Genomic DNA, 57,391 nt, shown 5'->3' with positions numbered 1-57,391 from the left:
ATGGCGGTCGCCGCCTACACCTACGATCAGCTCCCTCCGGCCGACCAGGAACTTGTGCCCGCGGAGGACCAGATCACAGCGGCCCTCGATGCCCTTCCCGGCGACTCCGGAACCACAGACTGACAGAGCAACAGGCTGACAGAGCCTGCCATTGGACTTCAACGCTGCGCCGGGAAAGCGAGCGGCATCCGAGTCTTTGGCGCGGTCGGAGGGCATGCCCTTGGAGGAGATGACCCGGCAGCGACGGGAGACCGTCCGCGACGACCGCCGGCATACGCCTGAATAAAGAGGCCTCCTGCCTCAGCGGAAACGTGGATCCCGTTGCCCTAGACAGGTCGACGGCGCCCCTGCATCGCGGCAGGGGCGCCGTCGGCGGCCGGGATCAAGTGTGCCGACGCCTCCGGCCACGACTCTCCCGGGGTCCTCGGGGGGCATGGCTGGCAGGACGCACCTGGTGCAGGCCGTTGCCTGGGTTGGGAGAGACCGTCTCAGTGACCGGTGGGTGTTCCGGCAGCGATGTCCCGCAGTTCGTCCTGCCGTCTCTGGTCGTCACGGTCCTTATCCGGGGCGGGGGCGGCGTCCTGCATCGACCGGTGGCTGGTTTCCGGCATGGTCCACAGCACCGCGAAGGCGAGCACCGTGACGGTGACGATGTACCAGGCGGGGGCGATGGAGGAGCCAGACCAGGCGATCAGGGAGGTGGCCAGCAGGGGCGCGGTGCCCCCGAAGATGGTGAAGGCCATGTTGTAGCTGATGGAGGCCCCGGTGTAGCGCACCCGTGCCGGGAACATCTCGACATAGGCCGGCCCGGCAGGCCCGAACACTGCGCCGAGGGCCAGCCCGAGCAATGCTTGGGCCCCGATGGCGGCACCGAGGGTGCCGGTGCTGACCAAGAGGTAGGCCGGGATGGCGACCAGCGCGCTGAAGGCCATGGCGGTCAGCAGGGTTCGGCGGCGTCCAACGCGGTCGGAAATGGCCGCGACGAGTGGAACGGTAACGAAGGTGACGAGCAGGGCGATGCTGTTGGACAGCAGGGCGTCCTGTGAGGACAGTCCGATCGTCACGGTCATGTAGGAGTAGAAGTACCCGGTGAGCGAGTAGTAACCGAGGCTGGCCACGGCGGCCATGGCGAAGACGAAGAGCATGGCACGCCACTGCTCGGAGAAGACGGTGCGGATGGGGGCGGATTCAACCTGGCGGGTCTCGCGCATCTCCAGGAACGCCGGGGATTCCTCGACGCGGGTCCGGATGTACAGTCCCACGATCGCCAGCGGGGCACCGAGCAGGAAGGGAATTCGCCATCCCCAGGACTCGTAGTCTTCCCCGGAGAGGACGGTCGTGAGTCCGAGGACCAGCAGGGCGGCGATAACCGGCGGGAGGTTGGAGGCGGTGTAGACGATGCCCACGTTCCGTCCGCGGGTGGCGATGGGGGAGTGCTCGGCGACAAAGGAGTTGGATCCGATAGTCTCCCCGGCCGCCGAGAGTCCCTGAATCATGCGCAGGACGACCAGCAGGATCGGTGCCGCGACGCCGATGGCAGCGTAGGTGGGGAGCAGGCCGATGAGAGTGGTGGCCACGCCCATGAGCAGGATGACCGCGGCCAGGATCTTCTTGCGTCCGTAGCGGTCACCGAGACCGCCCAGCAGGAAGGCGCCCACGGGGCGGGCGATGAAGCCGACGGAGTAGACGGCGAAAGTGGAGAGCAACGCCGCGGTCGTGTCGAACTCCGGGAAGAATTGCCGGGCGATCACGGGCGCGGCATAGGCGTAGACCGCGAAGTCGAACCACTCGACGAAGTGACCGATTGCGGAGGCCGACATCACCTTACGGACGCGGCGAGACTTCTCTCGCTCAGCAGGGGGGCTGATGGCAGACATGGGGACCTTTCAGGCGGGATGGACTGTCGAGCTTGAGCTGCTGGGTGCCGGCCGAGGCGCGCTGACCACAGGCCAGTCCCGGGCCCGGATGCTTCCTCCTTGCCGGGCGGGCGGGGATGGCCGGAGCCCTGACGCGAAAAGCACCTCGGAAGCAGGGTCCCGGAAGCACGCCCGTGCCGACCGCTCGTGGCGGCCTGCGGCAGCGGAGAGCCCTTCCGAAGATGGAGAAGGGCCGACTCATGCGGTGTGTGACATATTACATATCACCATGGGGCCGGTCCACGGATTAGCCGGTTACCTTCCGGCCGCTCTCCACCCTGTGCCGGTGCACCCTCGTTCCCTGCAGAAAGGTTTTGGGTCCGACACCCCGATCTCTACCCCGGCTCTCCAGCGTCGCCGGCCCATTCCTCGCGGACGTGGCCGATGTGCTGCCGGGTGAGGGCGGCGAGTTCCTCGGCGTGGCCCTGCGCGCCGAGCTCCACCATGCGGACGTGCTCCTCGGCCAGCGTCGACAGCGCCCCGGAGGCGAAGAGGCTCTCGAGGCCGAACAGGCGCGACCGGGTGCGCAGGTCTCGGACGAGTTCCACGAGCTGGGCGTTGCCGTGGATCGTGAGGAACTCCGCGTGGAACTGCGTGTCCGCCTCGATGTAGGCGAGCAGGTCCCCGGTCTGGGCGAAGCGGACGATCTCCTCGGCCAATGGGCGCAGTGCGGTGATCGTGGAGGCGACCTCCGGGGTGGAGGCCGCGGCCTGCGCGACGGCCGCCATCGCCGGAGGCTCAAGGTACAGGCGGATCTCGGCGAGTTCGTCGAGCTCGGAGGCGTTCAGGCGACGGACGCGGAAGCCCTTGTTGCGGGCCACCTCGAAGTGCCCCTCGGTCACCAGGTCCAGCAGGGCCTCGCGCACCGGGGTGGCGGAGACCCCGAATTGCTCCGCAAGCTTGGGGGCTGAATACAGTTGTCCGGGCTGCATCTGGCCCGTGACCAGTGCGGCCCGGATCGCCGCCGTGACCTCCTCGCGCAGGTTGAGCCGCCCGACCAGGCCGGGCAGGTTGAGTCCCTCGGTGTCCATCCGTGCATTCCCTTCGTGGGTTCCAGCCGCAGCCTCAACTCTAGAGCGGCCCCCTCGGGCCCGGCGCCACCGCTCCAGGCCGGCCCAGTGGTGGAGCAGTGTCGAGTCCACCAGGTGCCTTGCCTCATGCTGTGTGACATGTAATATTTCACTCGTTGTGATCTGGCCCACCCTGATGGCTCGCGAGTCCTCTCGACTGGAGCTGGGTCGATGCCCCGTCGCGGGTACTCCTGCACCTCTTCCCGACCCCCGAGGAAACGATGGACCTTCTCACCGCAATAAGCGACAACCTCTGGAACCCCATGGCGTACTTCGCGCTGGCCGTGGGACTGTTCTTCACCGTCGTGACCCGGGCGGCCCAGTTCCGCCTGATCGGCGACACGCTGCGCCAAATCCTCAAGCCCAAGGCGGATCATGGCGGCGGGATCTCCCCGTTGCAGGCCCTGCTACTGACCATCTCCAGCCGGGTGGGAGTGGGCAATATCGCGGGCGTCGGCACCGCCGTGGCCGCCGGCGGGCCCGGCGCCCTGTTGTGGATGGTCGTCTGCGCCCTGCTGGGATCGGCCAGCTCCTTCGCCGAGTCCTCCTTGGCCCAAGTCTTCAAGCGCAAGATCAACGGGGAGCACCGAGGCGGCATGCCCTTCTACGTGAAGCACGGCCTGAGGATCAAGTGGTTGGCGGCCGTCCTGGCCGTGATGACCATGCTCGGGTACGGGTTCCTGTTCCCGGGCGTGCAGTCCAACAACATCGCCGGGTCTCTGGAACACGCCTTCGGCCTGCCGGTGTGGGTGTCCGCCATCGCCGTCACCGCCCTGCTGGGCTTCGTGATCCTCGGCGGGACCCGCCGCATCGTCCATGCCGCTCAGTTCATGGTCCCGCTCATGGCCGTCGGGTACATCCTGGTGGCCTTCATCATCGTCATCATCAACCTCGAGGACCTGCTGCCCACGCTGGGCCTGATCATCTCCAGCGCCTTCGGCGCCAATGAGGTGTTCGCCGGCATGGCCGGATACGCCATCGCCTGGGGCGTGCGCCGTGCCGTGTTCTCCAACGTCGCCGGCGTCGGCGAGGGCACCTACGGCTCGGCCGCGGCCTCCGTGACCCACCCGGCCAAGCAGGGCCTGGTCCAGTCCTTCTCCATCTTCATCGACACCGTGGTGGTCTGCTTCGCCACCGGCATCATGATCGTCATGACTGGGTCCTACAACGTGTTCCGGGACAGCGGCGATCCCGTCGTCACCAACCTCGAGGGCATCGAGGCCGGCTCGGCCTACACGCAGGAAGCGGTGAACTCGGCCCTGCCCGGGTTCGGGCCGGGATTCGTGGCCATCGCCCTGTTCTTCTTCGCCTTCACCACCCTGGTGGCCTTCTACTACATCGCCCACACCAATCTGGTCTTCCTCGTGGGCCGGGAACCGGGCCCGATCCTCAACCTGGCCCTGAAGCTGGGCATGCTCGCCATCACCTTCTACGGTGCCGTGGAGTCGGCCGACGTGATGTGGACCGTGGGGGACATCGGCTATGCCTCCCTGGGCTGGATCAACATGGTGTGCCTCCTGCTGCTCTCCCCGGTGGTCTACAAGGTCATCCGGGACTACGACCGCCAGCGGACGGACGGGCTCGACCCCGTCTTCGACCCCACCGCCCTGGGCATCACGGGCGCCGACTTCTGGGTTCAGGACCACCCGGCCGGCGACCGCGTCGACACCGATGCCGCCCACGGCGGCGCCGAACCAGGCTCGTACACCCGGGTCGCGGGCAAGGCCCCCAGGGACTGACCGCCGCCACGTGGGGCCCACACTTGCACAGTAAAATGTCACATAGTACTATGGGTGACGAGGGCCACGCTTTCCCCCTTTTCTTCACCTCACCCCTTCCTGACGTTCGAAAGGACGAAACCGATGACCGCAACCGCAACCGCCCCCGACTTGGCGACCACCGCCGAGAAGAAGCCCTGGCACGGCGTGCTGGTGGCCTCCTCGCTGCCCTTCAAGGACGACCTCAGCGTTGACTTCGATGCCTTCGCCGAGCACGTGCGCTTCCTGGCCGAGAACGGCTGTGACGGCATCGCCCCGAACGGCTCCCTGGGCGAGTACCAGACCCTGACCGCCGAGGAGCGCGCCCGGGTGATCACCACCGCGGTCGAGGCCGCCCCGGAGGGGTTCACCGTGATGGCCGGGGCCGGTGCCTACGGCGGGATGGAGTCCCAGCGCTGGGCCGAGCAGGCCGCCGAGGCCGGGGCGCAGGCGATCATGCTGCTTCCCCCGAACAGCTATCGGGCCACCGAGGAGGAGGTCGTGGACCACTTCCGCCGTGTTGCCTCCGTCGGCCTGCCGGTCGTGGGCTACAACAACCCCATCGACACGAAGGTCGACCTCACCCCGCGGATCATCGCCCGGCTGCACGGGGAGGGATACATCGTGGGCGTCAAGGAGTTCACCGGTGATCCGCGCCGGGCCTACGAGATCAAGGAGCTGGCCCCGGAGATGGACCTGCTCATCGGCACCGATGACACGGTCCTGGAGATGGGCATGGCCGGGGCCGTGGGCTGGGTGGCCGGTTACCCGAACGCCATCCCCCAGTCCACGGTGGAGCTCTACCGCCTGTCCACCTCGGGCAAGTCCGAGGACCTGGACCGGGCCAAGGTCCTCTACCGTGACCTGCACAAGCTGCTGCGCTGGGACACCAAGACGGAGTTCGTGCAGTCCATCAAGCTCTCCATGGACGTGATCGGCCTCAAGGGCGGCGCCTGCCGTCCGCCGCGCGGCCCGCTGTCCGCGGCGGTCCGCGAGCAGGTCATCGCCGACACCCAGGAAGTGCTGGCCAAGGGCTACAACTAAGCCTGCAGCCCGGGTGCGGGCGGGGCGCCTCCGATGCCGCCCCGCCCGCACCCGCACCCACCATCCCTGCGGGCCCTTCACCATGGGAGGGCCCCTCATCGACCAACGGAGACGCCAGCATGAGGACGAGCCGTATCTTCCACGCCGTGGATTCCCACACGGAGGGCATGCCCACCCGGGTGATCACCGGCGGGATCGGCACCATCCCCGGGACCACCATGGCCGAACGCCGGCTGTACTTCATGGAGCACCTGGACGGCATCCGCACCTTGCTGATGACCGAGCCGCGCGGCCATGCCTCCATGAGCGGGGCCATCCTACAGCCGCCCACCCGTGACGATGCCGACTTCGGCGTGCTCTTCATCGAGGTCTCCGGCCTGCTGCCGATGTGCGGACACGGCACCATCGGGGTGGTGACCGTACTGGTGGAGACCGGGATGGTGCCCGTCGTGGAGCCGGTAACCACGGTCCGCCTGGACACTCCTGCGGGTCTGGTCGTCGCGGACGTCGCAGTCGAGGACGGCCAGGCCGTGGCCGTGACCATCCGCAACGTGCCCTCCTACGTGGACCGGCTGGACGCGGTCGTGGATGTCCCGGGGTTCGGGCCGGTCTGCTACGACCTGGCGTTCGGCGGCAACTTCTACGCCATCGTCGACCTGGAGCAGCTGGGGCTGCCGTTCGAGCGGGACCGCAAGGACGACCTGCTCGCCGCCGGGCTGGCGATCATGGAGGCGATCAACGCCACCGAGGAGCCCGTCCACCTCGAGCGCGACGACATCCGGGGCTGTCATCACGTCTACCTCAAGGCCCCGGGGTCCACGTCGGCCCATTCCCGGCACGCCATGGCCATCCACCCGGGCTGGTTCGACCGCTCTCCCTGCGGCACCGGCACCAGCGCGCGCATGGCTCAGCTGCACGCCCGCGGGGAGCTCGCCCTGGACACCGACTTCGTCAATGAGTCCTACATCGGCTCCCGGTTCATCGGCCGACTCACCGGCCAGACCACGGTTGGCGGCCGGCCCGCCGTGCTGCCGACCATCACCGGACGGGCTTGGCTGACGGGCACCGCCCAGTACTTCCTCGATCCCACCGACCCGTACCCGGAAGGATTCCTGCTGTGACGCTGCCCTACTTCGACGCCGACACCATCCGCCGGGTCCTGCCGTTCGAGCGTGCCATCCAGGCCCTGGAGGATGGCTTGCGGGGCGAAGTGGATCCCGAACGCGACAGCCCGCGCCTGTTCAGCCCGGCCCCCGAGGGCGAGTTCCTGCTGATGCCCACCGAGGGCGGATCCCGGTACACCGGGGTGAAGGTGGCGACCATCGCCCCGGGCAACCCAGCCCGCGGGCTGGACAAGATCCAGGGTGTCTACGCCCTGTTCGACGCCGACACCCTGGCCCCGCTGGCCACCATGGAGGGGGCCACGCTCACCGCCATCCGCACCCCGGCGACCACCCTGACTGCCGTCAAGCACATTGCCGCCGCCGCCCCAGAGGGGGAGGCCCTCGGCGCGGACCCCCGCATCCTGGTGTTCGGCGCCGGCGTGCAGGGCCTGAACCACGTCCGAGCCGCCCGGGCGGTCTTCCCGGACGCCACCGTCCAGGTCGTCGGCCGCAACCCGCAGCGCCTGGCCGACCTCGTGGCCACCCTGGCCGCCGAGGGCATCCCAGTCACCCCGGTGACCGGGGACCCCAGTGCCGCGGTCCGGGAAGCGGACATCATCGTGTGCGTGAGCACCTCCCCGGTGCCCCTGTTCGACGGGTCCCTGCCCCGAGACGGGGCCATCATCGCCTCCGTCGGCCAGCATGGGCTGGATGCTCGCGAGGTTGATGCCACCCTGGTCCGGCGCAGCGATGTCGTCGTGGAGGGACGTGCCTCGTCCTGGCGTGAGAGCGGAGACCTGATCCCGGCCCGCAGCACCGAGGAATGGCAGGCGATGGACCTGCCCAACCTCAAGGACCTCGTGGGCGGCCGGCTGCGCCGGACCCCGCAGACCTGCTGCCTGTTCACGGGCGTGGGCATGTCCTGGGAGGACCTGACCCTGGCCGGCGTCGTGTATGAGGAGTGCACCTCATGAGCCTCACTGCCGGTGCGCCGGCGTCCCCGCCCGGGACGGCCACCGCTGCCGCTTTCGACCCGGTGGTCCGCTCCACCAGCCTGCGCGAGTCGGTCACGGAACGGCTCCGCGCCGCCATCGTCACCGGTGAGATCGCCGAGGGCCAGGTGGTGTCCGCGCCGGCGCTGGGCCAACAGCTCGGTGTCTCCGCGACCCCGGTGCGCGAGGCCATGATGGACCTGGCCCGCGACGGGCTGGTGGAGACCGTCAAGAACAAGGGCTTTCGGGTCACCACCGTCACGGACCGGGAACTGGACGAGCTGACCGAGATCCGGCTGCTGCTGGAACCGCCCACTGTGGCCAGCGTGGTCGGCTCCGTGCCGGTGGACGGTCTGGTTGTCCTGGACCGGCTGGCAGACCAGTGCCTGGCCGCCGCCCAGGCCCAGGACCTGAGCGGGTTCCTCACCGCCGACCGCCAATTCCACGCGGCGATCCTGGACCACGCGGGTAACGCCCACCTCACCGAGCTCTCGACCTCCCTGCGCCGACGCACCCGCATGTACGGCCTGCACGCCCTGGTCCGCCAGGGCAAGCTGGCCGACTCGGCCCGCGAACACCACCAGTTGCTGGACCTGATGCGCTCCGGCGACGCCCTCGGCTGCCGCGAGCTGATGGCCCGGCACATCAGCCACGCCCGGGGCATCTGGGCCGGCGCCTGCGACCCCGGAAAGGACCGGTGATCGGCACCATGGGTACGACCAGCGACGTCGTGGTGATCGGCGCCGGCGTCATCGGCGCGGCCATCGCCTACTTCGCCACCCTCGAGGGGCTCCGGGTCACCGTCGTGGAGCGAGACTTGCCGGCCAACGGCACCTCCTCGGCTTGCGAGGGCAACATCCTCGTCTCCGACAAGGAACTGGGTCCCGAACTCGAGCTCACCAAGTACTCCCTGGGCGTGTGGAAGGAAGACCTCGCCGAGCACGCCGGACTGTGGGAGTTCGAGAGCAAGGGCGGGATCATCGTGGCCTCCCGGCCCTCCAGCCTGGCCTCCCTGAACCGGCTGACCGCCACCCAGCGCGGCTTCGGCATCGACGCCCAGGACCTGTCCATCGACCAGCTGCGGGACCTGGAGCCGAACATCTCCCCGGACGCCCTCGGCGCGGCGTACTACCCGCAGGACAGCCAGGTCCAGCCCATGCTGGTGGCCGCCCACCTGCTGCGGATGGCCCGCGCCCACGGTGCCGAGGTGACCACCGGGGCACCGGTCACCGGGTTCGTGCGCGCCGGCGACCAGGTCACCGGGGTGCACACCGTCGCCGGGACGTTCCACGCCCCGGCCGTGGTCAACGCCACCGGCACCTGGGCCGCCGACCTGGCCGCCCACGCCGGCGTGGACGTACCCGTCCGGCCGCGCCGGGGCTTCGTCATGGTCACCGAGCCGTTGCCGCCCATGGTCCACCACAAGGTGTACGCGGCCGAGTACGTGGACAACGTCGGCAGCTCCGATGCCGGACTGCAGGGATCACCCGTCGTGGAGGGAACCCCGGCGGGCACCATCCTCATCGGCTCCAGTCGCGAACGCGTCGGCTTCGACCGCACGGTGAGCCTGCCGGCCCTGTCCACGATCGCCCGCAACGCCATGGAGCTGTTCCCCTTCCTGCGCGAGGTCAAGGTCCTGCGGCACTACCACGGCTTCCGCCCCTACTGCCCGGACCACCTGCCCGTCATCGGCCACGACGACCGGGCCCCCGGGCTCTGGCACGCCGCCGGCCACGAGGGAGCCGGCATCGGCCTGTCCGTGGGCACCGGCAAGCTGATGGCCCAGGCCCTGGCCGGCCGGGACCCGGACCTGTCCCTGGATGCCTTCGCTCCCCACCGGTTCGGCGAGAGCATTCCCCACCCCGTCCACCTCGAGGAGGCGAAGTGATGGACCAGCCCCAGCCCCCCGGCATGGTCACGGCCACCTTCAACGGCGCCGCCCTGACCGCCGCCGCCGGTTCGACCGTGGGTGCCGCCCTGGTCACCAACGGCATCCGGTCCTGGCGCAGCACGCGCGCCCATGACCGGCCCCGCGGACTGTTCTGCGGGATCGGGGTCTGCTTCGACTGTCTCGTCGAGGTCGACGGTGCCCCCAACCAACGCGCCTGCATGGTCACCCTGCGCCCGGGGATGGCCATCAACGGTACTGCCCCCACCACCTGCGCCCCCGGCCAGGACGGCCCCGATACCCCGACCGCAAAGGCCGGTGAGAGCGCATGAGCACCCTCCCGGGATCCTCTGACCCCGTCGCGCCCATAGCCGATGTGGCCGTCATCGGAGCCGGGCCTGCTGGCCTGGCCGCCTCGACCGCCGCGGCCGAGGCGGGGGCGTCCGTGGTGTGCTTGGACGCCAACGACCAGCCCGGCGGGCAGTTCTGGCGCCATGCCGCCGAGGACGTCCACCCAGAACAGGACGGCACCGGCCACCACGGCTGGGCCACCTACCAGGACTTGCGCCGTCGGTTCGACGCTGGCATCACTGCAGGCCGGATCGGGTTCCGTCCCGGTCAGCAGGTCTGGATGGTCCAGCGCGTCGAGGACGGGTTCATCCTGCGCACCACCCCGAGCCACGACACCGACGCCCGCGACGGGCTCACCGTCCGGGCCCGCCGCCTCGTCATCGCCGCCGGTGGCTATGACCGCCAGCTGCCGGTACCGGGTTGGGACCTGCCCGGCGTCATGGCCGCCGGCGGCATCCAGGGCTTCATCAAGACCAACCACCAGGCCCCCGGGAAGAACGTCGTGATCGCCGGCACCGGCCCGTTCCTGCTGCCCGTGGCGGCGAACGTGGTCCAGGCCGGGGGTCGGGTGCTGGCCGTGTGCGAGTCCACGAACCTCACCGGGTGGGCCGCGGGGCTGGGCGCTGCTGCCCGGGTGCCCGCCAAGGGGCTCGAGGGTGCCGAGTACGCCGCCTTGTTCCTGAGGAACCGGATACCGTACCGGCTGCGCACCGGTGTCATCGCCGTGCTGGGGGACCAGCACGTCGAGGCCGTCCAACTCGCCCGCCTCGACGCCCAGGGTCGGCCGGTGCCCGGCACCGAGCAAACCCTCGAGGGTGTGGACACGGTCGGCTTCGGCTGGGGCTTCACCCCCCAGGTGGAGCTGCCGGTGTCCCTGGGCGCCCAGACCCGGATCGACACTGACGGCTCACTGGTCTGTGTGGTCGACGACCGCCAGCAGTCCACGGTGCCGGGCCTGTACCTGGCCGGGGAGGTGACCGGCGTCGGGGGAGCGGTCCTGGCCGTCGCCGAGGGCGAGATCGCCGGACGCGCCGCCTCCGGCGCCGAGTCCGACGGCGGCGCCCGCCTCAGGCGGACCGTGACAGCGCACCGGGCCTTCGCCCAAGCCATGCACACCGCCCACCCGGTGCCCCAGCACTGGCAGGACTGGTTAGAGGAGGACACCATCGTCTGCCGGTGTGAAGAGGTCACCGCCGGGGACATCACCGCCGCCCGGGACGAGCTGGGCGCCGAGGATGCCCGCACCGTGAAGTCCATGACCCGCGCCGGCATGGGCTGGTGCCAGGGCCGGGTCTGCGGGTTCGCCGCGTCCTGCATCGCCAGTGGCGCCCAGGCCACGCAGGACTCGCTGCGTTCGGTGGCCAAGCGGCCCGTCGCCCACCCCGTCGCCCTGTCCGACCTGGCCGCCCTGGACACCGCAGACTGACCCCTCCTCGCTCCTTGAGGACCGACCACCCCGTACCACCAGGAGATCCACGATGACCACTGACCTGAAGACCGCCCCGCAGCCGACCACCCTGGAGGAGCTCGAGCCCGTGTTGGCCGGCGCCGAGCAGGCCTCGCACGCCTGGGCGGACACCCGACCGGCCATCCGTGCCACCGTGCTCGACGCCGCGGCGGCCGCCTTGGACGCCGCGGCGGACGAACTGGTGCCTCTGGCCATGGCCGAGACCCACCTGCCCGAGCCGCGGTTGCGCGGGGAACTCAAGCGCACCACCTTCCAGCTGCGGCTGTTCGGCGAGGTGCTGCGCGACGGCGGCTACCTCGACGTCCGCATCGACCCGGCCAATGCGGAATGGCCGATGGGCGCCCCACGGCCGGACCTGCGCCGATGGAAAGAGGCCCTGGGCCCGGTGGTGGTCTTTGCCGCCAGCAACTTCCCCTTCGCCTTCTCCGTGGCCGGAGGTGACACTGCCTCGGCCCTGGCCGCCGGCAACGCCGTGATCCTCAAGGCCCACCCAGGCCACGCCGAACTTTCCCGGCGGACCGGCCAGGTCCTCGCCGAGGCCCTGACTGCCGCCGGCGCCCCGGAGGGACTGTTCGCCGTGATCTTCGGCCGCGAAGCCGGCACCGCCGCCCTCCAGGACCACCGGGTCAAGGCCGGTGGGTTCACCGGGTCCATCCCCGGCGGCCGCGCCCTGTTCGATCTGGCGACCTCACGCCCGGATCCGATCCCGTTCTACGGGGAGCTGGGCAGCAACAACCCCGTGTTCGTCACCCCCGAAGCTGCCGCCACCCAGGACCAGGCGATCGTGGACGGTTTCCTCGGTTCCTTCACGGCCGGGGCGGGCCAGTTCTGCACCAAGCCCGGCACCCTCATCGTTCCGGCCGGGTCGGCCATCATCGACCAGCTGCGCGATGCCGAGCTAGCCCCTGCAGCCCCGCTGCTCAACGACCGGATCGTGGATGGATACCAGGAGGTGCTGGGCGAGCTCGACAGCCATCCCGACATCCAGGTCCTGGCCCAAGGATCGGATCCGCTGGCCGAGGCCCCCAGCCCGACGCTACTGCGCACTACCGCCGCGGCCATGCTCGCCGACCCCCAGGCCCTGCAGCGGGAGTGCTTTGGACCGGCCGCCGTCGTGGTCGAGTACACGGACGCATCCCAGCTCGTGGCCCTGGCCGAGACCTTTGAGGGCCAGCTCACGGCCACCGTGTTCGCCGATCCGGACGAGGATGTGTCCGCCCTCGTGGAGATCCTGGCGCGCAAGGCCGGCCGGGTGCTGTGGGGGCAGTGGCCCACCGGCGTCTCCGTCACCTACGCCCAGCAGCACGGCGGCCCCTACCCGGCGACCACCGCCGCCGGCTCGACCTCCGTGGGCACCGCCGCCATCGATCGCTGGCTGCGGCCCGTGGCCTACCAAGGGTTCCCCCAGCACCAGCTGCCCGAAGCCCTGCGCGATGACAACCCCCTGGGCTTGCCCCGGATGGTCAATGGCCGGCCCGCCTAGGGCACACCTCGAACAGGTTCCCGCGGCAATAGGCATCGCCGCGGGAACCTGATCATCTTAAGGACCACCTCCGTGGGGGCCTCGAGGTGCTGTCCGCGCTGGCCACCTCCGCCAACGACGCCCAGATAGGAGAACAGCACGATGGAGGATTTCCCCCTCACCGACCGTGAGCGTGACGCCGCCGTCTACGACGTCAAGGGGAACATGGTCGGCACGGTCGCCCAAATCTACGCTCACGTTCACTCCCGTGACCCGCTGACCCCGGGCGACATGGACGGGTCCAGCGGAAGTGAATCTCGCCGCGCCCCACGAGCAGGATCGTAGGTGCACGAAATGTGTCGAACGCCGAACAGATTCTGGGAACCGTGGGTTGGAGGGGCCGGGGAACTCGAGCCGACCCCCGCGGAGTTTAAGCAGACCAAGGTCCCAGCAAAGCGGGGCCGCGGGCAACACCGAATGCCTCGATAAGGGTCTCTGACAAGGCGAGTGCCGGATATCCTGTCGACCGGCGCGCCAAGCAGCGCCGACCCCACGAGACCACGAACTGAGGAACCCATGGCCCAGAAGGCAGAGGTAGTCCTGATCGACGACCTGGACGGATCCCCGGCAAAGGAAACCATCCCGTTCGGTTTGGATGGCCGACACTACGAAATCGACCTTTCCGCGGCCAATGCCAAGCAACTGCGCAGCCAGTTGAGGGCCTACGTCCGAAGGGCCCGCGCCACAGCGCCGCCGGCCCAGCGCCAACAGGCTGCGGCTATTCGGCAGTGGGCCAAGGACAACGGATACGCGGTCTCCGCCCGCGGCCGCATCCACCAGGACATCATCGAGGCCTACAACAAGGCAGGATAGAGGTAGAGGGAACCTTCTCCGACGACATGACGATCCCTCCCAGCAGCCCCTGCATGTCCGGCCGCGGGACTGGGCGTGGGCCGATTCCCGGCTCTCACCAGTACCCCACGCCTAGTTGCTGACCATCGCCGTATCGCCCAGGCAGGGGTGCCCAGTGTAATCCACGGGCCCTATGATGCCGGTGGGCAGTCAGTCGTGGACGGGTGAAGGGGAGCCGATCATGAAGCGCACTATGAGGACGATCGCGTCCCTGGCATTCGCCGGGGCATTGGTGGCGGGCGCCGCAGCCCCCGCCGAGGCCTATTACGTCAGGAAAATCATCAACTACGGCGGCAACACCTACTCGGCGTGCGAAACGGCGCGGAAGAACATGGTGGCCTCGATCAACGCCGGTCCCACCACCTGGGTCATCGACTCCAAGCCCTGCTATCGCAGCAAGCACGTGTCCAGCATCGGCACGATCACCTACGGCTACTCCTACGGAATCGTCTACGGCTACAGGTGACCTCCGCCGAGGGCGGCAGGTGGCTTCCCGCCGGTCAGCCGCCACCGCTCTACCGGAACCGCCAACCCGGTGACCTTGGTGCCTGCGGCAGTGCCGTCAGGCCGCGTAGCAAGTCCTGAGGCACTAGCTCCGGTGCCAGACATGCCTTGTCGTCCACCGGTGACGCCCGAGGAAGCCGGCACGTCAAGCGATGTACGGCTGGCATCGTGTGCCACGAAAGCACGCGGGTGAGCCCTGGGCCGGACTGGTGCATGGCGGATCCCCGTCACCCTGCCCGGCCCTCCACGGACCGACGGCGAGGCAACAGACGTGCCGGTCAGACTTCACTCAGGGAAGGGACCATCGCGTCAGCCGGATCCTCACGATGTGCGGGAACTGCACATGGTGAATCGTCAAGTGCTGGCCTTGCGTATTCAGGACCGGCGTATTTGGCTGGTTTTCCGCTTGTGGGGCTGGTCAGGGGCCGCCGACTACGGCTGAGTCGTTCGCATAATGTGCGAACGCTTCGTGCATCATGCGAATACCGGTCAAGACTTGTACAAGCTTCAGGTCAGATCCCGGTTTGATGCCCACCGTCTGGACACCGCCCCGACATGGACGCCCGAGATCTCTTCCAAAAGCCGACCGGACGGCCGCCATCACGGGGAGTCGTGCACACTGACGAATTTGCAGATACCGCGAACATGCCATGCTCAAGTTGACATAAGGTAACTTATCGGCGCTTGATTTATGGCAGTTGCCGCACCGCGGGAACGCATGCCCCCGGTGATTCTGACGCCGGGAAAGCACAGCGTCGACTCCCGCTTCAAGCGACCCGCGGGGCGTCGGATCCTGGAGGCGAGAGTCCGTGGATCGGCAATGACTTCTGCAGCTACGACCAACTTCTTGCGCTCGACGAGAGCCCCGTCCCCTCGGTCATGCTCGGTGGCACTTAGCCGAACCGCATCGCAATCATCTGATTCTTCACCAGCACCCCTTGCCGTAATCGCAAGCTCAGGATAGTTTCGGCCCATGGCCAGCAATGAGACGCAGATCACAGAGCGGGTGCGGGCGTCCATTCGCAACTCGGGGATGGCACAGCGCGAAGTCGCCCGCCACATGGGGTTGGACGAGACGAAGTTGTCCAAGGCCCTGAACGGGGCGCGCCGCTTCCATCCCGAGGAATTGACCACCTTGGCCGATGTCACTGGCGTCACCGTTAATTGGTTGCTTTCGGGTTCTGACGCGGCGGAGGGCCCGTCGGTTCCCCCACCGGCGATGGTGCTGCCCACGCGTCACCCGGAGAACAACGAACACGCGCAAAAGAGACGGGCCATCATCGAGGCGGCATGGCGCCTGTTCGCCCGCCGCGGCTACTCAGCGGTGCGCGTCGCGGACATCGCCTACGCCTGTGGCATGAGCACCGCCGCGATCCATTACTACTTCCCGAGTAAGCGCGAGATCTTCGCCGAGACATTGCGTTATTCGGTCAAGCTCGCCTTCGACCGCCAGATCGCCGAGCTGCACTCCATCCCCGACCCTGTGCTCCGGCTCAGGCGCCTGGTCGAACTGCAGCTGCCTGCCGGTGAACGCGGCCGGGCGGAGTTCTCCATCTGGCTGCAGACCTGGGCTGACGTCGCCGTCGATGACTCCGGTAGGGAGAACCACGCTCAGGGCTACGGCCGCTGGCTCCGGACGGTCGAGGACGCGATCCGCCAGTGCCAGGAGGCCAGCGGGTTCGCACCGGCATCCCCGGCAGACCTCGCCATGGAGCTCACCAGCTTGATCGACGGCTTGGGCATCAAGGTCCTGACCGGCCTGCTGACTTCCGATCAGATGCACCACCAGGTCGAGAGCTACATCGACCGCCACATCGTCCTATCGCAAGGGAGTGCTGCATGAACCGCAAGGTCATCGTCACCTGTGCCCTCACCGGCTCCGGAGACACCACGAGCAAGAGTGAGCATGTGCCGGTCACCCCGGAGCAGATAGCCGACGACGCGATTGCCGCCGCCCGCGCCGGCGCCTCCGTGGTCCACATCCATGTTCGCGACATCCACAGCGGCCAGGGCTCCCGTGATGTGTCCCTGTACCGGGACGTGGTCCGGCTGGTCCGCGAGAGCGACGTGGACCCGGTCATCAACCTCACGGCGGGCATGGGCGGTGACCTCGTCCTGGATCCCGACCACCCCACTGCCCAGCTGCCGGGGACCGACTTGGTCAGCGCCCGGGAACGGCTGGTCCACGTGGAAGAGCTGCGCCCGGAGATCTGCACCATCGACTGCGGATCCTTGAACTTCGGGGAGGGCAGCCAGGTCTACATCAGCACTCCGGACATGTTGCGCGAGGGCGCCGCATGCATCAAGGAGCTTGGCGTCAAGCCGGAGATGGAGATCTTCGACACCGGCAACCTGTGGTTCGCGAACATCATGGTCGAGGAGCGCCTCATCGCTCCTCCCCCGCTCTATCAGCTGTGCATGGGCATCCCCTATGGCGCCCCGGTCGATGCGGGCCTGTTGCAGGCCATGGTCAACATGCTGCCCGCGGGCGCCGAGTGGACCTCCTTTGCGATCGGCCGGAACCAGTTGCCGTGGGTGGCCCAGTCGGTGTTGCTCGGCGGGCACGTCCGGGTGGGCCTGGAGGACAACCTCTACCTCAGCAAGGGCGTCAAGGCGACCAACGCCCAGCTCACCGAGCGTGCCATCCAGATCGTGCACGACCTGGGATCCTCCGTCGCCACTCCGGACGAGGCCCGCGACATCCTCCAGCTCGAGAAGAAGGCCTGACCATGACCGAAGATTTCACCCCGCGGGACATCAACGACGTCGACACGATCGCCTGTGTGGGCATCGGCACCATCGGCGGGGGGTGGGCGGCGTACTTCCTGGCCCGCGGCTACCGCGTGAAGGCCTGGGATCCCTCACCGGACGCCGAGCCCCGACTTCGCCGGCTCATCGACGCCGCGTGGCCGGCCCTGACCCGGCTGGGCCTGGCCCCGAACGCGTCGAAGGACAACATCACCGTCCATACCGACCTCGCCGAGGCCGTCACTGGTGCCGGCTTCGTGCAGGAGAGCGCCCCGGAGGTCCTGGAACTGAAGCGGTCGCTCCTGGCCCAGGTCGACGCGGTGACGGATCCCGACGTCGTCATCGCCTCCTCCACCTCCGGGTATGGCATGACGGAGATGGCCACCGAGGCACGGAACCCGTCCCGCCTGGTGGTGGGGCACCCGTTCAATCCCCCGTACCTCATCCCGCTGGTCGAGGTGGTGGGCGGCGAGCAGACCTCGGCGACCGCCGTGCGGTGGGCCGCCGCCTGGTACGAGATGATCGGCAAGTCCGTCATCACCATGGACCGTGAGGTGCCGGGGTTCATCGCCAACCGTCTGCAGGAGGCGCTGTGGCGTGAGGCGCTGCACATGGTGGACAACGGAGAGGCCACGGTGGAGCAGATCGACCTGGCCATCACCGACGGGCCGGGCCTGCGCTGGCCGCTGCAGGGACCGATGCTGACGTTCCATCTCGCCGGTGGCGAGGGCGGAATGGCCCACATGCTCGACCACTTCGGACCCTCCCTGCTGTCCCCGTGGACCCGGCTGCAGGCCCCCGAGCTGACACCCGAACTGCGCAACGCGGTCATTGCCGGCTGTGATGAAGAGGCGGCCGGACGGTCCGTCGTCGAACTCGTGGCCGAGCGCGATGAGGCGATCATCGCCATCCGCAACGCCATCGCCGAGGTCAAGGGTGGCACCGCATGAGCGGCCTGGCCTCCGGGACGTTGCGCGAGTACCGGTGCCGAGTGCAGCCGGCGTGGATCGACTACAACGGCCACATGTCCGAGGCCTTCTACGTCCTGGTCTTCGGCCACGCCACGGACCAGGTCATGGACCAAATCGGCTTGGACGAGGAGTACCGGCAATCCACCGGGCACTCGCTCTACACGGTCGAGGCGCACATCCGCTACCTGGCCGAGACCAGCCTCGACACCGAGCTCACGATCACCTCCCGCCTCGTCGGCGCCGGGCCGAAGAAACTGCACCTGGCCCACGAGATGCACGCCGGCGACACGCTGATCTCCACCGAGGAACTGCTGGCACTGCACGTTGACCAGCAGTCGGGGCGCAGCGCCCCGTTCCCCCCTTCCGTCGTCGACGCCATCACGTCGCTCATCCCGGGTCCGGGCGAGCCGGCCCCGGACTGGACGGGCCGGGCCGTCCGGTCCTAGCCGCCCACCGTCAGAAAGAAGGACCAGTGGAAACGTCTCCTGTTCTTCATGGACAACCTCCCGCCAGGTCGTCGTCCGCGACCCCGACCCGTCGCCACGTGCTCGGGATGGGCCTGGCCCTGGGGCTGGGCGGGTTCCTGACCGCATGCGGGGCCGGCCCCGCCGCGGTGCTGTCCGCCCCGGGCGGCGCGCCCCAGCGTGGCGGCCGGTTGCGGGTGGGTCTGGCAGGAGGCGGCGCAGCCGACAGCCTGGATGCCCATTCCTCCGTGAGCACCACCGACATCGCGCGGGTGATCAACCTGTACGAGCCCCTGCTGTACCGGGACGAGAACTACGACCTGCAGCCGCTCCTGGCGGCCCAGGTCACAGCCTCGGACGACGCGCGGGTCTGGACCGTGGACCTGCGACGCGACGTGCTGTTCCACGATGGCCGCCCCGTGACCGGCAAGGACGTCGCCGCCAGCTTCGCCCGGATCACCAACCCCGACGATCCCAAGAGCGGCGCCGCCGCGCTGGCGATCCTGGACGAGGTGGCCGTGGTGGACGACTACCGGGTGGAGTTCCGGCTGAACAGTCCCAGCGCGACCTTCGACGACTCCCTGGGGCAGTACACCCTGGGCATCGTGCCCGCCGACTACGACCCGGCTCGTCCGGTCGGCACCGGCCCCTTCAAGTACCGGTCGTTCGCTCCCGGACGCAATAGCGTCTTCGTCCGCAACGACCGCTACTGGCGCGAGGCCGAACCGTACCTGGACGAGCTCGAGATCCTGAATTTCAGTGACGACGACGCGCTGATCAACGCGCTGCTCTCGACCCAGGTCGATGCCATCGGCCAGATCCCGTTGACGCTGCTCGAGGTCATCGATGCGGACCCGCGCATCAGCATCCTCAACGCGGAGACCGGCGCCTGGATGCCGTTCACGATGCGCGTGGACCGACCCCCGTTCGACGACAACCGCGTCCGCCAGGCCTTCCGTCTGGTCGTGGACCGCGAGCAGATGATCGAGCAGGTCCTCAGTGGCAACGGCAGCCTCGGCAACGACATGTACTCGCCCTTCGACCCGGGCTACCCCAAGCACCTCCCCCAGCGTGAGCAGGACATCGCCCGGGCCAAGGAACTGCTGGCCGCGGCCGGCTACCCGGACGGGCTCACCGTGGAACTGGTCACCGCGCCGATCCAGTCCGGGGCCGTGGAGGCGGCACAGGTCTTCGCCCAGCAGGCAGCCGCCGCTGGGATCACGGTCAAGATCCGGCAGGTGGACACCACCACGTTCTTCGGAGACGGCTACCTGCAGTGGGACTTCGCCCAAGACTTCTACTACACCCGCAACTACCTGCCGCAGGTCAACGCGAGCACCCTGCCCACCTCGCCGTTCAACGAGACGCACTGGGACCACCCCGAGTTCACCGCGTTGGTGAAGAAGGCGACCGCGACCCTGGATGAAGAGGAGCGCAACGCGTTGATCGCCAAAGCCATGCAGATTGAGTACGAGGAGGGCGGCTACATCATCTGGGGGCACGCCAACCAGGCGGACGCCTACCAGCAATATGTGGCCGGGCTCGTCCCCAGCCGCACCGGGCTGGCCCTGTCCGGCTTCGAATTCCGCCGCGTCTGGCTAGGAGTCGCATCATGACGCCCATCATCCTGCGCAGGCTCGCCACCAGCGTGCTGATCCTGCTGGCCGTGTCCGTGCTGGTCTTCGTCGCCACCCTGCTGCTGCCCGGCGATCCGGCACAGGCCATCCTGGGCCAGCAGGCCACGCCGGAACGGCTGGCCGCCCTCCGCGAGCAGATGAACCTCAACGACCCCGTCTGGCAGCGCTACCTGATGTGGCTGGGGGGCCTGCTCACCGGGGACCTCGGCGTCTCCGCGGCCTCCGGCGGCCCGGTCAGCGCCCTGCTGGGAGAGCGGATCGGGGCCTCCCTGGTCCTGCTGCTCGCGGCCGGCATCATCAGCATCCCCGTGGGCCTGCTGGTGGGCACCTACAGCGCCCTGCGCCGAGGCCGGGCCGGCGACCACATCGCCACGGGTACCAGCCTGGTGTTGGCCGCCCTGCCGGAGTTCGTCATCGGCATCGCCCTGGTCACCCTCTTCTCGACGACCGTCTTCACCCTCCTGCCCTCGGTCACCATGGCCCCCCCGGGGGAGCCGGTGTGGAACTACCCGCTGCAGCTCATCCTGCCGACGCTGACCCTGGTCCTCGTGGTCACTCCGTACATCATCCGGATGATGCGGGCCACGATGCTGGAGGTCCTCGAGTCCGGGTACGTGGAGATGGCCCGGCTCAAGGGCGTGCCTGAACGGCAGGTCATCCTCAAGCACGCCCTGCCGCATGCCCTCTCCCCCGTCGCCCAAGTGGTCGCCATCCAGCTGGCGTGGATGGCCGGCGGCGTGGTCGTCGTCGAGTTCCTCTTCCGCTACCCCGGCATCGGCCAAGCCCTCGTGGACGCGGTGACGAACCGGGACGTGCAGGTGGTCCAGGTGCTCGCCCTCCTCATCGCCGCCGTCTACATCGTGGTGAACCTGCTGGCCGACGTCGTCGGCATCGTCACCAATCCGAAGTTGCGCACCGGAGGTGCCCGATGACCGCTATCGACTCGCCCCAGATCATCACCCGGGAGACCAAGGCACCCCCCGGCCTGCTCCACCGACTGGTGGCACAGCGCCAGGCGAAGATCGGTATCGGCCTGGCCGGGACGGTCGTGCTCCTGGCCCTGCTGGGCCCAGTGCTGATGCCGCTGGTCACCGGCGTCACCAGCACCGAGTTCACCGGTCGGCCGTTCCAGCCCGACGGGCTGTTCGGCACCGACAACCTCGGGCGGGACGTGCTCAGCCGCTTCCTCGACGGCGGGTTGCGCCTGTTGGCCTACTCCGCCTTGGCCACACTGCTGGGCATGGTCCTCGGTGTGCTGGCGGGGATGACCGCGGCATACCAGGGCGGTCGTGTGGACAGCGTGATCATGCGCAGCAATGATGTCCTGCTGGCGTTGCCCTCGCTGGTGTTCGCGTTGCTGGCCATCACGGTCCTGGGACCGCAGGGCTGGGTCCTGGTGGTCGTGATCGGCATCACCCACGCACCACGGATCGCCCGGGTGACCCGCTCCGCCACGGTGGACGTCATCACCGAGGACTTCATCCGGGCGGCCGAGATGTACGCCGTGCCGCGGTGGAAGATTCTGGTGCAGGACGTGCTGCCGAACATCACCGGTCCATTGATGGTCGAGCTGGGCCTGCGCATGACCTACTCCATCGGTGCCGTGGCGTCCCTGTCTTTCCTCGGCCTAGGCATGCAGCCGCCCACCGCCGACTGGGGGCTGATGATCAACGAGAACCGGATCGCGCTGGTCATCCAGCCTTGGGGCGTGATCCTGCCCGTTCTGGCCATCGCCGTCCTGACCGTGGGCATCAACCTGATCACCGATTCGCTCGCCCGCGCGGCGGCGAACACGACCGTGGGAGCCAGCGCATGAGCACGTCCCTCCAAGACCCCATCAGGACCGCCGTCCTTCGTACCTCCGGACTGCGGATTACCACGACCGCCGGGGCGGAGATCCTCCATGGCGTCTCTTTCGAGCTGCACCCCGGAAAGATCCTGGCCCTCGTGGGAGAGTCGGGTTCCGGCAAGACCACCGCCGGACTGGCATGCCTGGGGCACTTCAGGCGGGGCCTGAAGCACACCGGCGGTGAGATCCGGATCTCCGGGCCCGGTCCGACGTCCGACATCCTGGCCCTGCCCGAGGGGCAACGCCGAAAGTTGCGTGGCGGGGTCATCTCCTACGTACCGCAGGACCCGGCGCTCTCCCTGAACCCCGCGATGCACATCGGTGAGCAGATCCTCGAAACGCTCCAGGTCCAAGGCTATGGCGGCTCGGTCGCGGAACGCCGGGAGCGGGTGAGCGAAGCCCTGGCCGAAGTGGGCCTTGCCAACGACGAGGCCTACCAACGTCGCTACCCGCACCAGCTCTCCGGGGGACAGCAACAGCGCGTCGGCATCGCCATGGCCTTCGCCTGCCGGCCTCGCGTGATCGTCATGGATGAACCCACCACCGGCCTCGACGTCACCACCCAGGCCCTGGTCCTGCAGACCATCGCCCAACTGGCCGAACGGCACCACGTCGCGGGACTCTACATCACCCATGACCTAGCGGTCGTGGCCAAGATCGCCGACGAGGTGGTCGTCATGCTCTCCGGCGAGGTCGTCGAACAGGGACCGACGGCACAGGTGCTCTACCAGCCGCAGCACCACTACACTCGCAAGCTGCTGGACTCCGTGCCCGATCTCGCCGGCAGGCGCCGCCTCGGCCGCACCCCCACCATCACGGGCGAACAGCAAGTCGTGGACCGCCCTTCCGAGACGACCGGACCGCAACCCGGCACCCTGCCCGCCGGCGCACCACGCTCCGCCGGCCTGGCGCGATCGACGGCACCTCTCTTGGAGGTGTCCGGCCTCGAGCTGGCCTACGGCAGCAACCAGATCCTGGCCGGCATCGACTTCACGCTGGCCGAGGGCGAGTCCATGATGCTGCTCGGCGAGTCGGGCTCGGGCAAGACCACCCTCTCCCGCTGCGTCGCCGGACTCAACGACAACTACTCCGGCCAGATCCAACTGTCCGGCGACACCTTGGCCGCCGGGACCCGGGCTCGCACTGGTGAACAGCGCCAGCGGATCCAGTACGTCTTCCAGAGCCCGTTCTCCTCCCTGAACCCCCGGCGCACCATCGGTGAATCGATCGAGGTGCCGCTGCAGATGTCCGGCACGATGGACCGGAAGGAACGCCGCGACCGGGTACTGGAGGCCCTCGACCAAGTCCGCCTCGGCAGCGGGTACCTGAATCGCCGACCGGGCGACCTCAGCGGTGGTGAGCGCCAGCGCGCCGCCATTGCCCGGGCACTGGTGAACGCGCCGTCCCTGCTGGTCTGCGATGAGGTCACCTCTGCCCTGGACGTCTCCGTCCAGGCGTCCATCATCGACCTGCTGCGCACGCTGCAGCACGAGACGAGGATGTCAATGCTTTTCGTCACGCACAACATCACCCTCGCCCGCCATATCTCCCAACGCATCGCGATCCTGCAGAACGGGAAGATCGTCGAATGCGGAAGCACGGACGAGGTCCTTGAGAACCCACAGCACGACTACACGAGGGCCCTGCTGGCGAACGTACCGACGCTCTGACCTGCCCACCCCCTTTCCGAAGGAGAACCATGAAGTGTGAATTCGCCAGCCATAACGACGGCGGACTGCCTGCGCAGGACTTCTCGGCTTTGCAGGGGGTCTTCGCCCGGCACCTGGCCGAGGCCCACGGTGGCATGGCGTTCTGCGTCTACCGCGCCGGTGAACCGGTGGTCCGGTTCTACGGCGGCAGCACCGACAAGCGCACGGCACCGTCGGAGGAGGTGGAGAGTCCTTGGACCGCGCAGACGATGGCCGTGATGTTCTCCGGCACCAAGGGCGTGGTCGCCACACTGGCCGCGATGCTGACGGATCGCGGCCTGCTTGACGTTGGCAAGCCCGTTGCTGACTACTGGCCGGAGTTCGCCGCCGGTGGCAAGGAGTCCGTAACCGTGGCTCAGGTCCTGAGCCACACCGTCGGGCTGCCCTACGTGGATCCCGAGCCGCAGGGCGACGATGCCCACCTCGACAACGAGGCCAATGCACGGTCACTGGCCGCCCAAGCACCCCTCTGGGAACCCGGCCAGCAGGTCGCCTACCATGCGACCACCTACGGATACCTGATGACCGAGGTGTTCCGCCGGGCCACAGGCAAGCCGGTGGGCCGATTGATCGGCGAGCTCATCCGCGAACCTCTCGGACTGGAGATCTACCTAGGTCTACCCGAAGAACTCGACCACCGTGTCGCGACGATCTTCCGCTCGGAGAGCTACGCCATCAGCACCTTCCTGCAGGACCCGGAGAGGCGCAAGATCGTCGAGCGTATGTACCGGAGCCTCCTAGCCGAGGACAAGGACCCCTTCAACAGCCTTGGCATGCGCCGAGGCGAGCTCTCGGCCGGAGGTGGCATCGCCACTGCCGATGCCATGGCAAACCTTTACTCACGTCTGGTCGAATCCGCAGGAGGGGTCGTCAGCGGCGAAGCCCTGTCCGCCGCAACGACCACGTGGGCTGAGGGGCTGGACGCCATCAACGACCGCCCCCTGCGCTTCGGCCTCGGTTACGAACTCGCTGACCCCATCGGCACCTATGGACCCGTCGCGCCGGCCTTCGGGCACTCCGGGGCCGGCGGAGGATTACATGGCGCCTGGCCCGACAAGAACATCGGCTTCTCTTTCCTGACCAACGAGATGCTCGCCGAGAACCAGGACCGGCGGGCAAAGGATCTTCTTGCCGAGCTCGCACGTGTGACCCTTTCGCCTTCTCCGTAACGCAGGGCTGCGCAAGCGCGCTAATCCGTTCTTGCAGATTCTCGTGTGATGCAGCCGCTGAAGGTCTGCCCTCATCCAGCCGGGAATATGCCCGGTCCATAACCGGCGCCCAACCGCTTCCCACAGCGCGACCAGCCAGTCCTCATGAGTGGTCCGTGTCCAGTCGTCCGGCCTAGTCAGTCGAATAAGGACAACCGCGGCAAAGGATGCACTCGTGAAAGGGCAGGAGGGCATCCACAAAGCGACCCAAGGGCCGTTCCCGACGCCGGGAATGCTTCACCTACCGCGGGGGCGCTCCTGCATTCCGTCTGAGCGACATATCGGCACTTACTGGCTAACGAGCCGCGTTCCTAGAAGGGGCTGGCGAAGCCTGCGTCGAGCGCTCATCGCCGCTGGATTAGAACAATAAGCACTACATTGCGGGGGAGGTCGGTCGTGCCGCGCAAGCCGAGCCCGATGGGGGCCGATACGGCGGCCGGAACAAGAACGGGAAGCTCATGGACTGCATGTGCGCGGACCACTCCCCCGACTCCCGCCGCGGCCTCAACGCCAGCGGCCGGCCCGCTCACTGGGGACGGAGACCAGCAGGTACGGGCCGTACTGGGCGGCCGAGTCGGTGTCATGATGCCGGCCGGGCAGGGCCTCGAACTCGTATGCATCCCCGGCTCGCTTGGTCACCTTGCCTCCGCGCGGGCGCCCAGCGGCGTCGCACTGGATGAACACGGCACCCTTCGGCAGGGAGGACAGATCGGCCGCGGTGCGGTCGGAGGCGTCGGGGTCGGTCCCGCCCTGGGAGTCGGCCCCGACGATCTGCTTGTTCGGCCCCAGGATGGCACGCATCGCCGCCATCTCGTCCGTGTCCATCTGGTCGACCGCGTCCTGGAAACGGATGAACGTCCGGGGGGTCCCGCCCGCGGGGTACGGGCTGACGTCTGACATGGGTTCTCCTGGAGGCTCGGTGTAGGTCTGACCTTACCGATGAGCCGGGTCAACGCCAGTCCCCGCCCTTTACGCACCACTCCCCCACCATGAGTGGCGGCCGATGATCAACTCCCGATTCCTCAGAACGCAGGGAAGATATCGCTTCCTCTTATGCTGATCACCTACGGGTGGGCGTTGCCGCCGCCTCCTCCTTCCCCCACCGCTTCAGGAAGACATCCGTGCACCTGTCTTATGGAGGCCACTCCTCAACTCCGGCAGTCTGTTAGTTCGGAAGTCTGTCACTCCATAGGGTCGAGTCCCATCGAGTGAAAGAGCTCTGCCTCAGTTGTCCCTTGGAGTTCCTCGGCCCTCTCCAGCAACAGGCCGATCGCAACCCGAATGAGGGTGTTGTCGGTGATCCGCTCTCCTTCCCCTCGACGGGCCATGTTGAGCGACCGCACGAGGCTGCTCAATTGGTCCGCCTGAGCCTGGGTGATCCGCGACTCCTTGCGGATCAATGTCAGGTAGCGGGGCAGGCCCGCGGGGATTGCGGGGGTCGCCGGCGTCGCGCTCACCTGGGGCGCGGCAGGCTTGGCCCTGCCCGCTCGAGCACTGGAGGTCCGCGCGCTCTCCTCGCCCAACTTCTTTGTTTCTTGGCGCGGAGCAGGAGCTGGCGTCTCAGCAGGGACCGCAGGATCAGCAGCGGGCGCCGACGATTTCCTGGTCGTCAGGAGGTCACTCAGGTCAGTCATGCGGGCCTTGGCCATCAGGCGACACCACCCTTGACCGAGGTGTCCTCGGACTCCCACTGCTCGCGCAGGGCGGTGAGCACGTCGCGGTAGTCCCCGGCGGCCTTCTCGCTCATCCGATTCTTCTCGTATCCGGTGACCACCGTCCCATCGATGGAGGCGCGTTCGTGGACCTTATAGGAACGCACGTGGGGTTCGAGCACCGTCAGGCTCAAGCCTGATAGCAGCTCCCGGGTGTCCTCCACATCGCGTGGGACGCGGGGGTCGGTGCGGGTCAATAGCACGGAATAGGGGGTGCCGGTGGGGTCGACCACGTCCTGCCAGGTGCGCACGAGGGGCCGGACGGCCATCGCCGTGGGCTCGGTCGGCAGGATGACATGGTCGCAGTACTCGGCGATCTGCCGCAGCAGATCGGCGTTCTGGAGGTTACCAGGGGTGTCCACGATGATGAGGTCGAAGTCGAGCTCCCGCATCTGACCCAGGTCCTGAGGGTTCCGCGCCGTGACGATCTGGAACGCCAGTTCCTTGCCGGCAGCTTCGGCAGCACTCCCCCAGTCCATGGCCGACCCCTGAGGGTCCAGGTCAACCACGAGGACCTGGTCGGTCTCGGCCGCGAGGGCCGCTAGGGCCATGACGGTGGTGGTCTTGCCGACACCGCCCTTCTCATTGACTACGGCGACGATCCTCATCCGCGTTCCCTTCTCCTGGATTGATGCCCGACGACGGTCTTCGAACTTACAGACTCTGTGGCTGACAGACCCTTGGAGTCTGTCCGTCTGTTTCTTTGAGACTAGGCAAGATGAACGAGAAGGCGAGACCGCCACGCCGCCACTCGCAGACACCGTCACTGACAGACTCAGTGAGCCTGTGAGTCATCGAGCAGTTCGGGCCACCCTGGTCGCGAGGCCGGGCGGCCAAAGCCCTTCCTTCCCCGCGACCAAGCCCCCTCCCGGCAGGGATGCCAGCGGCTCCGCCAGTAGGGCTACGTTGGGCGTGCCCTTCGTCCACGGATGGCGGCGCACCCTGTCTCCCAAACTCTGTCATTCAGGGACTCTGTTATTAGAAGCGCCGAAAGATGCACGCTTCGCAGGACTTACTTCCGCGTTCTCGAGACCCCTCGCTAGTTGCCGAGCATGGCGAGCGAGTCGCCTTCGCCCCCTGGCTCCGGGGCAGTGACATCACCGGCTGGCAGCCGGAAGGGTCGTCTGGGGTCGGTCCCGCAGTACGGGACTCTGTCAGTACCAGACTTCGGGTGTTCTTGACGCAACGGGTGGGGACCCTGACACGGGCGCACGATGGGAAGGACGTGCCACGTGCGGCCTCCTCGTGGATGCAAGCCCTCGTCACATATCCGTCAGTACATGGTTCTGTTACTAACAGACTCCGGCATTGCGTGGTTGTCGAGCGCCGGCAGTTTGCCCCGTCTACCTGAAGGCGAACGGGGCTGGTCTCTAGTGGTCGGGGTCAGTCACGTTCGAGGCTCTGTGGAGTGTTTACCTCTCCTGTCGGCGCTAGGGGGCATGCGCTTTCCCGGGGCTCCAGAGTCCCGTACTCACAGACTCCCGGCGTGACAGACTCCTACTGACCACATCCTGATGCAGGGGCACCCCGTGGCCACGGGGAAGAGGGGAGGGCGGTTCCGGCAGGGCAGGAGTGCAAAGGCGGGACGGCGCTCAAACCGCCAGGCCCCTGGGGGGACGCTAGAAAGGGGATGATCGACTCGGCCGGTACAAGCCCTGTGGCTGCTTCGCCTACGCCGTTATCTCCCAAGGTCGGCGGCGGAGGGCCACAACTCTGTTAGTCCCGAACTACCGGACTCTCGTAGTCTGCGAGTCTGTTACTCACGAAGGAGGTCTGGGGGTTGCGCCCCGCCGCCTGGTCGAGGCGGTGAAGGACGGCCCGTCCGAATGGTGCCCGGACACACGGGGCACGGAATGAGGCCGGGGAGACGGGGAGCCACGCGCACGGTGGCGTGCTGACGGAGTCTCCCAACGGCCGCCCGCCGTCCGTTCCAGACCTTACTGGGCCGTCCGCTGGTGGGGGAGGGGCCCGCCATGGTGCCCCATCCCCAGCCCCATGGTTTCGCGGTGGTCTTCTGCACCCTTCTGTCGTGGAGGAGCTCTGGAAGCCAGTCTTCGACATAACCCGAGAGGACCGCAGTGGGGTATCTCAAGGAGCGTCATGCCCGGGATACGGGTAGACGGTCGGTGGGGGAGGGGTGGACTGGTTCTTGCGGCCTGGTCGTTCAGGCTGCAGCGGCCGAGCGCTCCGGCCGTCGGCGCCCGGTAAGCGCCCTCCCAGTACTGAGCAGACGCCGGGCCTGGCGGTAGTCGGCCTTACCGTCCGCGCGCCGGGGGTGAGCACCGTAGGCGTTGGTGCCGAGCTCAGGGGTGAGCGTGAGCTGGCCAGGGCCGGCGCGTCGGCTGGCCGCGGTCCGGCGGGGTGCGGTCATCCAGGCCTGTTCGGCCTGCCACCAGGCCCAGAGCTCGCGCTCGACGCGGTAGCGGGCGGCCCGTTCGGCCAGACGACCATCGACCTCGAGGCGCTTGGCAGCGGAGTGGCGGTGGTCGGTGGTGTGGCGTCGCCACCCCGTGGGGGAGTGGATGAGCAGGCCGGCACTGGTAAGGCGGTCGAGGATGCGAGCGGTATGGGCCAGGGTGCCGCCGATCGCGGCGGTCAGGTCGCCCAGGCTAAGGAATTCCGTGGTCGTGCGCGCGTAGAGGTTCCCGGCCAGGTGCCCGAGGCCAGGTCCCAGCGTGAAGACGTCGTGAGCGCACGCGCGGGTGCGCTCGGTGAGGGTGGCGAGCAGCGTGAGTCTCTCTGCGACCCCGGCCCCTGCGGGGCGCGGGTCCGCTTGTGACCGACCTATGAGGTCCTGACTGTGGATATCGCGGTGGGGGTGGATGCTCCAGTGGGCCCCGTGGGGTCCCTCGGCTGCCTTGGTCTGGGTGATCCACCCGTCGGCGGCTAGTCGCAGCAGGGCGGTGCGGGCGGTCTCGCGGCCGAGACCGGCCAGCAGGGCCAGCCGGCGGGTGTCGGCCTCGAGCTCGGGGGTGAGGGCTTGGAGGGCCAGTAGGCACAGGACGTCGAGGATGCGGCGGTCGGCGGGGCCCCGGCCGTGGGTCCAGCGTCCGGCGGCGGCATCGGCGCGGCCCTGGAGGTCGCGGACGTGGGCGGCGATGGCGTCGGCACGGGCGTCGAAGGTGGGGTCCTCGCCGATCTGCCGAGGGCTGGTGGCCACGTGGGTCACGGCCTTGGCCCATTGGCGGGCCAGGGTGGCGGCGGCGTCCTGAGGAGTGCGGCGCGCTCGGTGGGTGGTGGTGCCGGTGGAGTGCCGGTAGGTGCGCAGGTGTTCCAGCCCGGGGCTGGTCTCGACGAGGGCGGCGATGTCCGCGTGTTTCCAGCGGGCGAAGGCCGCCCCGATGAGCACGCGCCAGAGAACGGCGGAGGCATCCCCTGCGGAGGCGTCCTCGGCGAGGGCGGCCCGGCTGGGGGCCGGCAGCTCACGGCGCGGGCCGGGCAGGTAGGGGTGGCCGTGGTCGTCCAGGGGCACCGGCCGGTGCGCCTCGAGCGGACCCACCGGCTCGGACGCACCGACCAGGGTGGCCAGGTGCTCGACCAGGCCCCGCACGTGGCCGGCGGTGCCAGGGGGATTTAGCAGGCTGTCCAGGTCCCCGGCGAGGACAGCAGAGGCACCGCCAGCCCGGTGAGGGGTGCCCGGCGGGCGCACACAGCCGGTGGCGGGGTTGGTCAGGGGGGCCAGGTCCAGGGTGGGGCACAGGTGCCGGGTCAGGCGGGCGAGGGTGGCGACGGTGTCGGCCTCGACGGAGTCGGCCACGGCGGTCCAGACGTGGCGGCCGCCGGAGGGACCGGAGGCACAGACGAGTGCGGACAGACCGGCGTCGCGGAGCAGGCCGGCAATGGTCTCGGCATCACGGGCAGCCAGTGCGGCGGTGCCGGGGTTCTTGGCGTCGAGGTCGAAGGCCAGGAGGCGGTACCGGTGGTCGGTGCCGGCCAGGTAGACGGCCCAAGGGGTGGCCGGGGCAGCGGCGTTCGTGCGCCGGTGGGAGCCGTACTGGTTCAGGACAGCACCGGTGGCATCGGCCACAGCCACGCGCACGCTGGGGCGCGGACTCAGGGCACGGGTCAGGGACCAGGCAGCGGTGGGACACGGCTGTGGCGTGGTCGCTTTTCGCGCAGTGGTGGGTACGGCTATAGTAGGCATCGAGCCTCCGGAAGCGTCTTGGCGGACGCAGAAGGTAGAGCCCGTGACCTAATCGGTTGCTAGCCCTCGAGGTCATGGGCGGACAAATCAAATATTTCTGTGGAAGGACCCGTTGGCGCGGGTCCTTCTGCTGTTTCTAGGCGCTCTTCTGCAGCGGCAGCTCCTGCTGGGTCTCGACGAAGGACAGGTCGGTGCGCGCCAGTTTCTCCTGCACTGCTTCGGCAATGAATTCGCTGGCGGGAATGCCCCGGGCCTCGGCAAGACGAAAAACGATCTCAGCGGTGGCGACGGGAACGCGGGCAGTCATGACATGCCGTTCGCCCTTGGAGGGGCGGCCGGCTCGGCGAGAACGGACCTGTGTAGTCATGTACACCACACTAAGGTTTCTGAAATCACTTGGCTCCGTATGACACGCCGGAGGAAAATTAATACGTGTAGTCATGGATCTCGTTGTCCTCGGTGAACTCGAAGAAGTAGATGCGCGGCTGGATGGCCGGGTCCGTGGGGATCTCGCTGCCGTCGGGGGAGTCCCAGGTCCACGTGGCGGTGACGGAGACCCCGGTGTCGCTCAGCTCGGTGGCGGTGTTGAGCTCCACGGTCGGACTGGAGGTGGCGCCGCGCTCGGCGGCCTCGAGCCATTCGGATCCGGTGGCGGGCCGCTCGGGGGCGATGACGGCCTTGGCGCGTTGGCTGGTCATCAGGTGCCGGGCGCGTTGTTCGGCGGCGGTGCGGTTGTGGTCCTCGGCCGGGGTCCAGGTGGTCATGATGCGGGCGGCCTCGAGGGCGAGGCCTTCGCGCTCGGTAAGGGCCGGGGCGCTGGTGGCGGCTGCGGGGGAGGGGGTCACGGTCGGGGCCGGGGTCACCGGGGCGAGTGCAGGGACGATGAGGGCCGCGGCGGTGGCACCGACCGCGGCGCCGCCGGCCACGGTGGCGGTCAGGGCGATCCAGGGTCGTCTCACAGGATGATTCCCTTCTGGGCGAGGATCGGGCGCGGGTCCACGGCGTGCTCCCGGCTGGGGACGTCCCCGGGGGCGGCCGGGGTGGTGATCTGGAAGTGCAGGTGGGTCCCGGAGGCGTTGCCGGAGGCCCCTTCGGTGCACAGGGGCGTGCCGACGGCCACGGTGTCCCCGGTGGCCACGCGCAGGGTGCCGGGGGCGCAGTGGTGGAACTGGAAGTTCAGCTCCGGGTTCTCGGTCATGGTGGCCAATACGAAGGTGCCCATGTACTCGTGCCCGGGCATGGAGTCCCCGGCGGCACGGATGACCAGGTCGGTGGGGGCCACGACGGTGCCCCCGCCGGCGAGGTCGATGCCGGCGTGGTTGGTGACGTACTGGGTGCAGGAGGGCACCCCGGCCGGGCAGGGTCGGGCCCCGAAGGTGCTGGTGAGCCTGCCGCCGGGCAGCGGGTGGGTCCACTGCCCGGTGCCGAGGTCCCCGAGGATCTGCCCGCCGACGGGGATGCAGTCGGCGGAGTAGTCCAGCTGGGCGGCCCGGGTGATCCTCTGCACGTAGTTCGCGGTCTCGGCGTAGGGCGGGACGCCCTGGTGTTGGAGCACGGCTCCGGGGCCGGCGTTGTAGGCGGCCAGGACCAGCTCGAGGCGCTGGGCCTCGCTCTGGGCCAGGTGTCCGACCTGGCCGCGCAGGTCCTTCAGGTACCGGCCCAGGGCGCCGATGCCGGCGTCCGGGTCGAAGGGGTCGGCCCCGGCCCCGTAGTCGGCCCAAGTGGCGGGCATGAACTGGGCGATTCCGCGGGCCCCGGCAGGGGAGACGGCGGTGGGGTTCCATCCGGACTCGGCCTCGATCTGCGCGGCCACCAGGGCGGCCGGCACCCCCGCCTCGGCCGCGGCGGCATCCACCGCAGCCCGGTACTGCTCGGGGACCCCACCCGTGGCGCCCCCAACGGGGGCGCACCCGGCCTGGGCGGGCTGGGCCTGGTTGTTCAGGGTCAGCAGCACCACCGGCAGCAGGATCAGCAGGCCCACGACGGCGGCCGCGGCGCCGACGGGCAGCAGGGAGCGGGAGGTGTCCACGTCGGTGCGTCCTCAGAAGCCTTGGGCGACGGCCGCGGCGGCGGCCAGCCAGGCCCGCTGGGTGCCCGGTCGCAGGTTGTCGTAGCGGATCACCCCGCGCACCAGGGCCGGGTCGTAGGGGACCCTGACCACGGCCCGGACCAGCGGCGTGAACCCCTCGGCGATGCGGGCAGCCTCGGCGCGGGCTCGCTTCAGGGCCTCCCCGCCCAGGCCGCGGGCGGCGTCGGTGGACTCCGAGACGATGACCACCGCGTTGCGGGCCAGTTCGGCGTCATGCCCGCCGCGGGCCTCGAGAGTCTGGAGGGTGAGCAGGGCGGCCTCGGCGCGGTCCTCCATGGCGGTGACCGGGACGACGAGCTGGTCGGTGTGGTGGATCATCCGCCGCCAGTTCGCCGAGCGGGCGGTGTTGCCGGAGTCCATGATGATCATCCGGTAGAACCGGGAGGCCACGCTGTGGGCGATGTCGACTTCCTCGGCGGTGACCTCGTGGTCGCCCTCGTCGTTGCCGTCCGAGCGCAGCACGTCGTACCGGTCGGCCGGCTGGTGGTGCACGAAGTGGGCCAGGTCCGCCGTGGAGGTTTCGGGCGAGAGCAGCCGGGTGGAGGAGTCCACCAGGTCCAGCACGGAGGCGGTGTGCGGTCCCTGTTCGGTGCGCCAGCCCAGGGTGCCCTGGGACTCGTTGTTGTCCCAGGCCAGCACGGGTCCGCCGCCGTAGCGGGCGAGCACCGCGGCCAGCAGGGCGACGGTGGGGGTCTTGTTGGCCCCGCCCTTGCGGTTGACCACGGCCACGGTGCGCGGCCCGGGCCAGTGCTGGGACACGGTGGCCACGTCCGCCCGTTCGGCCAGCTCGGCGACCGAGGGCGGGATGCGCAGCCCCAGCCGGTTCAGGGCGGCCCGCCAGCCCTGCCCCGCCGGCTCGATGGTGGTGTCCGGGACCAGGAACGTGGTCTCCCGCAGGCTGCGCCGGGGCGCCTCCACGGCCCCGGCCGGGGCGACGGCCTCAGCCGCCGCCGAAGCGGGAGCGGACGCCGGCTGCGGGGGCGCGGGAGTGAAGGAGTTCGCGCGCCGCGTGGCGGGACCGGTGGTGACCGCGGCCAGTGCGGGCTCGGCCGGCGCGGCGACCGCGACCACGTCCTCGCGGGCACCCTTCACCCCCGATGTGGGGGCAGTGGATGCCTCTTGAGGTGTGGGGAGCTGGTCGGGCTGGTGGTCGAGTTGCTCGACGGTGCCGGAGGGGTCCACGGCCAGCCAGGCCGGCGGAGTGTCGTCGGTCTGCACGCTCAGCCGGGTGCCGTCGCGGCGGGCCCGGCGCACGAGGTGCTCGATGACGGCGTCGATGAGCTGGCCGCCGTCGGCGCAGGTGACCTCGGCGGTCTGGTCGCCGTCGTGGAGCACGGCGCGGGTGGGGGAGGCCATCTGGATGCGGATCATCACTTCTCCTGCGGGTCGGCCGGTGTCGAATCGGGCTCGGAGCGGTAGAGCACGGTGGACTCGAAGGTGTCGGCGACGACGTAGGCGGCCCCGTCGTCCACGAGGTCCGGGGCGGGGTCCTCATCGGTGTACGTCGACCACGGCTGCGGCGCGGAGTCGAGGGAGGCCAGGTCCAGGCTGGCCGGGTCGGTGCGGTCGGCCAGCCCGTAGGCGGTGGTCCCGTCCACGGTGGCGGTCTCGAACCGCTCCAGCGGGCGCAGCACCGGCTTCTCGCCCCAGGTGAGGGCGAGGGTGTCGAAGGCCGCGGCGCGCCCGGCAGGGTCGACCAGGGGCTGCTGGCGCTGGTCGGGGGCGTGGGGGACCTCGGCGGTCGCCAGGGTGGTGGCGTCGGCGAGGTTCACCAGGGCCATGACGGTGTCCCCGGCGTCGGTGTCCCAGCCGAGCAGGGCGGTCTCGGCGTCGAGCATCCACGAGGCGTCCGGGGCGCCGGTGGTCCCGGCCGGGGGCGCCAAGGGACGTTCGGCGGTCACGGTGCCTTCGACGGTGACGGTGTGCAAGGTGGCGGCCGAGGCGGTGATGACGTGGCCCTCGGCGGTGGCGGTCAAGGCCCGGGAGCCGGCAGGAATGACGACGTCGTGCAGGCGAGCCCCGGGAGCGGGCAGGCCCACGGTCCAGTGACCCTTGTCCACCAGGGGTCGGGCCCCGCGGACCTCGACCCGCCAGGAATGCTCCAGCCGCACCGAGGCGGCCGGGACGGTGGACCCGTCGGCAGGGGTGCGCAGGTCCCACACGCGCAGTTCGGTCCCGGCGTGGGCGACGAGGGAGGGCGTGCCGGCCCAGTCGGTGTACACGGCGGTGGTGAGGTCCTCCGGGGCGCCCGTGCCCCGCCAGGCCGGCTGGCCGGTCTCCGGGACCCGGGCGGTCAGGGTGCCGTCGGGATCGGCGGACAGGACGTGTCCGGTGTCGAGCACGGCCACGTCGGAGTCCTCCGCCACGGGCACCGACCAGGCCGCGCGCGGGGAGAACGGCTCGGGCAGGGCGATCGGGATCTGCTGGTCCGCCCCGGGCACCACCCACTGCTCGGTGGCGTCGTCCCCGGCGACGGAGACGGCCACGGCCGCCCCGACCCCGCCTAGGGCGAGGCCGCCCAGGGCGCAGGCGCCGATGAGCAGCCACCGTCGGCGCTGGGCCGCGGCGGGCCGGGCCGGCTCCGACTCCTCGGCGGTGGTGTCGTAGACGCCTCCGCTGGCGGTGACCACCATGTCCCACGCCTCCCCGGTGGCAGAGAGCACCCGGACCCGGACGGCGTCCAGGGCCCGCTCACCCACCTGCCGCGCGACGGCCCCGATGGCCGCCTGCCGCACGTCCTGGCCGGGGGTGACCTCCACGGGCACCCCGTTGAGCTCGGTGCGGCCAGCGTCCTCGTCCCACCACAGGGTCAGGAGCGGGAACGCCGGAACCGACTCGACGTCGAAGCTCGCCTTCTCGTCCACTACCCCCCCGAGGTGAAACGTCAGTCCTTGATCTCGTCTGCCTGCAGCAGCCAGTCCCGGAAGTGCCCGCGCTGCACCCGGCGCAACCGGGGACCGACCGAGATCACCGGCAGCCCCTGGTCCTTGATCCACCGCAGCACGGTTCCCTGGCTGACGCGCATCAACTCCGCGATCTCGTCGGTGGTCAGCAGCTCGGGCTGGCCCTCCAGAAGTGAATCGACCGATTTCGGATCGTTCATCATCACGCTCCATTGTTCACACAGGCACATGGAGCGCGTCAAGCCACTTAAACCTATTAGGCTCAATGGACGAGATTGACGCATGTGCTTGCGGTTGCTTATGTTGGCTGTATTGGCCGTACACATGCTAGGGGGAGAAAGCTGTCATGGCCCAACGGGGAAACCCTTTCGTCGTCGCGCCCGAAACCAGACCGAGGCCCGCCGCGGACACCCTCGAGGACCTGCTGGACCACGACGTCATCCAGCACGGCCCCGCGTCTCCGGCCCACGTCACCGTAGCCCTCCCCGAGGACACCACCGGGTGGCCGCAGACGATTGTGACGGACTTCCGGGCCGTCACCGTGTTCGGCCTGCACGGCGGGGCCGGCACCTCCACCCTCGCCTCGCTCTTCGGAGAGGACGCCCTGGACGCCGGCACCGGCTGGCCGGTCCCCGGCGGGTGGACCCGCCCCCTGCCCACTCTGGACGTGCTCGCCGTGGCCCGCACCCACCATGCGGGTCTGGCCGCGGCCGAGGCGTTCACGAACCAGTGGGGCGCCGGCCACCTGCCCTCCAGTTCCCGCTTGCTGGGGCTGGTACTCGTCGATGACGGCCCAGTGCTGACCGATGGCCAGAAGAAGGCCGTCAAGAGGCTGGCGCGCAAGGTCCCCCGCGGCGCTCACCTGCCGTGGATGGAGGCCTGGCGGCACCTGCAGCCGGACCCCGATCGCCTGCCGCGCAGGATCACCAAGATCATCCACGCCTTCCGCACCCACCGATAAGGAGAACCCCCCATGCTGATGGAGCTCATGGCCAACGCCGCCACCATCTCCAGCGTCATCCCCAACCCGACCCCCGAACAGCCCCCTGGCACCGAGGGGATCACGACCCTGCTGAACTGGATCAGCTGGATCGTCATCATCATCGGCGTCGCCGGCTTCCTGGCCTCCGCCGGCTCCCTGGTCTTCGCCGCCTTCACCGGCCGCGAGGTCCAGGGCCTGAAGGGCCTGGCCATCGCCATCATCGTCTGCGGATTGGCCACCGGCGCCGGGACGATCATGCGCGTCTTCGTCTAAGGCCCATCCGACACCGACCGAAGGAGGGGGAACAACATGGCCAAGAACAACAACACCGAAACGGACCGCGGCACCCTGGACTTGGGCTGGTGGGTCTCCGGCGGGCTGCTGGTCGTCATCATCGTGGGCGTCATCGTCGGCGTGGTCATCTGGCCCAAGGACACCACTGCCGCCCCGAACACCACCCCGACCGCCACCGCCCCGGCCACGCCGACCGCGGAGGACGCACGCGAGCAGCCAGCAGCCGAGACGGCGGCCGCCTGCAACACCAAGGGCGCGGACCAGGCGCTGCCCACGGAGGCACCGAAAACCGTCTGGAAGACCCATCCACATGAGTGGCTGGTTCCAACCTCGACTGAATACGGGCCGTCCAATCAGAAGGAGACTTTCTGGAGTTGCTTCGAACAGTCCCCTTCGGGTGCTGTCATCGCTGGTCCTAATCTGTTCGCGGCCGTTAGTGCAGGGGTTGAAGAAGCAGCACTGCCCGGACCGGGCCGCGATGCCGCCATTGAGAGCGTGGCGGAAGGCTCCTCGGACTATGAACGTGCCGTCTTTGAAGGCTTCCGCGTCCTCGCAGCTGACAAAAGCAGTGCAACCATCGATTACTGGGTCAGGGCAGCTGGGACCAATGTTTCTGTGGTGATGGAAATGGTCTGGGACGAGGATGCCAGCGACTGGCGCCTGAACCTTGAAGGCGCCGGCGATCACCCCCGGATCTCTGTCCTTGAGGACACCAGCAACTACATCGCCTGGCGGTAGTGGCAGGTCATGGCAGGCTGCACTTTCGGTGACCTTGGATGCGTTGCGGGTGAAGTTGCTAATGACGCCTTCACGGACATGGTCGAGGGTCTCTACGACGGGGCCGTGGAAATGGCCAAGATCATCGGCACCTGGTGGATGGCCGTGCCACCGCCGAACCTGGAGTCGGTGGGGTTGAGCCTGCTCCAACAGGACCTGAGCTGGTTCGTGTGGGTGTTCGCCGTGATCGGATTCTTCCTCGGCCTGATCCGCTTGGTGATGACCGAGGACGTCCGGTCCGGTGCGGTGCAGCTGGCTAAGCCGATCGTCAACCTCGTGCTGGCCACGAGCGTCTACATGGCGGCCGTCCCCATCCTGCTCACCGCGGGTGACGAGACGGCCCGGTGGCTGCTGGACCGGTCCACCGAGGCGAACTCGTCCCTGGACTCGCCCAACCTCAGCGCCGCGATGGAGGTCCTGATCCCGTCCACGGTGGCCCTGAACGGCAACCTCGGGGTCGCGTTCGTGGTCTACCTGCTGATGCTGCTGGGCGCGATCGTGAACTTCATGTTCATGATCTTCCGGAACCTCATGCTGGTGATCCTCATGGCCTTCATCGCTGTCCTGGCCGCAGCCTCCGGCACGGAGGCGGGCAACCAGGCCTGGCGCAAGGCCAACGGGTGGCTGGTCGCCCTGCTGCTGTTCAAGCCGGTGGCGGCGGGGATCTACGCGCTGGGGTTCCGCCTGATGGTCGATGACACCGACTTCTCCCAGAACTCCGATCTGGGGGCCGGACTCGTCTCGGCCCTGACCGGCCTGTTGATCCTGGTGCTGGCCGCCTTCGCCCTGCCCGGGCTGATCAAGTTCGTCGTCCCGGCCGCGGCCGCAGGGGCTGGAGGCTTCTCCGGCGGGGCCGCCCTGGCGGGTGCCGCGGGCGTGGCCGCGGGAGCGTCCGTGCTGGCCGGTGGCATGAGCGCCGGGGCGCTGGCCGGGGGAGCAGGCAGGGGTGGCATGGGCACTGCGGTTGCGGCTGCCTCCACCGGGTCCGGTGGCGCGGGCGGAGGACGCCCGGCGGGCGGTGGCGGGGGAGCGGCCCCGGGCGGCTCTCCCTCGGGTGGCTCGACTGCCCCGGGCGCTTCTGCGACGGCCGGTGGCTCGGACAGTGCCGGCAGTGCGTCGGGCGCCGCCCCAGCGGCCGGGACGGACAGTGTCGGTGGTGCGGGGACGGGTGCCTTCGGCGCGGCCGAAGCGTCGGGCTCGTCGTCAGCGGCGGCTCCGACTGGAGCAAGCGGCGCGGACTCCACCGCCTCGACCACCTCGAGCTCCTCAAACAGCTCGGGCCCCGGGGGCTCCTCCGCTGCGGCAGGGAGCACTGCGGGCGGGGCGGCCGCGCGGGGTGCCGCCCCGGGGACGGCCGGACGGCCGTCCGGGTCGGCAGGGACCGGCCAGCCCGCCTCGGGTTCTGCCGGTGGGGCCCCGGTGGCGCCGGCCCAGGGTGGCGGCGCCGCCGAGGGCCGGGGCCGGTGGGCGGCGGCCGTCAACCGGGTCAACCAGGCCGCCCAGGCCGGCCAGGGGGCCTCGCAGGCCGCGCAGAGGGCCCGGGTGGACCGGGTCCTGGATGACGAGGGAGAGCAGTGATGAGCACGACGTCCGCCGAGTCCGTCCGGATCGAGCCGCAGGTGTTCGGCAACCTGACCGTGCCCCGCCGCTCCGGGCTGGGTGGGCTGTCGATGGGGGTGAGCCTGGCCCTGGTCCCCGTGGTGCTGCTGGGCATCCTGTTCCTGGCCACCGGCCGGTGGGTGCTTGCCTTCGGGATCGTGGCGCTGGCCGCGGTGGCGGTGCTGCTGCTGAAGGTGACCACCCGGCAAGGACGCAGTATCTACGGAAGGATCACGTTGCGACTGGCACAGCGCGTCAAGGAGAAGTCCGGCCGGGACGTGTACCTGGCCGGGCCCACCGGCAAGGGCACCCCGGACGGGGCCACCCGCCTGCCCGGACTGATGGCCAAGTCCGAACTGGCCGAGTTCACCGACTCCTACGGCAACCCCTTCGGGCTGATCCGAGTGGCCGGGGCCGGGGTCTACAACTACTCGGTCGTGATCGAGGCCCACCCCGACGGCGACTCCCTCGTGGACCGCGAGCAGGTCGACCACCGGGTGGCGGTGTGGGGGGCCTGGCTGACCCAGCGGGGCTTGGACGAGGGCATCCGCGGGGCCTCGGTGACCGTGGAGTCCGCCCCGGACTCCGGGCTGCGCCTGACCGGGCTGCTCGAGGCCAACCGGGTCGAGGAGTCCCCGGACTACGCCCGGGGGGTCACCGAGCGGATCGGGCAGACCTACCAGGGTGGGGCTCCGCAGCTGGTGGCCCGCGTGGCCGTGACGTTCGACGGGCGCCGCCGCGACGGCAAGGCCGGGGACCGCGGGCTCGCGGAGATGGCCGAGGAGATCGGCACCCGCCTGCCGGGCCTGGTCGGGGGCCTGCAGGGCACCGGGGCCGGGTCGGTCAAGGCGTGCACCGCCGCCCAGATCATCGACTTCACCCGGGTGGCCTATGACCCGACGGTGGCCTCGATCGTGGAGGAGATGCAGGCCTCCGGGGGCACCGGGCTGGGCTGGGAGGACGCCGGCCCGTCGTTCGCCCAGGACTCCTTCGAGCACTACCGGCACGACCGGGCGGTGTCGAAGTCGTGGACGATGTACCAGGGTCCGGCGGGCAACTTCACCGCCAACTCCCTCAAGCGCGTCCTCGAGCCCTCCCCGGGGCTGCTGCGCAAGCGGGTGACCCTGCTGTACCGGCCGATCCCGGCCGAGAGGACCACAGCCCTGGTCCAGCAGGAACAGAACGACGCGGCGTTCGCCGGGTCCCAGACCCGGCGCAACGCCCGGGCCGCCTTGCGCCAGGCCGCCGCGGCCAAGACCGCGGCCGAGGAGGCCCAGGGGGCCGGGCTGACCCGGTTCGGGCTCATCGTCACCATCACGGGTACCTCCGAGGACGAGCTCAAGCCCTGGGACAAGCGCATCCCGGGGCTGGTGGCCCCGGCCCGGCTGCGGGTGCGCCCGGCGCTGGCGAACCAGGCGGTGACCTTCCAGGCCGGCCTGCCGTTGGGGCTGGTGCTGCCCGATCACATGCTCATCCCCGACACCCTGCGGGAGTTCTTCTGATGACCGACCTCTTCTCGCCCCCGGCCCCGACGGTGGGGGAGTCCCTGACCCTGTCGAAGAAGGACCTGGCCCGGCTCAAGCGCGAGGACACCAAGCGCCAGCGGGCCGAGCGCCGGGCCCGCCCGAAGGCGTCCCAGCGGTGGGCCGAGGCCCGGGAGGCCTCCCGGCACCGGCCCGGCCCGCGCGGCTGGAACCGTGCCGCCGGCGGCCCGGTGGACGTCATCGAGGCCCCCTTCGAGGTGCAGGGCACCACGGTGCAGGTGTGCGGGTTCTACCCGTTCTCGGCCGGGGCCGGGCTGCCGGTGATCGGCTCCCCGCTGGGCTACCACCTGCGCCGCCGGTCCCTGGTGTGCGCCGACCCCGTCTCGTGGTTCCGGGCCGGGATCATCTCCAACCCCAGCGCGTTCATCCTCGGCCAGCCCGGGCTGGGCAAGACCTCCCTGGTGCACCGGTGGATCACCGTGCTGGCCGACTGGGGGGTCATCCCCCTGGTGCTGGCCGACACCCGCCCGGACTACGTGCACACCATCGCCGACCTCGGCGGCCAGGTCATCCGCTTCTCCCCGGGCCAGGGCCACATCAACCCCCTCGATTTGGGGCCCATCGTGGGCCGGCTGGCCGGCATCCGCGACCCCAAGGAGCGAGCCAAGGCCCTGGAGGAGATGGCCTCCCGGCGCCGGTCCCTGATCGCCGGCGTCGTCGGCATGATGCTCGGTCGCGAGCTCGCCCCGCACGAGCGCTCCGTGCTCGCCACCTCCCTGGCCGACCTGGACCCCGAGCTGACGAGCCCGCCGCTGCTGGACGAGGTCATCGCCCACATCACCGCCCGGCCGGCCAGCCTGCGGGCGGTGACCCTGACCAACGACGACGACGCCGCCTACGACGGGCGCGTCCGGGAGGTGCTCGACGCGTTGATCTCGCTGGGCCCGTCGGGGATGTACGGGACGATGTTCTCCGAGCCGACCTCGGAGCACATTCAGGTCGGTCGGCCGGCCGTGTTCGACATCTCCGGGGTCAACGAGAACGACCACGTGCTCATGGCCGCCGTGCAGTCCTTGTGCTGGAACCTCGGCTCCGCGACCGTCTCTGCGGAGGCGTACCTGGCCGCGGACGAGGGCCGGAAGCGCAAGACCTATCTGCTGGTGATGGACGAGTTGTGGCGGATCCTGCGGGCCTCGGCCGACATGGTGCACTTCATCGACGCGATCACCCGGCTGAACCGGGGCCGGATGATGGCCCAGGTGATGGTCACCCACACCATGAACGACCTGAAACTGGCCGAGCCGCACCTGACGGCCACCGCCTGGGGGTTCGTGGAACGCTCCGCCATGGTGTTCCTCGGCGGGCTGGCCGAGGGCGAGATGGGCAACCTCTCCGAGGTCTTCGGCCTGTCCCGCGCCGAGGTCTCCCAGCTCTCGGACTGGATCGCCGAGGCCCCCGTGGACGCCTGGACCGGCAAGGCCGGGCTGCGCCCGGGCGCCGGGAACTTCCTGCTCAAGACCGGCAAGGACGCCGGGGTGCCCCTGCACGTTCAGCTGACTGACCTGGAGATCGACAACACCAACACCAACCGCGACTGGGACATGGTGCAGTGATGTTCTCCGATCCCCGGCCCGGCAGGCGTACTCAGCCGGCCTCGGCCGAGACCGGGTGGGTGTTGGCCGCCGGGGCCCTGACCGCCCTGATCGGTGTCGTCGTGCTCTGGACCGTGGGGGCCTGGCTCGACCCGACTACCGACACCGACACCGGGCCGGTGGACCTGCTCGCCGCGCAGGCCACCGGACAGGTCCCTGTGGGCGGGGTGCAGCTGGCCGTGTTCTGCACGGGCCTGCTGCTGCTGCTCGGCCTCGGGGCCGCGTTCGTGGTGGTCGCCCTGCGCACCACCAAGCGGCGCAGCCGCGTGGACCACCTGGCCCCGAAGATGGCCAAGGCCCGCGAGTTCGAGGCCCTCACCGAACCGGCCATGACCGCCGACGCCGAACGTCTGCGGGCGACCGGGGCGGGGCCGGGGGTGCCGCTGGCCAAGCTGGTCAACAACGGCAAGCGACTGTTCGCCTCCTGGGAATGGGTGCAGATCTGGCTCATGGGCCCGAGGGCCGGCAAGACCACGTCCGTGTGCGTGCCTCAGGTCCTGGAAACCAAGGGCCCGGTGGTGGCGACGTCGAACAAGCGCGACCTGGTGGACCTCACCCGGGGTCCCCGGTCGAGGACCGGGGTGGTCTGGGTCCACGACGTCCAGAGCATCATCGGGGAGGAACCGACCTGGTGGTGGAACCCGCTGTCCTTCGTCACCTCGATGGAGCGGGCCGAGATGCTCGCGGACATCTTCGTGTCCTCGGCCACCAGCGCCGGGGCCACCCAGGACGCCTACTTCGAGTCGGACGGCCGCCGGTTGCTGTCGATGATGTTCTACGCCGCCGCCATCGCCGGCCGGCCCATCACGGACGTGTTCGCCTGGGCCCAGGCCCCCGAGGACAAGACCCCCCGGGACCTGTTGCTCGAGCACGGCCAGGACGCGGTGGCCGCGTCCCTGGCCAAGATCCAGCAGCTGACCCCGAAGCAGCGTGACGGCGTCTACGGGACCATGCGCCCCTGGGTCAACGTGCTGTCCTACGACCGGGTGGTGCCCTGGGTGCGGGACACCGGGGTCCTCGGCCGCGCCGAGTTCGACCCCAAGCGCTTCGCCACCTCCACGGACACCCTGTACCTGATCTCCAAGGAAGGCGCCGGGTCCACCCGCGCCATCGCCGGCGCCCTGGCCGTGGCCGTGCTCACCGAGGCCGAGGAAATCGCCGCCCGCCAACCCGGCGGCCGACTCTCCCCACCGATGACCGGGGTCCTCGACGAGGTCGCCAACGTCGTCCGGTGGCGGCAGCTGCCCGACGTGTACTCCCACTACGGCTCCCGCGGGATCGTGCTGTCCTCCTTCTTCCAGGGCTGGGACCAAGGCCTGGAAGCCTTCGGCGAGAAAGGCATGAAGAAACTCTGGAGTGCCGCGAACATCCGCGTCGCCGGCTCCGGACTCTCCGACTCGGCGTTCCTGCCGTTCTTGTCCCAGCTCATCGGCGACCACGACGTCACCCGCCGCACCACCTCCACCCAGAAGGGCGGCCGGTCCGTGTCCACCGCCATCCAGCGCGAACGCCTCTTGGACGTCAACGACCTGGCCGCCCTGCCCCGGGGCCGGGCGGTGCTCTCCACGTCCGGGCTGCCCCCGGCCCTGGTCAAGCTCCAGCACTACAGCACCCAGTCCTACGGCAACGACGTCGAAGCCTCCAAGGACTACTACGAGCAGCACGCCGCCCGGAACGCCGCCAAAGCGTAACTAGACCTGTCCGAGAACTCCATGAATGGCAGAGGTAGTCAAAGAACTGGACGGGACCGCTGCACTCACGTCCTCGCCTGAGCTACTACTGCCACCATCGGAAATGCTCCTCTAGGGCGCTAGAGTTGAGCGGGGCAGGGAACTTAGACCCTTCAGAACCAACAGCTCGTTCGCCAAACTGGCTGCGTCCATTAGCCGAGGTTCGATGCGAGCCCGTGGGCCGCCCATCGACAAAGCTGCAACCATTCGACCGGAGATCTCTACGCCAACGGCCACTGCGGCGACGTCGGTGACGGATTCGCCTATGTTCGTGGCGAAGCCATCTTCAAGAACTTGGGCAACTTCGGTCACGGCGTTGGGGCCGAGTTCGCGCTGGATGTCCGCGTTTGTCCACTCGCCACCGAAGGCACCAAAGGCTAAGAAGACTTTTCCCGTGCTGGTCGGCCAGGGGTGGCGGCGTGTGTGGAGGCGCGGCGAGTAGGTGATCGGATGGTCCGGTTGGAGCGAGCTCACGTACGCGATGTCCCGACCTACAGGGACCGAGAGGGTGACGGTCTCGGTGAGTTGGTCGCGGAGCTCGCGCATCACTGGCCGCACGATCTCAAGCAGCGACGTGCTGGAGGCTGCAAGGAGGGTATGAGCGCCTACACCCAGCACGTAACCCCCACTTCCGTCACGCTCTTCTAAGTAACCCTCAGCCACAAGGCCTCGGACGAAGCCATGGACCGATGAACGCGGCGCATCCAGCTCCCGGCACAGTTCCATTAAGGTGACTCCGTCGTGACGGCGCGCGACCGCTTCAAGTATGCGTACGACCCTACTGACCGTCCGGTGTCCCTCAGTCATCGGTGCTCACGCCAGGATGTCATCCGCAGCCAGCGCCGGCTGATACACGTTGATGAGTGTGATCCCCTCGGGAGAAGTGACCTCCACCCGATGACGGACACCAATCGGAATGTACACGGAGTCTCCCGCCGCCAGTTCCTCCGTGCTGTCGTCCAGCGTTACCCGACAAGCTCCGGACAGAAGGTGAAGGAACTGGACGCTCCGGCTGTGATAGTGGGCTTCCGCCTCGCCGCCGTACTCGATGGCTCCGTGAACGATGTTGAACTCGTCCTCAGTGACCGACCCCTCCAGCAAGCGATGATTGACGGTGCCAGTATGGCGGGGAGGGGTATATGGTTCCAACCGATTCCACGGGATGATGACGGGCTGACTCTCTGATACCTGATTAGACATAGCTCTCCTTGGTGGCGGATTCGAACAGGGTCTCGATGATCTCATCCCGGTCCTGATCGATGTTCCCAGCAACCCGGACGGACCCTAAGGGACTGGCGCTGAAGCCGATGTTAGGGGTGCTTCTCCAGATTCTTCCCTCGGAGGGATGCTCGATGAGCTCTACTGTGTCGCGGGATCTCAGATACGGGTCCCGCATCAGCGACTCGATGGTGTTGACCGGCTGGACGGGGACACGAATTTCGCTGCATTCACGGACGATTTGTTCTATTGATCTGGTCGCCGCGTAGTCAGCGATGATTCCTTGAACCGCTTCAGTGTGTGCATTGCGATCCCTGTTCGTGGGAAACGGGACGGCGTCGTTCTTCGTGGTCACGACACCGGCAAGATGCAGGAAGTCTTTCCAGTTCTGGTCCGTGTACGGAAGGACGCAGACCCAGCCGTCCTGCGCGGGATGCGGTTTCCTGGCCGGCGCCAAGGTGCGATGCCATCCGGCGGCGCCCAAGGCAGGTTCGAAGGTGTAGTCATTGAGCTGCTCGATGAGGTTGAAATCAGCCATCACATCCACCATCGGCACGTCCACCCATTGCCCTTGCCCAGTTCGGTCTCGATAATGCAGGGCCGCCAGGACCGAGTAGACCATCGTTAGACCACAGATCTTGTCAGCCATGACATACGGGGCGTAGCGCGGCACACCATCGGATTTCGCGTAAATGTCGCAGGTGCCGGCGGCCGCTTGCACCGTGTCATCGTAGGCGGGGACGTCTGCCCGTTCGGAGAGGCTGGAATAGCCTTGAGCAGTACACAGGATCGTTGTCTCATCTATTTCCCGCACCGACTCCCAGTCAAGACCGAAGCCAGGCCGCCGCTTCGGCAAATGGTTGGTGATGACGACGTCACTGCGCGCGATCAGCTCTCTCAGTTCTGCGCGTCCCGCCTCCGTGCGCAGATCCACCGCGATGTTGAGCTTGCCATCGCCGAGCGCGAGAGCAGCTCCGGTCATCCCCTCATGCCGCGCGGCACCAGTGCGACGGATAACGTCCCCCTGGGGTGGCTCGACGCGGATGACTTGAGCTCCGAGCTTGGCCATGATCCGACCGGCCATCGGCGCCATGACGACGCTGGAAACCTCCAGCACGGTTACTCCGGCCAAAGGCCCGTGTTGCTGCATCTCTCTTCGGGTATCCATATCGATTGCTACCTCACATCAGTTCCGGAAGGAACAAGACCAATTGGGGGAAGAAGAACAACAGCAGTCCAACCGCAAGAATCGCGATCACAAAGGGTATGGATCCGGCGAAGACCGTTTCCATCGGCATCCGAGACGCCCTGGCCACGACGAATACGTTCAGCCCCAAAGGAGGCGTGATCAGGCCGACCTCGGCCAGGAGGATCACGACTATGCCAAACCAGATCGGGTCGAACCCGAGAGCCTCAACGACAGGCAGAGTGACCGGCACCGTCAGGGCGATGATGGCCAGCTGGTCCATGAAGAAACCGAGAATCAGGTATCCCAACGCGATCACCCCGACAATAGCCAAAGGGGGAATGGGCAGCTGCGAGATTCCCTCGACGAGTCGTGGCGTAATACCGCTTTCCACGATGAAATGCCCGAAGACGTGTGCCGCCAGAACAATGGTCAAGATCATCACGGAGGACGAAACGGACTCAGAGAGCGCCTCTTTCATGTTCTGACCCGTGAACTTGCGGCGAACGATCATCAGCAGCAGCCCACCAAGTGCTCCAATGGCAGCTGCTTCGGTGGCCGTGGTGATACCGAGGAAAACCAGACCCACCACCACGACGAACAGGACCAGAATGGGCAGCAGCGCTGTCAGGCTCCGTGCTTTCTCGGACCAGGTGCTCGCTTCGCCTCGAGGGGCAGCGCCTTCACGGGTACTGATGATGACGGCCACGGCCACGATGAGGGAAGCGGCGACCAATAGGCCAGGAATGAACCCCGCTACAAGGGTCGGGCCCACTCCCGTCTCCGCCGTGATCGCGTAAAAGACCAGAAGGACGCTCGGCGGGATCATGGCGGCCAGCGTGCCGGCCGCTGCCACCACACCGGCGCTCAGCTTGCGGTCATAGCCTTGCTCAATCAGCTTGGCGGTCGAAGTGTGCGCCAGGGTTGCAGCCGCCGCCGTGGATGAGCCCGACACGGAGGCAAAGACGGCCCCAGCACCAACAGCGGCATGGGCTGTGCCTCCAGGAATTCGGCCGACGAGCACGCGGGCTGATTCGAACAATCCGTTCAGGGCGCCACTGTGCATGATGAACTGAGCCATCAGGATGAACAGCGGGATGGCGGCCAATGAGTTCTTACTGACCGCGCTTTGCGGGATGGTCTGCAGGACCCCGAGCGTCGCTTCCGGACCGAGGAGGAGCAGCAGCCCGAGAATGGCCGTCGACAGGATCGCGAAGGCCACCGGGACCCTCGCCAGAATCAAGGCGAGCATCAGAAGGGTGATGAGCAGGACGATCATGACTCGCTCCTTGAGGTAGGACTGCTGCGCGCCACGTCGATCAGGACCAGCACCAGCATCAGTGCAGCGCCGACGGGGAGGAAACTGCGCCAAATCCACGTGTCTACGGGCACTTGTGATGAGAGCGGCGGGGGAGCACTACCAAGCGCGAAAGCCTCCGCGGCGGCCAGCATTCCGGCATAGGCCAAAGCGACCACACACACCACCAGCAGGACCCGGGCCGCCCAATCCAGGACGCGCTGGACCCCAGACGGCAACCGGTCATAGACCAGTTCGGCAGCCACGTGAGCCCCGACGGAATAGGCCCACGGCAAGCCGAGGAATACCAGACCCGGCAACAGGATTTTTTCAATCAAGGAGATATTCCATCCGAGCGGCTCTCCCACGAAGTACCGCATAAGCACCTCAGCCACCATCACGAACATCATGACCAAGAGCGCCGCGAAGGCGACATACTGCGATCCCTTCGCGACCCCGGCATAGATCCGATCCAGCACCCCTCGGGGGCGTGGTGATTCGGAGAGCACTTCCCTGCTCATGGTGGACGCTTCACTGCTCATGGCGCTTCACCGCCTCTTCGTAGGCCCGCAGCACCTGGCTGCCGGGCAGGTCGACTTTGTCCAAGCTGCGAGCCCAAGTGACGCGGACATCGGCCAAGACGGCATCCCATGCATCGGCGTCATTTCCCTCGATGCGGGTGAACGAGACTCCGGCGTCCGACATCTGCTTCCGGGCGGTCTCGCGCTCTTCATTCAGCCCCTCGCACAGTGATTGATTGGCGGTCGCGCTGGCTCGGCGAACCGACGCCTGCTCTTCTGGTGATAATGCATCCCAGGTTTCCTCGGAGATGACATAGGGGATGCCCACCGAACCCAGATTCAGCCCCTCGGTGCTGTATCCGGTGACCTCTTCCAAGCTGTAGGACGCAACGCTGACATATGGCATGGGCGTCCCATCGATCGTGCCGCGGGTCATGGCCTCATAGGTGTCGCCGGCGGACATGCTGACCGCCGTCGCCCCGATGGCCTCCATCGTCACGTCGAACGCTCCACCCGAGGAGCGCATCACCAGCCCGTGTACGTCATCAGGAGTGGATACCTGCGTTGAGGCGGTCATAACCTCGTACCCGGGAATGATCGAGACCCACAAGGGTCGTAGATCCTGACGCTTATACTCCGCCTCGTACAGGATGCCGCCTTCTCCGAGCAGATCCATCATGGCGTTGGCCGCCACGCACGCATCATCAGTCATGCTGGGCAGGTCAGACACGCTGGACAGCGGGAACTGATCCTCTAAATACGCCGCACTCGCCGGCCCGATGTCTAGTACCTCCGTCTTGACAAGCGCAGCCAAGTCCTGAGCGTTCCCCATCTGTCCGGAGGGGAAGTAGGAGACGTCAAAGCCAGCAGCCTCCATCTCCTCCAGGAACACGCTCACCCCATGCCGGGCGAAAGGATGAGCGGTCGAGTAGGAATCTGCCAAGCGGATGGATGTATCCGCCCGCGTGGCCTCCTGAGAGACCAGGGCACCTTCCGGAGCACAGGCCGTAAGCGCCAGCGCTCCCACAAGGAGACCGGTCACAGCCGCTGGCCGAGAGCGGATTCTTCTCGACGTAGTCGTCGTGGACCTGCTGTCCATAATGTCTCGCTTCCGCATATGCGTCAGTGGGTTCGTATATGCAACACTATGGACGAGGCGATTGTGATGTCAACCACGTTTCGCAGCATGTCCGTCAGCAGAGCAGCAGGGAAGGGAACCGAGAATGAATGACCGCTTGGAGCCAAGAAGCGCCGACAGGCTAGAGCAGCGAGGACTCTACCTGGAGGAGTTCGAGGTAGGAGCTACCTATTACCACTCACCCGGACGAACCATCTCCGAGGCGGACAACATCCTGTTCACCACCACCACCATGAATACACAGTCCCTGCACCTGGACGCCCACTGGTCCTCAGCGCAGTCGTTCGGCCAACCGCTGGTCAACTCGATGATGACCCTCTCCACCCTTGTGGGACTGTCGGTGGCCCAGCTGACGCAAGGGACAATCGTTGCCAACCTAGGGTTTGACACCGTCGAGTTCCCCGCCCCGGTATACGTAGGCGACACCCTCTACGCTGAGACTCTCATCAAGGGCAAGCGCCCCTCAGCATCCCGCCCAGGTCAAGGCATCGTCACTTTTGCCCACACGATGAGGAATCAAGACGGCACTGTCGTGGCCCGGTGTACACGCAACACCCTCATGTGGCAGTCGACCCACGCGCCGGCTTCCAACCGCCCGACCGACCGGCAAGAGTACGAATCCTTGGGGGCGACCCCGTGATCCCCTCGAAGAGCGCTCTCGCCGGCCCAGCCATTCTGTTCTGCCCCGCCGACCGACCCGACCGCTATCGCAAGGCACTGGAACGGGCCGACTCGGTGATTGTCGACCTCGAAGACGCTGTCACCCCCGAACAAAAGCAAGCGGCCCGCGACCACCTGCGCGAATGGTGCGAGGACCCGAGGAATCACTCCATCCTGACGACAGACCCGGTGCGCTTCATCGTGCGCGTCAACTCCCCATCGAGTGATTTCTTCGTCGACGACATGGAGACCCTCCGATCCACGCCCGTGCGGGCAGTGATGTTGCCAAAAACCGAGTCCCCGGAGGATGTCGACCGCCTTATCGCTGAGCTGCCTGAAGTCGCGGTCGTCGCACTCTGCGAGTCGGCCGCCGGAGTGGCCCGGTCCTTAGACATCGCACGTCATCCCGCCGTTGTGGCCATGATGTGGGGCGCCGAAGACCTCCTTGCCTCCATCGGCGGCTTATCGTCCCGCTTGCCGGACGGCCGCTATCGCGATGTGGCGCGGGCGGCCCGAGGCACAGTCCTGTTGCATGCCGCTGCTTGCGGAAAGGCCAGCATCGACTCGATCTATACGAACTATTCCGACACTGTAGGCCTCGCCGAAGAAGCACGCGACGCTTCCGGCAGCGGCTTCACCCTCAAAGCATGTATCCACCCGACACAGTGCGAGATCGTTCGGGAAGCATACGCGCCCACCCCGGAGGAGATACGGTACGCACGCGAGCTGCTTGCAGCAGTCAACGAATCACGTGGGGCAGCAAGCTTCCGCGGGACCATGGTCGACGATCCACTGATCCGCCACGCTGAAAACGTGCTCCGACGAACCAGGACGCTATAGATAGCGACTCTCGCTGACCGGCCCATCACGGACGTGTTCGCCTGGGCCCAGGCCCCCGAGGACAAGACCCCCCGGGACCTGTTGCTCGAGCACGGCCAGGACGCGGTGGCCGCGTCCCTGGCCAAGATCCAGCAGCTGACCCCGAAGCAGCGTGACGGCGTCTACGGGACCATGCGCCCCTGGGTCAACGTGCTGTCCTACGACCGGGTGGTGCCCTGGGTGCGGGACACCGGGGTCCTCGGCCGCGCCGAGTTCGACCCCAAGCGCTTCGCCACCTCCACGGACACCCTGTACCTGATCTCCAAGGAAGGCGCCGGGTCCACCCGCGCCATCGCCGGCGCCCTGGCCGTGGCCGTGCTCACCGAGGCCGAGGAAATCGCCGCCCGCCAACCCGGCGGCCGACTCTCCCCACCGATGACCGGGGTCCTCGACGAGGTCGCCAACGTCGTCCGGTGGCGGCAGCTGCCCGACGTGTACTCCCACTACGGCTCCCGCGGGATCGTGCTGTCCTCCTTCTTCCAGGGCTGGGACCAAGGCCTGGAAGCCTTCGGCGAGAAAGGCATGAAGAAACTCTGGAGTGCCGCGAACATCCGCGTCGCCGGCTCCGGACTCTCCGACTCGGCGTTCCTGCCGTTCTTGTCCCAGCTCATCGGCGACCACGACGTCACCCGCCGCACCACCTCCACCCAGAAGGGCGGCCGGTCCGTGTCCACCGCCATCCAGCGCGAACGCCTCTTGGACGTCAACGACCTGGCCGCCCTGCCCCGGGGCCGGGCGGTGCTCTCCACGTCCGGGCTGCCCCCGGCCCTGGTCGAGCTCCAGCACTACAGCACCCAGTCCTACGGCCAGGACGTCACCGCCTCCATGGACTACTACGAACAGCGAGCCTCACGGTAGGGCTTTGCCTAAAACCCCGATGCGGTATCAGACGCGGAACAATGCCTGCCGCGACCACGGGCGGACCGACGCTGCGCGGCGTCGGTCCGCCCCTTGCTGACCGTCCGGGCGCTCTAGGAGTTCTTGATGAACTCCGCCCCCCGTTCACCGATCATCAGCACGGCGGCGTGGATGTTCGCCGTCATCTGACCGGGCATCACGGAGGCATCGACCACGCGCAGGCCCTGGACCCCATGGACGCGCAGTTCGGGATCCACCACGGACAATTCGTCCTGGCCCATCCTGGCCGATCCGGCGTAGTGGAACGCCGTGTCACCGTTGTCTTGGATGTAGTCCATCAGGCCCGCGTCCGAGTCACCCTCGGGACCGGGGGCGATTTCCTTGACCCCAAACTCGGCCGGCATGGCAGCGGCGATCTTCTGCGCGATCCGCATGCCCGCCAGCAGCACGCGGCGGTCTTCCTCTTCGGCGAGGTGATTGAACACGTACTCGGGGCTGTCTTCCGGGTTAGGTGACGTCAATCGCACATGTCCCCGGCTCTTCGGCCGTCCCTGGTACATGCCCAGCCGGAAGCCGGAGAAGTCGGCCAGGTCCCACCCCTTGTCCCCGGGCATGAACGGCAGGAAGTGCAATTGCAGGTCGGGGTCCTCGGCGGAGGCGTCCGTCTTGAGGTAGGAACCGGCCAGGGAGGCACCGATCGTCAGGGGACCGGTGCGGTCGCCGGCGAAATACCGAATCCCATTGAGGCCCTGCTGCACCGGGCTGCGCATCACCTTGTTGAACGTGTCTTTGCTGTTCGTGACGAACTTGCGGCCCACCTGGACGTGGTCCATGAGTCCCTCGCCCACGCCCTTCAGTTCGTGCACTACCTCAATGCCGTGTTGCTTCAGCAGGGCGGCCGGTCCGATACCGGAGAGCTGCAGCAGGTGCGGGGTGCGTAGCGCGCCCGCGCTCAGGACGATCTCGCGGGATGCCGTTACCTTGAATTCCTGGCCGTCCTTGCGGTAGACGACGCCGGTCGCCCGCTTACCCTCGAACGTCACCTTGGTGACGTTCGCCTCGGTCACGACGGTCAGGTTCTTACGCTTGCGCGCGTCCTTCAGGAACGTCTGGGAGGTCGAGGTCCGGACGCCGCGGCGGGTCGCCAAGTCCCAGTAGCCGGAGCCTTCCGGCTCACCCGAGTTGAAGTCCACGTGCTTGCCGGTGCCGAGCACCCGTGAGGCTGCGTCGATGTAGGCGTCGGCCAGAGGATTCTTCCAGCGGGCACGCTCGATCCCGATGGGACCGTTGCCCCCGTGGACCGCCGATTCCCCGCGGTGGTCGGCCTCGTAGCGCCGGTGGAAGGGTAGGACGTCCTCCCACGCCCAGCCGTCGGCGCCCGCGTCCACCCAGGCCCGGTAGTCGCTCTTCGTCCCGCGCACATGCACCAGGCCGTTGATGGCGCTGGAGCCGCCCACCATTCGCCCGTACGGCAGCGCGTACCGGCGCCCCTTCAGGTGCTTTTCGGGCTCCGTCTGATAGTCCCAGGACGTGTACCGGTGGTTAAAGATGATCTTCGCGAAACCCAGCGGGATCCGGGACCACAGGCTCTTGTCCTCCGGCCCCGCCTCGAGCAGGAGGACTTGGTTGCGGGGATCCTCGGAGAGCCGGGAGGCAACGACGGATCCGGCGGATCCGGCCCCGACGACGATGAAGTCGAACTGACGTGGCAAGTGGGTCATGGCATCCAGCCATCCTTCCGTTGACGTGTTTCGGGTCACAGCGTCCACCATTAATGAACAGGTGTCAACAAACCGGGCGGCTAGTCTGGAGGGGTGACAGCCCAGAGCGGTTCCGCCAATATCAGCGCGCGGCGCGTGGTACTGCGTGACTCGACGGATGCGCGGGCGTTGCGGACCCGCCAGGGGATGATCGACGCCCTTGGCCGGATGGCGCAGCGGGATGCCGATGTCACCGTCAGCGCCCTGGTGCGTGAGGCCGGGATCAGCCGTGGCACCTTTTACACGCACTACAGCGGCCTCGAAGAGCTGGCCGGTGAGCTGCAGACGACGATCGTCCACGACATCGCCGGATGGGAACGCGAGCGGGCACACCACGATCCCGACGAGGCGTTCTTGTCCCGGCGAGAGAGCATTGCCCAGGCCATGCGGATGGTGGTCGCCCACTATGCGGAATACCGGACCTTCTACGCCGCGGTTTTCGCTCTACCAACCTCCCTGCAGAGCACTCACCCGCTGGTGGAGGCCTTGGCGGATGAACTGCACCGACACATCGTCGGCGACGCCCAGACCCCGGATGGCGTCAACGCGCAAATGGCATCCCTGTTCATGGCGGGGGGATGGGCCACGTTAATCTCCGAGTGGGTCCTGGGCCGGATCGAGGCGAGCGAGGACGACGTCACCCGACATCTCGTCGACCTGTTGCCCGAGTGGATGTATCGGCTCCGTTAGGCATGAGCTTCGGGCACGAGGGCGTCCCGGGCCAGGTACTCCTCCACGCCTAGCGCCTCCATCATCTCCAGGTTCGCCGGCAGCCGCGCCGGGTGCGCCGTAGCGTAACCGTCCGATGAGCCGGAGGCGCGCAGTGCCTCAAAATAGTCCGCCGTGGCACTCGTGGCCGCCTCCAGGGAGGCCAGCGGCAGGATCACCAGGCTGACTCCGACGTCGAAGAGATCCTGGGCGGTGAATCCCGGCGGCGGATCCAGCGTGGCCATCGGGCTGCCAATCCGGCTGGCGAGGTCCTCGTAGAGGGCCATTCGCTCCTGCGGTGTCCGGCCGGTGATGGGCCGCCCGTCCAGATTTCTGACCATCGGAAGCACCAGGTCGGCCCCTTCCGCAGAAAAGCGCTGGCAGCGCTCAATGACTTCATCGGTGGAGATCTCGTCGGCGTCGGTGCGGGCGATGATCATCAGGTCGCTGCCCCGTCGGGCTTCAACGGCGATGCGGATGCGAGCCGCAGCGGCCTCACGCCCCACGACCCGCCGACCCGACAGGAATGGACACCGCTTCGGCTCGGCCTGATCCTCGATCTGCACTGCGGCGGCTCCGGCTCGCGCGAATTCCCGCACGGAGCGGTGCAGGCTGTTCGGTCCGCCGAAGCCGGTGTCGATGTCGCAAATCACGTCGGCTCCGGTAGCGGACACGATGCGAGCCACATGAGAGACCAGTTCGCTCATCGTGGCGACGGCCATGTCCGGTGCCCCCAGCTGGGTCGCCTCGAAGGCGAAGCCGGACAGGTAGGTGGTGTCGAAGCCGGCCCGCTGGGCCAGGACGGTCGTCAGGGCGTCGTGGGCCCCCGGGGCGATGACGCCGCCGTCGCGGAGGCGTTCTCGAAGTGTGGTCATGGGGTCTCCTGGGTCGGTGGGCGTGCGCTTCTCTTTGAGGCTTGCATCACATAAAGGACTGTGCTCAACTGTTACACAGTTCAACCCACGAGCGAAAGGGCGACCATGTCCGACCAGGCCGTCAAAACCAAGGTCACCACCCTCCCGGTGCCCTATCCCATGCAGTCCCGTCAGGACTTGATTGTGGCCTCCGAGTTGGAGACCGACCTCGAGACCCTGCGCCACGAGCACGGTCCGGTGGTGCCGGCGCTCATGCCCTTCGGCAAGGGACGGGCGTGGATCGCCATTGGGTACGACGAGGTTCAGCAGGTCATGAGCGATGAGCGCTTCGTGGTCTGGAAGCACCGCGGCAACGACTACCCCCGGCTCCGGTTCAATGAGGGGCACAAGCCGCCCTTCCGGATGGCGTTCGACAAGATGGACGGCCCGGAGCAGATCGCCCGTCGACGCGTACTGGCCCGTCACCTCTCCGCCCGTCGGGTCATGGGCATGCGGGATGAATCACGGACCCTAATCGAGGGCTTCCTTGATGACTTCATCGCCGGGGGCCAAGGGGCGGACTTGATCACCCAGTTCGTGGAGCATGTTCCCCTGGCGGTGATCTCCAAGCTGCTCGGGGTTCCGGAGGACGAGACCGACATCTTCCTCGAGGCTGCACTGGACCACATGAACGGGCGCATCACCACTGAAGAGCAGGCCAATGCGCACATCATGAAGGTCAATGAGTATTTCGACCACTTGGTCGCGCGTAAGCGTGCGGAGCCCGGTGAAGATCTGATCAGTGCGTTGCTGGGCGACATGGACGGTGGGATCTGGGACGACGAGGAGCTTGGCGGCGTCGGTTTCGTGCTCCTGACGGCCGGCCATGATTCAACCGCGTCGATCATCGGCGGCATCCTGTACTGGCTTGCCCACGACCCTGAGCGCTTTCGGTACCTCAAGGAGAACCGGGACGTGCTGCCCCGGGCCATCGAGGAGTTCTTGCGTGTGGTCCCCGCGGGCACCGGAACCCGGGTGCGGATCGCCACGGAGGACGTGGAGATTGGCGGCGTCGTGGTGAAGAAGGACGACGGGATCCATCCGGTGGTCCATCCCGCGAACTTCGATGAGCGCGTCTACAGCGACCCCCACACACTGGACTTCGGTCGCGACGAACCCGCCCACTTGCGCTTCGGTTTCGGCTCCCATGCCTGCCCCGGCAACCAGCTGGCCCGCATGGAGATCCGTGAGGTGCTCGACGCGGTGCTGAATCGTTTCGCGAGCTTCGAGGCCGTTGACCAGCCCGCGAATTGGCGTGAGCGAATGCTGATGCGCGGACCCAAGACCCTGAAGGTCACCTGGACCCTGGAGAAGGAATAACCATGACGAACAACCGGATTGTCATTGTCGGAGCCGGCGCCGCCGGCCTCGCCGTGGCGGAAGGGCTGCGCGACCGGAACTGGGCCGGCCAGATCACCCTACTGGGTGCGGAGACCCACCCGCCGTATGACCGCCCCCCGTTGTCCAAGCAGTTGCTGGCGGGGACAGGGAGTTCGATTTCGTCGAGCTGGCCTCCGCGGATGCCTGCGCGGCGCGAAACATCGATCTGCGTCTCGGGGTTCGCGCCGTTGGCCTGGACCTCCAGGACAAGGTGGTCCAACTGTCCGATGGCGAGGCGGTGCCTTACGACACGCTGGTCATCGCCACCGGTGTCGAGGCACGCCAGCTCCCCGCAGCCGAGGGGATCGGTGGCGTCTCCACGCTCCGCGACTATCAGGATGCACTGAAACTTCGCGGGGCCTTGGTGGACGGCAACCACCTGCTGGTTGTCGGGGCCGGCTTCATCGGCCTGGAGGTCGCGGCCACGGCCATCTCCAAGGGCTGCGTCGTAGA

54 protein-coding genes and 1 pseudogene (2 of these 55 running past the window's edge) are annotated in these 57,391 nt (G+C 68.1%); 35 read left to right on the top strand and 20 right to left on the bottom strand.

Features of this window, described 5'->3' with window-relative positions; translation table 11 throughout:
• Positions 1-123, top strand: the final stretch of a protein-coding gene (locus E7744_RS15110) for a YhcG family protein (RefSeq protein WP_137775197.1). The gene continues 915 nt to the left of window position 1, outside the view; 123 of the gene's 1,038 nt are visible here — the last part of the coding sequence; its start codon lies off the left edge, out of view; it ends in the stop codon at positions 121-123.
• A gap of 365 nt (positions 124-488) precedes the next feature.
• Here E7744_RS15110 and E7744_RS15105 read toward each other — a convergent pair whose 3' ends face one another.
• Entirely contained in the window at positions 489-1,820 is a 1,332-nt protein-coding gene (locus E7744_RS15105) for an MFS transporter (RefSeq protein ID WP_168199880.1), read from the bottom strand.
• A gap of 431 nt (positions 1,821-2,251) precedes the next feature.
• The gene (locus E7744_RS15100) at positions 2,252-2,947 is read right to left on the bottom strand and encodes a GntR family transcriptional regulator (RefSeq protein ID WP_137775174.1); all 696 of its coding nucleotides are present in this window, start codon (positions 2,945-2,947) and stop codon (positions 2,252-2,254) included.
• Between the two features lie 260 nt (positions 2,948-3,207).
• Here E7744_RS15100 and E7744_RS15095 point away from each other — a divergent pair, with 260 nt between their 5' ends.
• The 20 genes from E7744_RS15095 (at position 3,208) to E7744_RS15000 (ending at position 25,014) form a co-directional block, all read left to right on the top strand.
• A complete protein-coding gene (locus E7744_RS15095; RefSeq protein WP_137775173.1) occupies positions 3,208-4,725 on the top strand; it encodes a sodium:alanine symporter family protein in 1,518 nt (505 codons plus the stop codon).
• 123 nt (positions 4,726-4,848) lie between these two features.
• Entirely contained in the window at positions 4,849-5,787 is a 939-nt protein-coding gene (locus E7744_RS15090) for a dihydrodipicolinate synthase family protein (RefSeq protein WP_137775172.1), read from the top strand.
• A 119-nt stretch (positions 5,788-5,906) separates the two neighbouring features.
• On the top strand, positions 5,907-6,908 hold the full coding sequence (locus E7744_RS15085; RefSeq protein WP_137775171.1) for a proline racemase family protein: 1,002 nt from the start codon (positions 5,907-5,909) through the stop codon (positions 6,906-6,908).
• The gene (locus E7744_RS15080; RefSeq protein WP_137775170.1) at positions 6,905-7,864 is read left to right on the top strand and encodes an ornithine cyclodeaminase family protein; all 960 of its coding nucleotides are present in this window, start codon (positions 6,905-6,907) and stop codon (positions 7,862-7,864) included. The genes E7744_RS15085 and E7744_RS15080 overlap by 4 nt, the downstream gene beginning before the upstream one ends.
• A complete protein-coding gene (locus E7744_RS15075) occupies positions 7,861-8,583 on the top strand; it encodes a GntR family transcriptional regulator (RefSeq protein ID WP_137775169.1) in 723 nt (240 codons plus the stop codon). The genes E7744_RS15080 and E7744_RS15075 overlap by 4 nt, the downstream gene beginning before the upstream one ends.
• Before the next feature lie 8 nt (positions 8,584-8,591).
• Complete coding sequence (locus tag E7744_RS15070) at positions 8,592-9,770, top strand: FAD-binding oxidoreductase (protein ID WP_137775196.1); 1,179 nt, start codon at positions 8,592-8,594, stop codon at positions 9,768-9,770.
• Positions 9,770-10,102 (top strand): (2Fe-2S)-binding protein, encoded by a 333-nt coding sequence (locus E7744_RS15065; RefSeq protein WP_137775168.1) that lies wholly within the window; start codon positions 9,770-9,772, stop codon positions 10,100-10,102. The genes E7744_RS15070 and E7744_RS15065 overlap by 1 nt, the downstream gene beginning before the upstream one ends.
• Positions 10,099-11,547: an NAD(P)/FAD-dependent oxidoreductase gene (locus E7744_RS15060; protein ID WP_137775167.1), complete on the top strand. Its 1,449-nt coding sequence runs from the start codon at positions 10,099-10,101 to the stop codon at positions 11,545-11,547. Before E7744_RS15065 ends, E7744_RS15060 begins: the two co-directional genes overlap by 4 nt.
• A 52-nt stretch (positions 11,548-11,599) precedes the next feature.
• Positions 11,600-13,072 (top strand): aldehyde dehydrogenase (NADP(+)), encoded by a 1,473-nt coding sequence (locus E7744_RS15055; RefSeq protein WP_137775166.1) that lies wholly within the window; start codon positions 11,600-11,602, stop codon positions 13,070-13,072.
• Between the two features lie 555 nt (positions 13,073-13,627).
• Positions 13,628-13,924: an Lsr2 family protein gene (locus E7744_RS15050; protein WP_137775165.1), complete on the top strand. Its 297-nt coding sequence runs from the start codon at positions 13,628-13,630 to the stop codon at positions 13,922-13,924.
• Between the two features lie 220 nt (positions 13,925-14,144).
• Positions 14,145-14,429, top strand: coding sequence for a hypothetical protein (locus E7744_RS15045; protein ID WP_137775164.1), 285 nt, complete (start codon positions 14,145-14,147; stop codon positions 14,427-14,429).
• A 1,011-nt stretch (positions 14,430-15,440) separates the two neighbouring features.
• Positions 15,441-16,310, top strand: coding sequence for a TetR/AcrR family transcriptional regulator (locus tag E7744_RS15040; RefSeq protein ID WP_137775163.1), 870 nt, complete (start codon positions 15,441-15,443; stop codon positions 16,308-16,310).
• Positions 16,307-17,194 (top strand): 3-keto-5-aminohexanoate cleavage protein, encoded by an 888-nt coding sequence (locus E7744_RS15035; RefSeq protein ID WP_137775162.1) that lies wholly within the window; start codon positions 16,307-16,309, stop codon positions 17,192-17,194. Before E7744_RS15040 ends, E7744_RS15035 begins: the two co-directional genes overlap by 4 nt.
• A 2-nt stretch (positions 17,195-17,196) precedes the next feature.
• Entirely contained in the window at positions 17,197-18,165 is a 969-nt protein-coding gene (locus E7744_RS15030) for a 3-hydroxyacyl-CoA dehydrogenase NAD-binding domain-containing protein (RefSeq protein ID WP_137775161.1), read from the top strand.
• A complete protein-coding gene (locus tag E7744_RS15025; protein ID WP_137775160.1) occupies positions 18,162-18,632 on the top strand; it encodes a thioesterase family protein in 471 nt (156 codons plus the stop codon). The genes E7744_RS15030 and E7744_RS15025 overlap by 4 nt, the downstream gene beginning before the upstream one ends.
• A gap of 107 nt (positions 18,633-18,739) precedes the next feature.
• Positions 18,740-20,266 carry an ABC transporter substrate-binding protein gene (locus E7744_RS15020; RefSeq protein WP_137775195.1) on the top strand — a complete coding sequence of 509 codons (1,527 nt, stop codon included), beginning with the start codon at positions 18,740-18,742 and terminating at the stop codon, positions 20,264-20,266.
• Positions 20,263-21,219, top strand: a complete 957-nt coding sequence (locus E7744_RS15015; RefSeq protein WP_137775159.1) for an ABC transporter permease — start codon at positions 20,263-20,265, stop codon at positions 21,217-21,219. Before E7744_RS15020 ends, E7744_RS15015 begins: the two co-directional genes overlap by 4 nt.
• Positions 21,216-22,103: an ABC transporter permease gene (locus tag E7744_RS15010; protein ID WP_137775158.1), complete on the top strand. Its 888-nt coding sequence runs from the start codon at positions 21,216-21,218 to the stop codon at positions 22,101-22,103. The genes E7744_RS15015 and E7744_RS15010 overlap by 4 nt, the downstream gene beginning before the upstream one ends.
• Positions 22,100-23,806 carry an ABC transporter ATP-binding protein gene (locus E7744_RS15005; protein ID WP_137775157.1) on the top strand — a complete coding sequence of 569 codons (1,707 nt, stop codon included), beginning with the start codon at positions 22,100-22,102 and terminating at the stop codon, positions 23,804-23,806. The genes E7744_RS15010 and E7744_RS15005 overlap by 4 nt, the downstream gene beginning before the upstream one ends.
• 29 nt (positions 23,807-23,835) lie before the next feature.
• Positions 23,836-25,014 carry a serine hydrolase domain-containing protein gene (locus E7744_RS15000; protein WP_137775156.1) on the top strand — a complete coding sequence of 393 codons (1,179 nt, stop codon included), beginning with the start codon at positions 23,836-23,838 and terminating at the stop codon, positions 25,012-25,014.
• A 543-nt stretch (positions 25,015-25,557) separates the two neighbouring features.
• Here the strand turns inward: E7744_RS15000 and E7744_RS14995 are convergent.
• The 10 genes from E7744_RS14995 to E7744_RS14950 form a co-directional block, all read right to left on the bottom strand.
• Entirely contained in the window at positions 25,558-25,953 is a 396-nt protein-coding gene (locus tag E7744_RS14995; protein ID WP_137775155.1) for a hypothetical protein, read from the bottom strand.
• 281 nt (positions 25,954-26,234) lie between these two features.
• Complete coding sequence (locus E7744_RS14990) at positions 26,235-26,510, bottom strand: hypothetical protein (protein WP_246858696.1); 276 nt, start codon at positions 26,508-26,510, stop codon at positions 26,235-26,237.
• Positions 26,511-26,701: 191 nt separating this feature from the next.
• Positions 26,702-27,373 (bottom strand): ParA family protein, encoded by a 672-nt coding sequence (locus E7744_RS14985; protein WP_137775154.1) that lies wholly within the window; start codon positions 27,371-27,373, stop codon positions 26,702-26,704.
• Positions 27,374-28,929: 1,556 nt separating this feature from the next.
• Positions 28,930-30,798, bottom strand: coding sequence for a hypothetical protein (locus tag E7744_RS14980; protein WP_137775153.1), 1,869 nt, complete (start codon positions 30,796-30,798; stop codon positions 28,930-28,932).
• A 247-nt stretch (positions 30,799-31,045) separates the two neighbouring features.
• On the bottom strand, positions 31,046-31,276 hold the full coding sequence (locus tag E7744_RS14975) for a ribbon-helix-helix protein, CopG family (protein WP_168199879.1): 231 nt from the start codon (positions 31,274-31,276) through the stop codon (positions 31,046-31,048).
• A 58-nt stretch (positions 31,277-31,334) separates the two neighbouring features.
• Positions 31,335-31,868, bottom strand: a complete 534-nt coding sequence (locus tag E7744_RS14970; RefSeq protein WP_137775151.1) for a hypothetical protein — start codon at positions 31,866-31,868, stop codon at positions 31,335-31,337.
• Positions 31,865-32,938: a transglycosylase SLT domain-containing protein gene (locus E7744_RS15890; protein ID WP_168199878.1), complete on the bottom strand. Its 1,074-nt coding sequence runs from the start codon at positions 32,936-32,938 to the stop codon at positions 31,865-31,867. The genes E7744_RS14970 and E7744_RS15890 overlap by 4 nt, the downstream gene beginning before the upstream one ends.
• Before the next feature lie 12 nt (positions 32,939-32,950).
• Entirely contained in the window at positions 32,951-34,369 is a 1,419-nt protein-coding gene (locus E7744_RS14960) for a chromosome partitioning protein ParA (RefSeq protein WP_246858695.1), read from the bottom strand.
• A complete protein-coding gene (locus E7744_RS14955) occupies positions 34,369-35,862 on the bottom strand; it encodes a hypothetical protein (protein ID WP_137775150.1) in 1,494 nt (497 codons plus the stop codon). The genes E7744_RS14960 and E7744_RS14955 overlap by 1 nt, the downstream gene beginning before the upstream one ends.
• Positions 35,863-35,882: 20 nt before the next feature.
• Positions 35,883-36,101 (bottom strand): helix-turn-helix domain-containing protein, encoded by a 219-nt coding sequence (locus E7744_RS14950; RefSeq protein WP_246858694.1) that lies wholly within the window; start codon positions 36,099-36,101, stop codon positions 35,883-35,885.
• A gap of 146 nt (positions 36,102-36,247) precedes the next feature.
• On the opposite strand from E7744_RS14950, the gene E7744_RS14945 reads away from it, so the two are divergent.
• The 7 genes from E7744_RS14945 to E7744_RS14915 all read left to right on the top strand — a co-directional run bounded on the left by E7744_RS14945 (position 36,248) and on the right by E7744_RS14915 (position 44,380).
• Positions 36,248-36,862, top strand: coding sequence for a DUF6668 family protein (locus E7744_RS14945; protein ID WP_137775148.1), 615 nt, complete (start codon positions 36,248-36,250; stop codon positions 36,860-36,862).
• Between the two features lie 12 nt (positions 36,863-36,874).
• Complete coding sequence (locus E7744_RS14940; protein WP_137775147.1) at positions 36,875-37,156, top strand: hypothetical protein; 282 nt, start codon at positions 36,875-36,877, stop codon at positions 37,154-37,156.
• A gap of 36 nt (positions 37,157-37,192) precedes the next feature.
• Entirely contained in the window at positions 37,193-37,915 is a 723-nt protein-coding gene (locus E7744_RS14935; protein ID WP_137775146.1) for a hypothetical protein, read from the top strand.
• 78 nt (positions 37,916-37,993) lie between these two features.
• Positions 37,994-39,532: a hypothetical protein gene (locus tag E7744_RS16535; protein WP_137775145.1), complete on the top strand. Its 1,539-nt coding sequence runs from the start codon at positions 37,994-37,996 to the stop codon at positions 39,530-39,532.
• Positions 39,532-41,055: an SCO6880 family protein gene (locus E7744_RS14925; protein ID WP_137775144.1), complete on the top strand. Its 1,524-nt coding sequence runs from the start codon at positions 39,532-39,534 to the stop codon at positions 41,053-41,055. The genes E7744_RS16535 and E7744_RS14925 overlap by 1 nt, the downstream gene beginning before the upstream one ends.
• Positions 41,055-42,650, top strand: coding sequence for a hypothetical protein (locus tag E7744_RS14920; RefSeq protein WP_137775143.1), 1,596 nt, complete (start codon positions 41,055-41,057; stop codon positions 42,648-42,650). Before E7744_RS14925 ends, E7744_RS14920 begins: the two co-directional genes overlap by 1 nt.
• Complete coding sequence (locus tag E7744_RS14915) at positions 42,650-44,380, top strand: type IV secretory system conjugative DNA transfer family protein (RefSeq protein WP_137775142.1); 1,731 nt, start codon at positions 42,650-42,652, stop codon at positions 44,378-44,380. The genes E7744_RS14920 and E7744_RS14915 overlap by 1 nt, the downstream gene beginning before the upstream one ends.
• A gap of 111 nt (positions 44,381-44,491) precedes the next feature.
• Here the strand turns inward: E7744_RS14915 and E7744_RS14910 are convergent, their stop codons facing one another.
• From E7744_RS14910 to dctP, 6 genes are all read right to left on the bottom strand, one after another.
• Positions 44,492-45,226: an IclR family transcriptional regulator gene (locus E7744_RS14910; RefSeq protein ID WP_137775141.1), complete on the bottom strand. Its 735-nt coding sequence runs from the start codon at positions 45,224-45,226 to the stop codon at positions 44,492-44,494.
• Between the two features lie 6 nt (positions 45,227-45,232).
• Positions 45,233-45,619 carry a cupin domain-containing protein gene (locus E7744_RS14905; protein ID WP_168199876.1) on the bottom strand — a complete coding sequence of 129 codons (387 nt, stop codon included), beginning with the start codon at positions 45,617-45,619 and terminating at the stop codon, positions 45,233-45,235.
• Positions 45,612-46,754: a CoA transferase gene (locus E7744_RS14900; protein ID WP_210417240.1), complete on the bottom strand. Its 1,143-nt coding sequence runs from the start codon at positions 46,752-46,754 to the stop codon at positions 45,612-45,614. Before E7744_RS14900 ends, E7744_RS14905 begins: the two co-directional genes overlap by 8 nt.
• A 64-nt stretch (positions 46,755-46,818) precedes the next feature.
• Entirely contained in the window at positions 46,819-48,102 is a 1,284-nt protein-coding gene (locus tag E7744_RS14895) for a TRAP transporter large permease (RefSeq protein ID WP_137775138.1), read from the bottom strand.
• A complete protein-coding gene (locus E7744_RS14890) occupies positions 48,099-48,662 on the bottom strand; it encodes a TRAP transporter small permease (RefSeq protein WP_137775137.1) in 564 nt (187 codons plus the stop codon). Before E7744_RS14890 ends, E7744_RS14895 begins: the two co-directional genes overlap by 4 nt.
• Complete coding sequence (gene dctP, locus E7744_RS14885; protein WP_246858707.1) at positions 48,652-49,533, bottom strand: TRAP transporter substrate-binding protein DctP; 882 nt, start codon at positions 49,531-49,533, stop codon at positions 48,652-48,654. The genes E7744_RS14890 and dctP overlap by 11 nt, the downstream gene beginning before the upstream one ends.
• A gap of 331 nt (positions 49,534-49,864) precedes the next feature.
• On the opposite strand from dctP, the gene E7744_RS14880 reads away from it, so the two are divergent.
• Genes E7744_RS14880 through E7744_RS14870 form a run of 3 tightly spaced genes read left to right on the top strand, consistent with a single transcriptional unit; the run spans position 49,865 to position 52,176 of the window.
• Positions 49,865-50,419, top strand: coding sequence for a MaoC family dehydratase (locus tag E7744_RS14880; RefSeq protein WP_137775135.1), 555 nt, complete (start codon positions 49,865-49,867; stop codon positions 50,417-50,419).
• Entirely contained in the window at positions 50,416-51,279 is an 864-nt protein-coding gene (locus tag E7744_RS14875; RefSeq protein ID WP_137775134.1) for a CoA ester lyase, read from the top strand. The genes E7744_RS14880 and E7744_RS14875 overlap by 4 nt, the downstream gene beginning before the upstream one ends.
• A gap of 33 nt (positions 51,280-51,312) precedes the next feature.
• On the top strand, positions 51,313-52,176 hold the full coding sequence (locus E7744_RS14870) for a type IV secretory system conjugative DNA transfer family protein (protein ID WP_246858706.1): 864 nt from the start codon (positions 51,313-51,315) through the stop codon (positions 52,174-52,176).
• A 113-nt stretch (positions 52,177-52,289) separates the two neighbouring features.
• On the opposite strand, the gene E7744_RS14865 is transcribed toward E7744_RS14870, so the two are convergent.
• Positions 52,290-53,897, bottom strand: a complete 1,608-nt coding sequence (locus E7744_RS14865) for a GMC family oxidoreductase (RefSeq protein WP_137775132.1) — start codon at positions 53,895-53,897, stop codon at positions 52,290-52,292.
• 93 nt (positions 53,898-53,990) lie between these two features.
• Between E7744_RS14865 and E7744_RS14860 the strand changes: the two genes are divergently transcribed.
• Entirely contained in the window at positions 53,991-54,626 is a 636-nt protein-coding gene (locus E7744_RS14860; protein WP_246858705.1) for a TetR/AcrR family transcriptional regulator, read from the top strand.
• Here the strand turns inward: E7744_RS14860 and E7744_RS14855 are convergent.
• Positions 54,623-55,519, bottom strand: a complete 897-nt coding sequence (locus E7744_RS14855) for an oxaloacetate decarboxylase (protein ID WP_137775131.1) — start codon at positions 55,517-55,519, stop codon at positions 54,623-54,625. The genes E7744_RS14860 and E7744_RS14855 overlap by 4 nt on opposite strands.
• 105 nt (positions 55,520-55,624) lie before the next feature.
• On the opposite strand from E7744_RS14855, the gene E7744_RS14850 reads away from it, so the two are divergent.
• The 3 genes and pseudogenes from E7744_RS14850 to E7744_RS16420 all read left to right on the top strand — a co-directional run.
• A complete protein-coding gene (locus E7744_RS14850) occupies positions 55,625-56,878 on the top strand; it encodes a cytochrome P450 (protein WP_137775130.1) in 1,254 nt (417 codons plus the stop codon).
• 2 nt (positions 56,879-56,880) lie between these two features.
• Positions 56,881-56,982 (top strand): annotated as a pseudogene (locus E7744_RS16425) (hypothetical protein); the annotation flags it as partial.
• Positions 56,983-57,149: 167 nt separating this feature from the next.
• On the top strand, positions 57,150-57,391 hold the beginning of the coding sequence (locus tag E7744_RS16420; protein ID WP_256376045.1) for an NAD(P)/FAD-dependent oxidoreductase. The gene runs 670 nt beyond the window's last position; only the first 242 of its 912 coding nucleotides appear in the window; it begins with the start codon at positions 57,150-57,152; its stop codon lies beyond the right edge, outside the window.

The organism is Citricoccus sp. SGAir0253 (assembly GCF_005877055.1).
In the GTDB taxonomy this organism is placed as follows: domain Bacteria; phylum Actinomycetota; class Actinomycetes; order Actinomycetales; family Micrococcaceae; genus Citricoccus.
The sequence above is the reverse complement of the archived record's forward strand: the minus strand, read 5'-3'. Positions and strand labels throughout refer to the sequence as shown.

Bases quoted from the DNA above. Each gene is read 5' to 3' on its own strand.
- E7744_RS15105 (WP_168199880.1), bottom strand. From the start codon at position 1,820: ATGTCGGCCTCCGCAATCGGTCACTTCGTCGAGTGGTTCGACTTCGCG.
- E7744_RS15100 (WP_137775174.1), bottom strand. From the start codon at position 2,947: ATGGACACCGAGGGACTCAACCTGCCCGGCCTGGTCGGGCGGCTCAAC.
- E7744_RS15095 (WP_137775173.1), top strand. From the start codon at position 3,208: ATGGACCTTCTCACCGCAATAAGCGACAACCTCTGGAACCCCATGGCG.
- E7744_RS15090 (WP_137775172.1), top strand. From the start codon at position 4,849: ATGACCGCAACCGCAACCGCCCCCGACTTGGCGACCACCGCCGAGAAG.
- E7744_RS15085 (WP_137775171.1), top strand. From the start codon at position 5,907: ATGAGGACGAGCCGTATCTTCCACGCCGTGGATTCCCACACGGAGGGC.
- E7744_RS15075 (WP_137775169.1), top strand. From the start codon at position 7,861: ATGAGCCTCACTGCCGGTGCGCCGGCGTCCCCGCCCGGGACGGCCACC.
- E7744_RS15070 (WP_137775196.1), top strand. From the start codon at position 8,592: ATGGGTACGACCAGCGACGTCGTGGTGATCGGCGCCGGCGTCATCGGC.
- E7744_RS15065 (WP_137775168.1), top strand. From the start codon at position 9,770: ATGGACCAGCCCCAGCCCCCCGGCATGGTCACGGCCACCTTCAACGGC.
- E7744_RS15060 (WP_137775167.1), top strand. From the start codon at position 10,099: ATGAGCACCCTCCCGGGATCCTCTGACCCCGTCGCGCCCATAGCCGAT.
- E7744_RS15055 (WP_137775166.1), top strand. From the start codon at position 11,600: ATGACCACTGACCTGAAGACCGCCCCGCAGCCGACCACCCTGGAGGAG.
- E7744_RS15050 (WP_137775165.1), top strand. From the start codon at position 13,628: ATGGCCCAGAAGGCAGAGGTAGTCCTGATCGACGACCTGGACGGATCC.
- E7744_RS15045 (WP_137775164.1), top strand. From the start codon at position 14,145: ATGAAGCGCACTATGAGGACGATCGCGTCCCTGGCATTCGCCGGGGCA.
- E7744_RS15040 (WP_137775163.1), top strand. From the start codon at position 15,441: ATGGCCAGCAATGAGACGCAGATCACAGAGCGGGTGCGGGCGTCCATT.
- E7744_RS15035 (WP_137775162.1), top strand. From the start codon at position 16,307: ATGAACCGCAAGGTCATCGTCACCTGTGCCCTCACCGGCTCCGGAGAC.
- E7744_RS15030 (WP_137775161.1), top strand. From the start codon at position 17,197: ATGACCGAAGATTTCACCCCGCGGGACATCAACGACGTCGACACGATC.
- E7744_RS15025 (WP_137775160.1), top strand. From the start codon at position 18,162: ATGAGCGGCCTGGCCTCCGGGACGTTGCGCGAGTACCGGTGCCGAGTG.
- E7744_RS15020 (WP_137775195.1), top strand. From the start codon at position 18,740: ATGGGCCTGGCCCTGGGGCTGGGCGGGTTCCTGACCGCATGCGGGGCC.
- E7744_RS15015 (WP_137775159.1), top strand. From the start codon at position 20,263: ATGACGCCCATCATCCTGCGCAGGCTCGCCACCAGCGTGCTGATCCTG.
- E7744_RS15010 (WP_137775158.1), top strand. From the start codon at position 21,216: ATGACCGCTATCGACTCGCCCCAGATCATCACCCGGGAGACCAAGGCA.
- E7744_RS15005 (WP_137775157.1), top strand. From the start codon at position 22,100: ATGAGCACGTCCCTCCAAGACCCCATCAGGACCGCCGTCCTTCGTACC.
- E7744_RS15000 (WP_137775156.1), top strand. From the start codon at position 23,836: ATGAAGTGTGAATTCGCCAGCCATAACGACGGCGGACTGCCTGCGCAG.
- E7744_RS14995 (WP_137775155.1), bottom strand. From the start codon at position 25,953: ATGTCAGACGTCAGCCCGTACCCCGCGGGCGGGACCCCCCGGACGTTC.
- E7744_RS14985 (WP_137775154.1), bottom strand. From the start codon at position 27,373: ATGAGGATCGTCGCCGTAGTCAATGAGAAGGGCGGTGTCGGCAAGACC.
- E7744_RS14975 (WP_168199879.1), bottom strand. From the start codon at position 31,276: ATGACTACACAGGTCCGTTCTCGCCGAGCCGGCCGCCCCTCCAAGGGC.
- E7744_RS14960 (WP_246858695.1), bottom strand. From the start codon at position 34,369: ATGATCCGCATCCAGATGGCCTCCCCCACCCGCGCCGTGCTCCACGAC.
- E7744_RS14950 (WP_246858694.1), bottom strand. From the start codon at position 36,101: ATGAACGATCCGAAATCGGTCGATTCACTTCTGGAGGGCCAGCCCGAG.
- E7744_RS14945 (WP_137775148.1), top strand. From the start codon at position 36,248: ATGGCCCAACGGGGAAACCCTTTCGTCGTCGCGCCCGAAACCAGACCG.
- E7744_RS14940 (WP_137775147.1), top strand. From the start codon at position 36,875: ATGCTGATGGAGCTCATGGCCAACGCCGCCACCATCTCCAGCGTCATC.
- E7744_RS14935 (WP_137775146.1), top strand. From the start codon at position 37,193: ATGGCCAAGAACAACAACACCGAAACGGACCGCGGCACCCTGGACTTG.
- E7744_RS16535 (WP_137775145.1), top strand. From the start codon at position 37,994: ATGGTCGAGGGTCTCTACGACGGGGCCGTGGAAATGGCCAAGATCATC.
- E7744_RS14925 (WP_137775144.1), top strand. From the start codon at position 39,532: ATGAGCACGACGTCCGCCGAGTCCGTCCGGATCGAGCCGCAGGTGTTC.
- E7744_RS14920 (WP_137775143.1), top strand. From the start codon at position 41,055: ATGACCGACCTCTTCTCGCCCCCGGCCCCGACGGTGGGGGAGTCCCTG.
- E7744_RS14915 (WP_137775142.1), top strand. From the start codon at position 42,650: ATGTTCTCCGATCCCCGGCCCGGCAGGCGTACTCAGCCGGCCTCGGCC.
- E7744_RS14910 (WP_137775141.1), bottom strand. From the start codon at position 45,226: ATGACTGAGGGACACCGGACGGTCAGTAGGGTCGTACGCATACTTGAA.
- E7744_RS14905 (WP_168199876.1), bottom strand. From the start codon at position 45,619: ATGTCTAATCAGGTATCAGAGAGTCAGCCCGTCATCATCCCGTGGAAT.
- E7744_RS14895 (WP_137775138.1), bottom strand. From the start codon at position 48,102: ATGATCGTCCTGCTCATCACCCTTCTGATGCTCGCCTTGATTCTGGCG.
- E7744_RS14890 (WP_137775137.1), bottom strand. From the start codon at position 48,662: ATGAGCAGTGAAGCGTCCACCATGAGCAGGGAAGTGCTCTCCGAATCA.
- E7744_RS14880 (WP_137775135.1), top strand. From the start codon at position 49,865: ATGAATGACCGCTTGGAGCCAAGAAGCGCCGACAGGCTAGAGCAGCGA.
- E7744_RS14865 (WP_137775132.1), bottom strand. From the start codon at position 53,897: ATGACCCACTTGCCACGTCAGTTCGACTTCATCGTCGTCGGGGCCGGA.
- E7744_RS14855 (WP_137775131.1), bottom strand. From the start codon at position 55,519: ATGACCACACTTCGAGAACGCCTCCGCGACGGCGGCGTCATCGCCCCG.
- E7744_RS14850 (WP_137775130.1), top strand. From the start codon at position 55,625: ATGTCCGACCAGGCCGTCAAAACCAAGGTCACCACCCTCCCGGTGCCC.